This window comes from Acidovorax sp. NCPPB 3576 (assembly GCF_028473605.1).
In the GTDB taxonomy this organism is placed as follows: Bacteria; Pseudomonadota; Gammaproteobacteria; order Burkholderiales; family Burkholderiaceae_C; genus Paracidovorax.
In genome coordinates, this window is sequence record NZ_CP097267.1 from 281,400 (window position 1) to 332,500 (window position 51,101).

The 51,101-nt window shown below is 69.3% G+C and carries 49 protein-coding genes and 1 riboswitch (2 of these 50 cut by a window edge); of the genes, 36 read left to right on the plus strand and 13 right to left on the minus strand.

Annotated elements, in window-relative coordinates; translation table 11 throughout:
• The 8 genes from M5C98_RS01380 to M5C98_RS01415 form a co-directional block, all read left to right on the plus strand.
• Positions 1–480, plus strand: the final stretch of a protein-coding gene (locus M5C98_RS01380) for a histidine kinase dimerization/phospho-acceptor domain-containing protein (RefSeq protein ID WP_272553409.1). Its footprint begins 849 nt before the window's first position; only the last 480 of its 1,329 coding nucleotides appear in the window; its start codon lies off the left edge, out of view; it ends in the stop codon at positions 478–480.
• Positions 481–581: 101 nt separating this feature from the next.
• On the plus strand, positions 582–1,646 hold the full coding sequence (gene fba, locus M5C98_RS01385; protein WP_092742855.1) for a class II fructose-bisphosphate aldolase: 1,065 nt from the start codon (positions 582–584) through the stop codon (positions 1,644–1,646).
• A gap of 171 nt (positions 1,647–1,817) precedes the next feature.
• Positions 1,818–2,933: a Re/Si-specific NAD(P)(+) transhydrogenase subunit alpha gene (locus M5C98_RS01390; RefSeq protein ID WP_272550543.1), complete on the plus strand. Its 1,116-nt coding sequence runs from the start codon at positions 1,818–1,820 to the stop codon at positions 2,931–2,933.
• A gap of 40 nt (positions 2,934–2,973) precedes the next feature.
• The gene (locus M5C98_RS01395; protein WP_272550544.1) at positions 2,974–3,699 is read left to right on the plus strand and encodes a hypothetical protein; all 726 of its coding nucleotides are present in this window, start codon (positions 2,974–2,976) and stop codon (positions 3,697–3,699) included.
• A 68-nt stretch (positions 3,700–3,767) separates the two neighbouring features.
• Positions 3,768–4,106: an NAD(P) transhydrogenase subunit alpha gene (locus tag M5C98_RS01400; protein ID WP_272550545.1), complete on the plus strand. Its 339-nt coding sequence runs from the start codon at positions 3,768–3,770 to the stop codon at positions 4,104–4,106.
• Positions 4,103–5,593 (plus strand): NAD(P)(+) transhydrogenase (Re/Si-specific) subunit beta, encoded by a 1,491-nt coding sequence (locus M5C98_RS01405; protein ID WP_272550546.1) that lies wholly within the window; start codon positions 4,103–4,105, stop codon positions 5,591–5,593. The genes M5C98_RS01400 and M5C98_RS01405 overlap by 4 nt, the downstream gene beginning before the upstream one ends.
• Before the next feature lie 137 nt (positions 5,594–5,730).
• On the plus strand, positions 5,731–7,410 hold the full coding sequence (locus tag M5C98_RS01410) for a long-chain-fatty-acid--CoA ligase (protein WP_272550547.1): 1,680 nt from the start codon (positions 5,731–5,733) through the stop codon (positions 7,408–7,410).
• A 55-nt stretch (positions 7,411–7,465) separates the two neighbouring features.
• A complete protein-coding gene (locus M5C98_RS01415; protein WP_272550548.1) occupies positions 7,466–8,227 on the plus strand; it encodes a 5'-methylthioadenosine/adenosylhomocysteine nucleosidase in 762 nt (253 codons plus the stop codon).
• 305 nt (positions 8,228–8,532) lie between these two features.
• On the opposite strand, the gene corA is transcribed toward M5C98_RS01415, so the two are convergent.
• The 5 genes from corA to M5C98_RS01440 form a co-directional block, all read right to left on the minus strand.
• Positions 8,533–9,519: a magnesium/cobalt transporter CorA gene (gene corA, locus M5C98_RS01420; RefSeq protein WP_092742874.1), complete on the minus strand. Its 987-nt coding sequence runs from the start codon at positions 9,517–9,519 to the stop codon at positions 8,533–8,535.
• A 223-nt stretch (positions 9,520–9,742) separates the two neighbouring features.
• Positions 9,743–10,576, minus strand: a complete 834-nt coding sequence (locus tag M5C98_RS01425) for a uracil-DNA glycosylase family protein (RefSeq protein ID WP_272550549.1) — start codon at positions 10,574–10,576, stop codon at positions 9,743–9,745.
• On the minus strand, positions 10,573–11,043 hold the full coding sequence (gene rimI / locus M5C98_RS01430) for a ribosomal protein S18-alanine N-acetyltransferase (protein WP_272550550.1): 471 nt from the start codon (positions 11,041–11,043) through the stop codon (positions 10,573–10,575). The genes M5C98_RS01425 and rimI overlap by 4 nt, the downstream gene beginning before the upstream one ends.
• Positions 11,040–11,771: a tRNA (adenosine(37)-N6)-threonylcarbamoyltransferase complex dimerization subunit type 1 TsaB gene (gene tsaB / locus M5C98_RS01435; RefSeq protein WP_272550552.1), complete on the minus strand. Its 732-nt coding sequence runs from the start codon at positions 11,769–11,771 to the stop codon at positions 11,040–11,042. The genes rimI and tsaB overlap by 4 nt, the downstream gene beginning before the upstream one ends.
• Before the next feature lie 150 nt (positions 11,772–11,921).
• Positions 11,922–12,230: a hypothetical protein gene (locus M5C98_RS01440; protein ID WP_272550553.1), complete on the minus strand. Its 309-nt coding sequence runs from the start codon at positions 12,228–12,230 to the stop codon at positions 11,922–11,924.
• 174 nt (positions 12,231–12,404) lie between these two features.
• On the opposite strand from M5C98_RS01440, the gene dacB reads away from it, so the two are divergent.
• The 3 genes from dacB to M5C98_RS01455 all read left to right on the plus strand — a co-directional run bounded on the left by dacB (position 12,405) and on the right by M5C98_RS01455 (position 15,863).
• Complete coding sequence (dacB, locus tag M5C98_RS01445) at positions 12,405–13,868, plus strand: D-alanyl-D-alanine carboxypeptidase/D-alanyl-D-alanine endopeptidase (RefSeq protein WP_272550554.1); 1,464 nt, start codon at positions 12,405–12,407, stop codon at positions 13,866–13,868.
• Between the two features lie 147 nt (positions 13,869–14,015).
• Positions 14,016–15,158 carry an SGNH/GDSL hydrolase family protein gene (locus M5C98_RS01450; protein WP_442867307.1) on the plus strand — a complete coding sequence of 381 codons (1,143 nt, stop codon included), beginning with the start codon at positions 14,016–14,018 and terminating at the stop codon, positions 15,156–15,158.
• 33 nt (positions 15,159–15,191) lie between these two features.
• Entirely contained in the window at positions 15,192–15,863 is a 672-nt protein-coding gene (locus M5C98_RS01455) for an OmpW/AlkL family protein (protein WP_272550556.1), read from the plus strand.
• Between the two features lie 91 nt (positions 15,864–15,954).
• On the opposite strand, the gene M5C98_RS01460 is transcribed toward M5C98_RS01455, so the two are convergent.
• The 4 genes from M5C98_RS01460 to purE all read right to left on the minus strand — a co-directional run bounded on the left by M5C98_RS01460 (position 15,955) and on the right by purE (position 19,697).
• A complete protein-coding gene (locus M5C98_RS01460; protein WP_272550558.1) occupies positions 15,955–16,908 on the minus strand; it encodes an SGNH/GDSL hydrolase family protein in 954 nt (317 codons plus the stop codon).
• Positions 16,909–16,996: 88 nt separating this feature from the next.
• On the minus strand, positions 16,997–18,007 hold the full coding sequence (locus tag M5C98_RS01465) for an L-threonylcarbamoyladenylate synthase (protein WP_272550559.1): 1,011 nt from the start codon (positions 18,005–18,007) through the stop codon (positions 16,997–16,999).
• A 20-nt stretch (positions 18,008–18,027) separates the two neighbouring features.
• Positions 18,028–19,203 (minus strand): 5-(carboxyamino)imidazole ribonucleotide synthase, encoded by a 1,176-nt coding sequence (locus M5C98_RS01470; protein WP_272550560.1) that lies wholly within the window; start codon positions 19,201–19,203, stop codon positions 18,028–18,030.
• Entirely contained in the window at positions 19,200–19,697 is a 498-nt protein-coding gene (purE, locus tag M5C98_RS01475; RefSeq protein ID WP_272550561.1) for a 5-(carboxyamino)imidazole ribonucleotide mutase, read from the minus strand. The genes M5C98_RS01470 and purE overlap by 4 nt, the downstream gene beginning before the upstream one ends.
• 92 nt (positions 19,698–19,789) lie before the next feature.
• Here purE and trxA point away from each other — a divergent pair, with 92 nt between their 5' ends.
• Entirely contained in the window at positions 19,790–20,698 is a 909-nt protein-coding gene (gene trxA, locus M5C98_RS01480) for a thioredoxin (RefSeq protein WP_272550562.1), read from the plus strand.
• A 32-nt stretch (positions 20,699–20,730) separates the two neighbouring features.
• Positions 20,731–21,540 carry an META domain-containing protein gene (locus M5C98_RS01485; RefSeq protein ID WP_272550563.1) on the plus strand — a complete coding sequence of 270 codons (810 nt, stop codon included), beginning with the start codon at positions 20,731–20,733 and terminating at the stop codon, positions 21,538–21,540.
• A gap of 67 nt (positions 21,541–21,607) precedes the next feature.
• On the opposite strand, the gene M5C98_RS01490 is transcribed toward M5C98_RS01485, so the two are convergent.
• The gene (locus tag M5C98_RS01490) at positions 21,608–22,528 is read right to left on the minus strand and encodes a phosphoribosylaminoimidazolesuccinocarboxamide synthase (protein ID WP_272550564.1); all 921 of its coding nucleotides are present in this window, start codon (positions 22,526–22,528) and stop codon (positions 21,608–21,610) included.
• 422 nt (positions 22,529–22,950) lie between these two features.
• On the opposite strand from M5C98_RS01490, the gene hpf reads away from it, so the two are divergent.
• From hpf to hprK, 3 genes are all read left to right on the plus strand, one after another.
• A complete protein-coding gene (hpf, locus tag M5C98_RS01495) occupies positions 22,951–23,286 on the plus strand; it encodes a ribosome hibernation-promoting factor, HPF/YfiA family (protein ID WP_272550566.1) in 336 nt (111 codons plus the stop codon).
• Between the two features lie 126 nt (positions 23,287–23,412).
• Entirely contained in the window at positions 23,413–23,883 is a 471-nt protein-coding gene (locus M5C98_RS01500) for a PTS sugar transporter subunit IIA (protein ID WP_272550568.1), read from the plus strand.
• Between the two features lie 31 nt (positions 23,884–23,914).
• Positions 23,915–24,868: an HPr(Ser) kinase/phosphatase gene (gene hprK / locus M5C98_RS01505; protein ID WP_272550569.1), complete on the plus strand. Its 954-nt coding sequence runs from the start codon at positions 23,915–23,917 to the stop codon at positions 24,866–24,868.
• Between the two features lie 45 nt (positions 24,869–24,913).
• On the opposite strand, the gene fur is transcribed toward hprK, so the two are convergent.
• Positions 24,914–25,345 (minus strand): ferric iron uptake transcriptional regulator, encoded by a 432-nt coding sequence (gene fur / locus M5C98_RS01510; RefSeq protein WP_272550570.1) that lies wholly within the window; start codon positions 25,343–25,345, stop codon positions 24,914–24,916.
• 92 nt (positions 25,346–25,437) lie between these two features.
• On the opposite strand from fur, the gene M5C98_RS01515 reads away from it, so the two are divergent.
• The 8 genes from M5C98_RS01515 (at position 25,438) to M5C98_RS01550 (ending at position 33,939) form a co-directional block, all read left to right on the plus strand.
• A complete protein-coding gene (locus M5C98_RS01515) occupies positions 25,438–25,986 on the plus strand; it encodes an outer membrane protein assembly factor BamE (RefSeq protein WP_272550571.1) in 549 nt (182 codons plus the stop codon).
• A 58-nt stretch (positions 25,987–26,044) separates the two neighbouring features.
• Positions 26,045–26,893 (plus strand): 4-hydroxy-tetrahydrodipicolinate reductase, encoded by an 849-nt coding sequence (dapB, locus tag M5C98_RS01520; RefSeq protein WP_272550572.1) that lies wholly within the window; start codon positions 26,045–26,047, stop codon positions 26,891–26,893.
• Between the two features lie 17 nt (positions 26,894–26,910).
• The gene (locus tag M5C98_RS01525; RefSeq protein WP_272550573.1) at positions 26,911–27,597 is read left to right on the plus strand and encodes a MotA/TolQ/ExbB proton channel family protein; all 687 of its coding nucleotides are present in this window, start codon (positions 26,911–26,913) and stop codon (positions 27,595–27,597) included.
• Positions 27,598–27,632: 35 nt separating this feature from the next.
• A complete protein-coding gene (locus M5C98_RS01530) occupies positions 27,633–28,067 on the plus strand; it encodes an ExbD/TolR family protein (protein ID WP_272550574.1) in 435 nt (144 codons plus the stop codon).
• A 177-nt stretch (positions 28,068–28,244) separates the two neighbouring features.
• Positions 28,245–30,926 (plus strand): leucine--tRNA ligase, encoded by a 2,682-nt coding sequence (gene leuS, locus M5C98_RS01535; RefSeq protein WP_272550575.1) that lies wholly within the window; start codon positions 28,245–28,247, stop codon positions 30,924–30,926.
• A 2-nt stretch (positions 30,927–30,928) separates the two neighbouring features.
• Complete coding sequence (locus tag M5C98_RS01540) at positions 30,929–31,429, plus strand: LPS-assembly lipoprotein LptE (protein ID WP_272550576.1); 501 nt, start codon at positions 30,929–30,931, stop codon at positions 31,427–31,429.
• A gap of 100 nt (positions 31,430–31,529) precedes the next feature.
• Positions 31,530–32,582: a DNA polymerase III subunit delta gene (gene holA, locus M5C98_RS01545; protein WP_272550577.1), complete on the plus strand. Its 1,053-nt coding sequence runs from the start codon at positions 31,530–31,532 to the stop codon at positions 32,580–32,582.
• A 49-nt stretch (positions 32,583–32,631) separates the two neighbouring features.
• Positions 32,632–33,939 carry an NAD(P)/FAD-dependent oxidoreductase gene (locus tag M5C98_RS01550; protein WP_272550578.1) on the plus strand — a complete coding sequence of 436 codons (1,308 nt, stop codon included), beginning with the start codon at positions 32,632–32,634 and terminating at the stop codon, positions 33,937–33,939.
• 30 nt (positions 33,940–33,969) lie between these two features.
• On the opposite strand, the gene M5C98_RS01555 is transcribed toward M5C98_RS01550, so the two are convergent.
• Both M5C98_RS01555 and mntP read right to left on the minus strand, forming a co-directional pair.
• Positions 33,970–34,272: a hypothetical protein gene (locus M5C98_RS01555; protein ID WP_272553410.1), complete on the minus strand. Its 303-nt coding sequence runs from the start codon at positions 34,270–34,272 to the stop codon at positions 33,970–33,972.
• Positions 34,273–34,310: 38 nt separating this feature from the next.
• Positions 34,311–34,877, minus strand: coding sequence for a manganese efflux pump MntP (mntP, locus tag M5C98_RS01560; protein ID WP_272550579.1), 567 nt, complete (start codon positions 34,875–34,877; stop codon positions 34,311–34,313).
• A 15-nt stretch (positions 34,878–34,892) separates the two neighbouring features.
• A riboswitch (yybP-ykoY riboswitch) is annotated at positions 34,893–35,080 on the minus strand.
• Positions 35,081–35,190: 110 nt separating this feature from the next.
• On the opposite strand from mntP, the gene M5C98_RS01565 reads away from it, so the two are divergent.
• The 12 genes from M5C98_RS01565 to gshB all read left to right on the plus strand — a co-directional run.
• Entirely contained in the window at positions 35,191–36,834 is a 1,644-nt protein-coding gene (locus M5C98_RS01565) for a sulfatase-like hydrolase/transferase (RefSeq protein ID WP_442867218.1), read from the plus strand.
• A 355-nt stretch (positions 36,835–37,189) separates the two neighbouring features.
• A complete protein-coding gene (locus tag M5C98_RS01570) occupies positions 37,190–38,434 on the plus strand; it encodes an ABC transporter substrate-binding protein (protein ID WP_272550580.1) in 1,245 nt (414 codons plus the stop codon).
• A gap of 58 nt (positions 38,435–38,492) precedes the next feature.
• On the plus strand, positions 38,493–40,433 hold the full coding sequence (locus tag M5C98_RS01575; RefSeq protein ID WP_272550581.1) for an ABC transporter permease: 1,941 nt from the start codon (positions 38,493–38,495) through the stop codon (positions 40,431–40,433).
• Complete coding sequence (locus M5C98_RS01580; RefSeq protein WP_272550583.1) at positions 40,430–41,224, plus strand: ABC transporter ATP-binding protein; 795 nt, start codon at positions 40,430–40,432, stop codon at positions 41,222–41,224. Before M5C98_RS01575 ends, M5C98_RS01580 begins: the two co-directional genes overlap by 4 nt.
• On the plus strand, positions 41,221–41,967 hold the full coding sequence (locus M5C98_RS01585) for an ABC transporter ATP-binding protein (RefSeq protein WP_272550584.1): 747 nt from the start codon (positions 41,221–41,223) through the stop codon (positions 41,965–41,967). Before M5C98_RS01580 ends, M5C98_RS01585 begins: the two co-directional genes overlap by 4 nt.
• Positions 41,968–41,975: 8 nt before the next feature.
• Entirely contained in the window at positions 41,976–42,578 is a 603-nt protein-coding gene (locus M5C98_RS01590) for an NTP transferase domain-containing protein (protein ID WP_272550585.1), read from the plus strand.
• Positions 42,579–42,786: 208 nt separating this feature from the next.
• Positions 42,787–44,067: a glutamate-5-semialdehyde dehydrogenase gene (locus tag M5C98_RS01595; protein ID WP_272550586.1), complete on the plus strand. Its 1,281-nt coding sequence runs from the start codon at positions 42,787–42,789 to the stop codon at positions 44,065–44,067.
• Positions 44,068–44,110: 43 nt separating this feature from the next.
• The gene (gene trkA / locus M5C98_RS01600) at positions 44,111–45,595 is read left to right on the plus strand and encodes a Trk system potassium transporter TrkA (RefSeq protein WP_272550588.1); all 1,485 of its coding nucleotides are present in this window, start codon (positions 44,111–44,113) and stop codon (positions 45,593–45,595) included.
• A 39-nt stretch (positions 45,596–45,634) separates the two neighbouring features.
• Positions 45,635–47,101 carry a TrkH family potassium uptake protein gene (locus M5C98_RS01605; RefSeq protein ID WP_272550589.1) on the plus strand — a complete coding sequence of 489 codons (1,467 nt, stop codon included), beginning with the start codon at positions 45,635–45,637 and terminating at the stop codon, positions 47,099–47,101.
• 107 nt (positions 47,102–47,208) lie between these two features.
• On the plus strand, positions 47,209–48,504 hold the full coding sequence (gshA, locus tag M5C98_RS01610) for a glutamate--cysteine ligase (RefSeq protein WP_272550590.1): 1,296 nt from the start codon (positions 47,209–47,211) through the stop codon (positions 48,502–48,504).
• A 148-nt stretch (positions 48,505–48,652) separates the two neighbouring features.
• Positions 48,653–50,521 carry a potassium transporter Kup gene (locus M5C98_RS01615; protein WP_272550592.1) on the plus strand — a complete coding sequence of 623 codons (1,869 nt, stop codon included), beginning with the start codon at positions 48,653–48,655 and terminating at the stop codon, positions 50,519–50,521.
• 203 nt (positions 50,522–50,724) lie between these two features.
• On the plus strand, positions 50,725–51,101 hold the 5' end (the start) of the coding sequence (gene gshB / locus M5C98_RS01620; protein WP_272550593.1) for a glutathione synthase. It continues 577 nt past the right edge of the window; the window shows 377 of its 954 coding nt (coding positions 1–377); its start codon is at positions 50,725–50,727; the stop codon falls past the right edge of the window.

Below are 51,101 nucleotides of genomic sequence, written 5' to 3' on the forward strand. Positions count from 1 at the left end.
GCCCTGGCGCGCGCCAGCCGCACCCAGTTGCACGAGGCGGCCTCGCCCGTCGATCTGGCCGAACTGGCGCGCCGCGTGAGCGCCGACTACGCCCAGGCCGCTTGGGCGCGTGAGGGCAGCATTGCCGTCGCCGCGCCCGGCGCCCTGGTCTGGCACGGCAATGCGGTGCTGCTGGAGATCGCCCTGCGCAACCTGCTGGAAAACGCCCTCAAGCACACGCCGCACGGCACCCGCATCGAGGTGCAGCTGGGGCAGGCCGAGCAGGGCGGGCCCTGGCTGCAGGTGGTGGACGACGGCGCCCGGGACCACGCCCAGGGGGCCGCACGCGCGCCGGTGGACAGCCTGCACCTGGGGCACGAGATCGTCGCGCGCGTGGCCGAGGCGCACGGCGCGCGCTTTGCCGCCGCCGCTGCGTCGCCGCCCTTCACCACCTGCTACCGTCTGGAATTCGGGGATTCCCAAGCGGGGCCGACCGGATAAAATCGCCGGTTACGAAGCGGTTACCGCCGCGACCGCCGGCCTTTTTTCCAGAGGCCTTCGGCTTTGCCCACTTCCCCACCATTGAAGAACGGACCCATCCCATGCCTCTCGTCTCGATGCGCGAACTGCTCGACCATGCCGCCGAAAACCGCTACGGCATTCCCGCTTTCAACGTGAACAACCTGGAACAGGTCCAGGCTGTCATGGCCGCCGCCGACGAGACGGGCGCCCCGGTCATCCTGCAGGCCAGCGCCGGTGCCCGCAAGTATGCGGGCGAGGCTTTCATCAAGCACCTGATCCAGGCGGCCGTCGAGGCCTACCCCCACATCCCGCTGGTCATGCACCAGGACCACGGCCAGAACCCCGCCGTGTGCCAGGGCGCGATCGACCTGGGCTTTTCGTCCGTCATGATGGACGGCTCGCTCGAGGCCGACGGCAAGACCATCGCCAGCTACGAATACAACGTGGATGTGACGCGCAAGGTCGTGGACATGGCGCACAAGGTCGGCGTCACGGTCGAGGGCGAACTGGGCTGCCTGGGCTCGCTGGAGACCATGAAGGGCGACAAGGAAGACGGCCACGGCACCGACGCCACCATGACGCGCGAGCAGCTGCTGACCGATCCCGAGCAGGCCGCCGACTTCGTCAAGCGCACCCAGCTCGATGCGCTGGCCATCGCCATCGGCACCAGCCATGGCGCCTACAAGTTCACGCGCAAGCCCACAGGCGACATCCTGGCCATCGACCGCATCCAGGAAATCCACCGCCGCATCCCCAACACCCACCTGGTGATGCACGGCAGCTCCAGCGTGCCGCAGGAACTGCTGGAGATCATTCGCCAGTACGGCGGCAACATGAAGGAAACCTACGGCGTGCCCGTCGAGGAAATCCAGAAGGCCATCCAGATCGGCGTGCGCAAGATCAACATCGACACCGACATCCGCCTGGCCATGACCGGCGCGGTGCGCAAGTTTCTGGCCGAGAACCCCGAAAAGTTCGACGCCCGCGAATGGCTCAAGCCTGCGCGCGAGGCCGCCAAGGCCATCTGCAAGCAGCGCTACATCGAGTTCGGCTGCGAAGGCCAGGCGCCCAAGATCAAGGGCCACAGCCTGCAGGTCGTGGCCGGCCAGTACGCCGCGGGCGCGCTGGCCCAGGTGGTGAACTGACCCCTGCGGTTGCGTGGGGCGCTCGCGCCTCCCGCACGCCATAGGCCCGGCGGCATTGCGGTGCGCCGGGCCTTCGCCATTGGGGCATGCCGGTGCAGCCAGGCGCATCGGGTAAGCTCAGGCCCAGTGAGCGGAGATCGCCGTGCACACGCCAGCCGGGAGACAGACAACATGCAGATAGGTGTACCAGCCGAGTCCATGGTTGGAGAAACCCGGGTCGCCGCGACGCCGGAGACGGTCAGGAAACTCAAGGCCCAGGGCCATGCGGTGCGCGTGCAGGCGGGTGCCGGCGTGGCCTCCAGCGTGCCCGATGCGGCCTATGCCGCGGCCGGTGCCGAGATCGTGGACGCCGCCGGCGCCTGGAGCGCCGACCTGGTGCTCAAGGTCCGCTGTCCCACCGAATCCGAAACGCCCCTGCTGCGCCCCGGCACCACGCTGGTCGGCATGCTGAACCCCTTCGACGCGGCGGGCCTGCAGCGGCTCGCGCAGGCGGGCGCCACCGCCTATGCCCTGGAGGCCGCACCCCGCACCACGCGCGCCCAGAGCATGGACGTGCTGTCTTCCCAGGCCAACATCGCCGGCTACAAGGCCGTGATGATCGCGGCCGACAAATACCAGCGCTTCTTTCCCATGCTCATGACCGCCGCCGGCACGGTGAAGGCCGCGCGCGTGGTGGTGCTGGGCGTGGGCGTTGCCGGCCTGCAGGCCATCGCCACGGCCAAGCGGCTGGGCGCGGTGATCGAGGCCTCCGACGTGCGGCCCTCGGTCAAGGACCAGGTCGAGTCGCTGGGCGCGAAGTTCATCGACGTGCCCTTCGAAACCGACGAAGAGAAGGACGCAGCCCAGGGCGCCGGCGGCTACGCGCGCGCCATGCCGGCCAGCTGGCTGGAACGCCAGAAGGTCGAGGTGGCCAAGCGCGTGGCCCAGGCCGATGTGGTCATCACCACCGCCCTCATTCCCGGCCGGCCCGCGCCGGTGCTGGTGACCGAGGCGATGGTGCAGTCCATGAAGCCGGGCTCGGTGATCGTCGATCTCGCCGCCCCCCAGGGCGGCAACTGCCCGCTGACCGAAGCCGGCCAGACCGTGGTGCGCCATGGCGTCACGCTGGTCGGCGAAACCAACCTGCCCGCGCTCGTGGCCGCCGACGCCTCGGCGCTCTATGCGCGCAACGTGCTCGATTTCCTCAAGCTCATCATCCACCCCGAAGGGGCCCTGCACGTGGACCGGCAAGACGACATCGTCGCCGCCTGTCTCGTGGCCCATGAAGGCGCGGTCACCCGCGCATGACCCGACAAGTAGTACCCCAGTGAAGACCCGGTTCCTATCCATGCCCCCGTTGTCCCCTCGCCTTGGCGGCCCGCTGCTCGCCATCGCCTCGCTGTTCACCCTGGCCGCCTGCGCGCCTGTGCAACCCGGGCTGCCCCACGTGGGCCGTGCGCAGCTCGACCTGCCGCCCGGCGACTGGGAGGTGCTCGGCCGCCGCGACGAGGTGATCGACGTGCTGCCCGACGACACCGCCGCCGACCTGCCCACGCAGATGACCGCCATGGGCCTGCGCGGCCCTGGCAAGGACCGGCCGCTGCTGGCCGTGCTGCTGGTGCAGACCAACAGCACCAACTACCCGCGCGACACCACGCTGTGGACGGCCCCGTGCCCCCAGCAGCAGGGCGTGTTCGTCGAGGACAAGGCCCAGGGCAGCCCCGCGCGCATCGACTGCCTGCGCTACAAGCGCCGCGCCGACACCGAGGACTACCTGGCCAAGAACCGTCCCGCCGTGGCGCAATGGATGGCCATGAACCAGGCGACGCCCACCAAGCCGTATTCGCACGTGTTCTTCCGCTACGCCACCAACGGCGGCGCCATCGTCACCATCGATGCCTTGGTCGATCAGCGCCTGGTGCGCCCGCCCACGCGCGACAACGAGGCGTTTTTGCGCGCCGGCCGCCCTGTGCTGGAGTGGGGCGACAAGATGGCGCAGGCCGCACGGCTGAGCACCGCGATGATGGACGGCCGGCTGGTCGTGCCGCCGTTCCCGGTCGCCCCGCCGCAATAGCCGTTCATTCGTTCTTTCTTTCGCCCGCTGGTTCATTCGCCCCGTTCGCCCCTTCAAGGAGTGCTGCCATGGATGCCGTTTCCCCCACGCTGATCAACCTGATCATCTTCGTGCTGGCCATCTATGTCGGCTACCACGTGGTGTGGACCGTGACGCCGGCGCTGCACACGCCCCTGATGGCGGTGACGAACGCGATCTCGGCCATCGTGATCGTCGGCGCCATGCTGGCCGCGGCCCTCACCGAAACCACGCTCGGCAAGACCATGGGCGTACTCGCGGTGGCGCTGGCCGCGGTGAACGTGTTCGGGGGCTTTCTCGTCACCCGTCGCATGCTGGAGATGTTCCGCAAGAAGGAGCGCAAGGCGGCTCCCGCTGCTGCTGCCGCTGACGAGAAGGGTGCGCCATGAGCATGAACCTCGTCACGCTGCTGTACCTGGTGGCCAGCGTCTGCTTCATCCAGGCGCTCAAGGGGCTCTCGCATCCCACCACGTCGATCCGGGGCAACCTGTTCGGCATGGCGGGCATGGCGATCGCGGTGGTCACCACCGCCGCGCTGATCTGGAGCGTCACGCGTGGCGCGCCGCTGGGGCTGGCCTGGGTGCTGCTCGGGCTGCTCGTCGGGGGCGCCGCCGGCACCGTGATGGCCCAGCGGGTGGAGATGACCAAGATGCCCGAGCTGGTCGCCTTCATGCACAGCATGATCGGCCTGGCGGCCGTGTTCATCGCCGTGGCCGCGGTGGCCGAGCCCTGGGCCTTCGGCATCGTGCCGCCGCCCGTGCCGGCCCTGGCCAGCGCCGCCTCGCCCGCGGGCACGGTGCTGGTGGAGGGCTTTGCGCGGCTGCCGATCCCGTTCGGCAACCGGCTCGAGCTGTTCCTGGGCGCGGCCATCGGCGCCATCACCTTCAGCGGCTCGGTGATCGCCTTCGGCAAGCTGTCGGGCAAATACAAGTTCCGCTGGTTTCAGGGCGCGCCGGTGCAGTTCAAGGGCCAGCATGCGCTCAACCTCGTGCTGGGCCTGGCGACCGTGGGGCTGGGGCTGGTCTATGTGGCGACGGAGAGCTGGACCGCCTTCTTCGCCATGCTGGCGCTGGCCTTCGTGATGGGCGTGCTCATCATCATTCCCATCGGCGGGGCCGACATGCCGGTGGTGGTTTCCATGCTCAACAGCTACTCGGGCTGGGCGGCGGCGGGCATCGGCTTCAGCCTGAACAACAGCATGCTCATCATCGCGGGCTCGCTGGTGGGCAGCTCGGGCGCCATCCTGTCGTACATCATGTGCAAGGCGATGAACCGCTCGTTCTTCAACGTGATCCTGGGCGGGTTCGGCGGCGATGCGGCGGCGGCTGCCACCGGTGGCGCGCAGGCGCAGCGCAGCGTCAAGAGCGGCAGCGCCGACGACGCCGCCTTCGTGCTGGGCAACGCCGAAACGGTGGTCATCGTGCCGGGCTACGGCCTGGCCGTGGCGCGCGCCCAGCATGCGGTCAAGGAGCTGGCCGCCAAGCTGGCCGAAAAGGGCATCACCGTCAAATACGCCATCCATCCGGTGGCCGGGCGCATGCCGGGCCACATGAACGTGCTGCTCGCCGAAGCCGAGGTGCCCTACGACCAGGTGTTCGAGATGGAGGACATCAACGGCGAATTCGGCCAGGTGGACGTGGCCATCATCCTCGGCGCCAACGACGTGGTGAACCCCGCCGCGCACACCAAGGGCAGCCCCATCTACGGCATGCCCATCCTGGAGGCCTACAAGGCCAAGACCGTGATCGTGAACAAGCGCTCCATGGCGGCGGGCTATGCCGGCCTGGACAACGAGCTGTTCTACATGGACAAGACCATGATGGTCTTCGGCGACGCCAAGAAGGTCGTGGAAGACATCGGCAAGGCCATCGAATAAGACGGCCCGGCGCCACCTCCGGCGGCGCCCTGCCGGGACCGGGTTCCCCGCTTTAGGGAAACTACAGGCCCCCGGCGCCATCGCCCGCGACGACAATGCGGGCTCCTTTTGTAACAGCAGGTTTGGAGACACAAAGCATGAATGACCGCCCGTGGCTTGCCGCCTACCCACCCGGGGTGCCGGCCGACATCGACCCGGCGCAGTACCCCTCGCTTGTCGCCCTGATGGAAGAGGCCTTCGGCAAGTACGCCGACCGCGTGGCCTACAGCTACATGGGCAAGGACGTGACCTTCGGCGAGACCGACGTGCAAAGCCGCCAGTTCGCGGCCTATCTGCAGGGCCTGGGGCTGGCCAAGGGCGACCGCGTCGCCATCATGATGCCCAACGTGCCGCAGTACCCGGTGGTGGTCGCCGCCATCCTGCGCGCCGGCCTGGTGGTGGTGAACGTGAACCCGCTGTACACCCCGCGCGAGCTGGAGCACCAGCTCAAGGACTCGGGGTCCAAGGCCATCGTCATCATCGAGAACTTCGCCGCCACGCTGCAGGCCTGCATCGGCGCCACCCCGATCAAGAACGTCGTGCTGTGCGCCATGGGCGACCGCCTGGGGTTCCCCAAGGGCCTGATCGTCAACTACGTGGTGCGCAGCGTGAAAAAGCTCGTGCCGGCGTACTCGTTGCCCGGTGCCGTGCGCTTCAACGATGCGCTGTCGCAGGGCGCGCGGGGCGCGTTCAAAGCGCCCGATCTGCGGCCCGACGACGTGGCCCTGCTGCAGTACACGGGCGGCACCACGGGCGTGAGCAAGGGCGCCGTGCTCCTGCACCGCAACATCATCGCCAACGTGCTGCAGGCCGAGGCCTGGAACGCCCCGGTGATGCAGGCCGTGCCAGCGAACGAGCAGCCCACCACCGTGTGCGCGCTGCCGCTGTATCACATCTTCGCGTTCACGGTGAACATGATGATGAACATGCGCACGGGCGCCAAGAACATCCTGCTGCCCAACCCGCGCGACCTGGCGGCGGTGCTCAAGGAGTTGTCCAAGCACACCTTCCACAGCTTCCCGGCCGTGAACACGCTGTTCAACGGCCTGGCCCACCACCCCGACTTCAACACCGTGAACTGGAAGAACCTCAAGGTGTCGGTGGGCGGCGGCATGGCGGTGCAGGCCGCGGTGGCCAAGCTCTGGCTGGAAAAGACCGGCTGCCCCATCTGCGAAGGCTATGGCCTGTCGGAGACCAGCCCGACGGTCGCCTGCAACCCGGCCACGGAGAAAGCCTTCACCGGCACCATCGGCGTGCCGATCTCGAGCACGTACATGAAGCTCATCGACGACGATGGCCGCGACGTGACCGAGCCCGGCCAGCGGGGCGAGATCGTGATCAAGGGCCCGCAGGTCATGGCCGGCTACTGGCAGCGGCCCGACGAGACCGCCAAGGTCATGACGGACGACGGCTACTTCAAGTCCGGCGACATCGGCGTGGTCGATGAACGCGGCTACTTCAAGATCGTGGACCGCAAGAAGGACATGGTGCTGGTGAGCGGCTTCAACGTCTATCCCAACGAGGTCGAGGACGTGGTGGCCATGCTGCCCGGCGTGCTCGAATGCGCGGTGGTGGGCGTGCCGGACGAGAAGACGGGCGAAGCCGTCAAGCTGGTCATCGTCAAGCGCGGCACCGAACTCACCGAGGCGCAGGTGCGCGAGTTCTGCAAGGCCAACCTGACCGGCTACAAGCAGCCCCGCGTGATCGAGTTCCGCGACTCGCTGCCCAAGACCCCGGTGGGCAAGATCCTGCGCCGCGAGCTGCGCGACAAGCGCTAGTGCGGCCCATCCTGCCCTGGCACCGCGCCCTCCCGGCGCGGGCCGAACCGCAGCCGTGACCACTGCCATCCTCAGCGCCCTGGCCGAAGAGCAGCAGGGCCTCATCGACGCGCTCTCGCGGGGGCGCCGCACCTTGCACGCCGGCCGCACGTTCTGGAGCGGCGGCCTGCACGGGCGCGAGGTGGTGCTGGCGCTCTCGGGCATCGGCAAGGTGGCGGCAGCCACCACCGCCACGGCGCTGATCGAGCGCTTCGGCGCGGCGCGCGTGGTGTTCACCGGCGTGGCCGGTGGCCTGGGCGCGGACGTGCAGGTGGGCGACGTGGTCGTGGCGCATGACTTTCTGCAGCACGACATGGACGCCTCGCCCCTGTTCCCCCGCTGGGAGCTGCCCGGCTACGGGCGCACCCGGCTGCCGTGCGATGAAGCGCTGGCCGGCCGGCTGGCCGATGCGGCGCACGGTTGTCTCGCATCCGGCGCGGCAGCCCTGCTGGAAGGCGCCGGTCTGCCGCCGCCCCTGCGCGCGCCGCGCGTGCACCAGGGCCTGATCGCCAGCGGCGACCGCTTCGTGTCGACCGTGCAGGAATCGCAGGCGCTGCGCGGCGCCTTCGCCGCCGCCGGCCACGCGGTGCTGGCAGTGGAAATGGAGGGCGCCGCCGTGGCCCAGGTCTGCAGCGACTACGGCGTGCCCTTCGCCGCCGTGCGCACCGTGTCCGACCGCGCGGACGACGCCGCGCACGCGGACTTCCCCCGCTTCGTGCAGGCCGTGGCCAGCCGGTATGCCGATGGCATCATCGGGCGGTTTCTCAGTACGCTATAAAAACAATAGCTGCATGCCCTAGTGATGATTGCGCTGGAGGCCCATTCGGCTCTCAATGGGCAATTTTCGACGGGGCGCGTGCTTGGAGGCCGGCAGACGCCGCACCCCTTGCTCCGGGTCTGTCAGTTGCTTCAAAATCAATAGCGCAATGCCCTAGTACTGATTGCGCTGGAGGCCGATTTGACTCCAGGCCGCCGATTCTCAGCAGCGCGCGTGCCTTCACGCCAGCAGACGCCGCGGAACCGGCTCCGCCGGGCCGCAGGCGTCGTCCCCCTGGGGGGAAGCCGCGCAGCGGCTCAGGGGGGTCATTTCAACCAGCCGCGCTTTCGGAAGTACCACATGGGGCCCAGGGCGCTCGCCACCATCAGCGCCAGCGCATAGGGGTAGCCCAGCGACCAGTCCAGCTCGGGCATGAACTTGAAGTTCATGCCATAGACGCTGGCGATCAGCGTCGGCGGCAGCAGGGCGACGCTGGCCACCGAGAAGATCTTGATGATCTTGTTCTGGTTGATGTTGATGAAACCGACCGTGGCGTCCATCAGGAAGTTGATCTTGTCGAACAGGAACGCCGTGTGGTTGTCGAGCGATTCGATGTCGCGCAGGATCTGGCGCGCTTCCTCGAACTGCTCGGCGTTGAGCATCTTGCTGCGCATCATGAAGCTCACGGCGCGGCGCGTGTCCATCACGTTGCGGCGGATGCGGCCGTTCAGGTCCTCCTGGCGCGCGATGGCGGCCAGCACCTCGCCGGCGCGGGCGTCGGTCACGTCGCCGGCCAGCACCTGCACGCTGACCTTCTTCAGGTCGTCGTAGATGCCTTCGAGCGTATCGGCGGAGTATTCGGCGTCGGCGTCGAAGAGCTTGAGCAGCACCTCTTTCGCATCCTCGATCAGGCCCGGGGCCCGGCGCGCGCGCATGCGCAGCAGGCGGAACACGGGCACGTCTTCGTCGTGGATGGAAAAGAGCACGCCCTTGCTCTTGAGCGTGTCGTTGACGAGGTTCAGGATGAAGGCCACGCGCACCGAGCGCGGGTCGTCTTCGTCGTCGATGAGAAAGTCGCTGCGGATGTGCAGCTCGCCGTTGTCTTCTTCATAGAAGCGGGCGGATTCCTCGATGTCCTCGTCCATGGCGTCTTCGGGGATGAAGAGGCCGTAGTGCTGCTTGACCCAGCGTTTTTCTTCGAGGGTGGGCGACTCCAGATCGACCCAGATCGGCTGGAACTGCGCCAGCTCTTCCAGGGACTCGATTTCTTCCTGGACGAGCCGGCCGTTGGCGAGCGTGAAAATGTTGAGCATGTAGGCTCACTCCCGGTGTGTGATGGGCTTTGTCTGCGAGGGATGGGGCGGCTTTCAGCCCTCGGCAGGCCGGGAGCTGAAAGCTACCAACTGGGGTAGGTTTCCACGGAGGAATCTCCAAAAATGCAAGCCGCGGATTATGGCATTGCGTTGCGTCAATCCCATGACACGCGCCGGGTGCCGGCGGGGCTTTGCAGCCCATGCGCACAGCGCCTGAAAGGCGTTAGCCCGGGTCGGTAGCAGGGGGGCCTGAACCCTGCGCTGGAGCGCCCGCCGCCCGCACCACGGCGAGCGCGCGGCACAGGTCCGCCCAGGCGGCCGCCTTGGCTTCCGGCGCGCGCAGCAGATAGGCGGGGTCGTAGGTGACGACCGCCGGTGTGTTCCCCGGCAGGGCGTGCATGCCGGCCCGCAGCCGGCCCAGCGGCTCGCGGCTTTCCAGCACCGCGCGGGCCGCACCCAGGCCCAGCACCAGCACCATCGAAGGGCGCAGGGCAGCCAGGGCCTCTTGCATCGCGTGCGCGATGCCGGCATCGCCCGCGGCCCCGGCCCCGGCGCCGGTGCGCTGCACGGCCGCGAAGAACACGCGCGGATGGCGGTGCAGCCGCATGGCGCGCAGCATGTTGTCCAGCAGCTTGCCGGCGTCGCCGGTCAGCGGGGCGTCGGGCGTGGCGCTTTCGGCCAGCACCAGCCAGCCCGAGCCGAGGTCCGCCGGCGTGGCCGCCGGATCGGCGTGCGGGTACAGCGGCTGGGGCGCCAGCAGGGTGGCGGTGAGGGCGGAGGCTTCGTCCCGGCCGGCGGGCGCAGAGGCCGGGGTAGCGGTGGGTGCCGCCACGGGCGGCGGGGCGGTGCGGGCCATGGCCGGGGCTGCGGCCTGCGGTGCAGGGGGCGCTGCCGGTGCTGCCATCCGCGGAGCGGCCGGTGGTGCGAACGCTGGGGGCGCGGCCTGGGCGACTGCGGCCGGCTCCGGCGTGGCCACGGGGGCCGCAGCCGGCGCCCACACGGTGATGCCCATCTCCCCCAGCATGGCGCGCTGGCGTGCGTCGAGGTCGAGGCTCATAGCGGCAGGCTCATCACGACGGCATCCTCGCGCTCGCCGCCATGCGCGGGGTAGTAGCGCTTGCGTTCGCCCACGAAGCGAAAGCCCCGCGCCTCGTAGATCGACCGCGCGCGCGCATTGCTCACGCGCACTTCCAGCCACAGCCATTGCGCGCTGCAGCCGCGTGCCCACAGGGCCAGCGCATCCAGCAGCAGCCGGGCCCAGCCCTGGCGCTGGTGGGCGGGGGCCACAGTCAGGTTGAGCAGGTGCACTTCGTCCACGCCTTTCATGGCCACGAAGTAGCCGATCAGTTCATCGCCGGCCATCAGCAGCTGGGTTTCGTAGCCGGCGGCCATGGCGTCGATGAAGTTGCCGCGCGTCCAGGGGTGCGTGTAGGCGACCTGTTCGATCGCCAGCAGCGCATCCAGCCGCGCGAGCGTGAGCGGCTCGAACCGGGCTTCGTCGGGGGTGTGGGGAACGGCGCTCATGGGGCAGAAGCCAGGGTGGGAGGCAGGGCGGCCGCGGCCGCCTGCTTGGCCGCCAGGCGCTCCGCCGTGGTTTGCGCCACTTTATCGCGCACGTACAGCGGCAGCGCTTCGCTGGCAGGTCGCGCGCCGCCCGCAGCCATGCATGCGGGAGCCAGGCGCAGCAGGGCCATGGCGGTGGGCAGGGCAAACACGTGCGGGGCGCCGGGCGCGAGCCGTTCGCCATAGGCCGCGCGGGCATTGCCAGCCACGGTGTAGCCGGGCGGCACCTGCAGGGCCTGCGGCGCGCTCAGGCCGAAGTCGTTGCCGCCGTGCCATGTGCCGTCGGCCTGGAATTCAAAGGGGGCGGTATAGACCTCGTCCATGCGTGCATCGAGCACCGCCACCACGCGGGTGCAACCGTGGGCGTGGCGGGCCGCCTCCGCCACGGCCAGCAGGGTGTCGATCGGCAGCACCGGCACGCCAGCGCCGCCCCGTGCGCCGAAGGCCAGCCCCTGCGCCACCGAACACGCCGTGCGCAGCCCGGTGAACGAGCCTGGGCCACGCCCGAAGACCACCGCATCCAGCGTGTCGAACGACAGGCCGGCCTCGGCCAGCAGGGCCCGGATGGCCGGCAGCAGCGTGGCGGACGCCTGCGCGCCGCCGGGCCCGCTGTGCTCCCAGGTCGCGTCGTCGCGCTGTACGGCGATGGACAGGGTGTCGGTACTGGTGTCGAAGGCGAGCAGGTTCATGGGGTGAGGGTGGGGGGCCCACCCGAAGCGCCATGTCTGCGAAACCGCAGCCGTGCGCCGCACCCGGTGCTGGGGAGCCGGTGCGCATTATCGGCGCCCCGGCCGGCGGCCGCCCGCCCGCCGCGCGCAACCCCTGCGCGCGGTGGCCGGTCAGGCGGCTGCGGCTTCCAGCGCTGCTGGCTGGGCCAGGGCGTCGCCCTCGCCGGCCAGCAGGCCCAGGGGCGCATCCGGCGCCGGCTTGTCGCAGGGCTGGGCGGCCACGCGGGTGGCGATGTCGCGCGCTGCGGGAGAAAAGTACAGCCAGAGGTTGTCGCTGGCGAGGTCGTAGCTGGAGAAAAGGGCGCGCCCCGAACCGGGGGGCGTCATCAGGAATTTCGCCATGAAGATCTGCTGGATCTGGCGCGCGGGCTCGAACGCGTCCTGGTCATTGCCGAGAGCCAGTTTGTACCAAGTGCTCACAGTTGCCTTTCTCCCCGGAGGCCGGGACTTCAAGATGGAGGCCATCCTAGGGTGAACCCCGAGCCCGCCGGCCCTCCCCGCAAGCGCATCGATCTGTAGGACGAGTGCCGATCCTCGGGGGGCTGCGGTCTGCCAAGGCGGCGCTGCCGGCGCGCATCGCTAGACTCGTCCGCCATGTTGCAAGTCTTTTCAAAGCGCCGGCGGCTGGCCGTGCGCGCGACCACGCTCGTGGCGTTCGCGGGGGCGGCGCTGCCGGCCCTGGCCCAGTCCCCCGCCACGCCGGAGTCCGCCGGGGCCCTGCCGCCCGCGGTCGAAGCCGCCCTGCAGCGCGCCAAGCTGCCGCGCGAGGCCCTGTCGGTGCTGGTGGTGGATGCGGAAGGCCGGCAGGCGCCCCGCCTCGCCTACCGCGCGCAGGTGCCGGTCAATCCCGCCTCGGTGATGAAGCTGGTCACCACCTATGCCGCGCTGGACCAGCTGGGGCCGGCCTTCACCTGGGACACGCCGGTGTATCTGGACGCACGACCGCGCGCCGGTAGCCTGCAGGGCAACGTGTACATCAAGGGCCAGGGCGACCCGAAGCTCGTGGTGGAGCGCCTGTGGCTGCTGATGCGGCGCCTGCAGGCGCAGGGCATCCAGGTGATCGTGGGCGACATCGTGCTGGACCGCAGCGCCTTCGACGTGCCCGAGCACGATGCCGCGCGTTTCGACGGCGAGCCGCTGCGCCCCTACAACGCCGCGCCGGACGCGCTGCTCATCAACTACAAATCGATCGCCATGACCTTCGTGCCCGACGGCCCGGCCGGCGTGGCGCGCGTGCAGTACGAGCCCCCGCTGGCCGGCGTGCAGTGGCCCGCCACCGTGCCGCTCGCCGCCCAGGGCGCCGAGTGCGGCGACTGGCGCACGGCCCTCAAGGCCGAATTGGCCGACCCCGCCCGCATCGCCTTCCAGGGCGTGTACCCGGCAGCCTGTGGCGAACGCACCTGGGCCGTGGCCCCGGCCGACCCGGCCGGCTATGCGGCGCGGGCCATCGAAGGCATGTGGCGCGAACTGGGCGGCAAGCTCACCGGCAGCGTGCGCGAGGGGCGGGTGCCTGCGGGCCTGGCGCCGGCTTTCAGCACATCGTCGCCCGCGCTGGCGGAGGTGGTGCGCGACATCAACAAGTACAGCAACAACGTGATGACGCAGCAGGTGTTCCTCACGCTGGCGCTGCAAAAAAACGGCTGCGGCACCTTCGACGGCGCACGCACCGTGGTCGGGCAGTGGTGGCGCCAGCGCTTTCCCGGATCGGAGGCGCCGGTGCTGGACAACGGCGCGGGCCTGAGCCGCGAAGCGCGCATCAGCGCCCAGGCGCTCGCGCGCATGCTGCAGGCGGCGTGGCTCTCGCCCGTCATGCCCGAGCTGGTGTCGTCGCTGCCGATCACCGGCGTGGACGGCACCTTGCGCCGGGTCCAGGGCCGGGCGGTCGGCGCGGCCCACCTCAAGACGGGCAGCCTGCGCGACGTGTCGGCCATGGCCGGCTACGTGCACGCCGCCAGCGGCCGCCGCTACGTGATGGTGGCCATCGCCAACCACCCCAATGCAGCCGCGGCGCGCCCGGCCATCGAGGCGCTGGTGGACTGGGTGGCCAACGACCGCTGAGGGCCTTTCGCCGGCGGCGGCACTCGGCGCGGCTATCGGTAGTTCCCCTGTGCCGCCCCCGGACAGTGCGGGTTTACGATGGGCCTCGATAAAACGCACGATCGTGCTATTTTCAACCTGACGGAGAACACCTTGATCTCGAAAACCATTAAAAACAGAGCGTCCTGGGCAGTGACGGCATTGGCAGCGGCCTCGTTGCTGGCGGCCTGCGGGGGCGGCGGGTCGGACACGACGCCCGCCGTGAGCGTGAAATCCGTGAAGGTCATGGGCGACAGCCTGGCCGACAGCGGCACGTTCGGCTTCAAGTTCACCGTGCAGGGCACGGCGGCCACGGGCGCCGGCTCCAGCTCCGTCTGGCCCGAACGGGTCGCGACGAGCTACGGCCAGACGCTGTGCTCGCACTATCTGTCGAGCGGAACTGCGTTCACCACCCGGGCCGAATGCACCAACTACGCCGTGGGCGGCGGGCGCATCAACAACTTCACGGCGCCCACGTCGCCGGTCTCCATCACCAAGCAGATCCAGGATGCCGGCGCGGCCGGGTTCACCGACACCGACCTGGTGCTGATCGACGGCGGCGCCAATGACGCGGCCGACCTGATCGGCGCCTACCTGCGCGCATCCAGCGACGGCGGCGCCACCTACCGCGCCGTGCTGGGCACGCTGCTGGACGCCAATACCGTGAACACCGCCCTGGCTGGCGGCGCGACGGGCATGGCGCAGGTGGGCGGGCTTTATATGCAGACGCTGGCCACGCGTTTCGCGGCCACCATCAAGACCAACACGCTGGACAAGGGCGCCAAGCGCGTCGCGGTGCTCAACGCCCCGGGCATCACCCTCACCCCGCGGTTCCGCCTGGTCGTGGCCTCCATCGCGGCCGCCAACGGCGCGGCCGCCGCCGCCCAGGCCGAAGCCCTGTTCGACGGCTGGATCCAGGCCTACAACGCCCGCCTGGCCACCAGCCTGGGAACCGACAGCCGCCTGGCCCTGGTGGACTTCTACAGCTCGTTCAAGGACCAGGCCACCAACCCGGCCCAGTACCAGCTGACCAACGTCTCGACCGCTGCCTGCCCGGCCACCGGCGTGGGCAGCGATGGCCTGCCGACCTACTCCTTCCCCACCTGCACATCGGCCGCCCTGTCGGCCCGCACGCCCCCCGCAGGCGCCACGGGCGGCGCCGACTGGTGGAAGTCCTACGGCTTTGCCGACAGCTTCCACCCCACGCCCTACGGCCATCAACTCGTGGCCCAGCTGGTGTCGCGTTCCCTGTCCACCGCCGGCTGGCTCTGATCGCCCAGGCCCCATCCCCTTCGAGGAGTTTTCATGAAGCCATTTTCCTGGGCCTGCGTGGCGATCGCCGCGGCCGCCGTCTGCGGCACGGCCAGCGCACAAGTCGCCGGCACGCTGAGCGTGCGCGCCGGCGTGACCCAAATCTCGCCCCAAGTCAAAAGCGGCAACCTGAGCGCGCCGAGCTTTCCCGGCACCCGCGTGGACGTGCATTCCGCGACGGCGCTGACCGGCGGCCTGAACTACATGCTGACCGACCACTGGGCGGTGGACGTGCCCATCGGCCTGCCGTTCAAGCACTCGTTCTACGGTGACGGCGCCATCGGCGGCGTGGGCAAGGTGGGCGAGACCAAGGTGGTGCCCGCCACGGTGTTCGCGCAATACCGTTTCCAGGAGGCCAACGCGGCCTTCCGGCCGTATGTCGGGCTGGGCGTGACCTACGCCAAGTTCTTCAAGGAACGCACCACCGCCACGCTGAACGGACTGACGGGCGGCACGCCGACCAATCCCACCACCGCGTCGATCGACGACAAGTGGGGCGTCACCGCGCAGGTCGGCTTCGTATGGCAGTTCAACGAGCGCTGGTTCCTGGATGCGGCCTACTACAAAGGCTTCCTCAAGACCACCACGCGCCTGTCGAGCGGGCAGAACATCGACATCAAGCTCAACCCCAACGTGTTCGCGGTCGGGATCGGCTACCGGTTCTGAGGCCCTGCCGGGCCCCGTGCCGCACGGAGCCCGCGGCACCATCGAAAAAGCCGACCCTCGGGTCGGCTTTTTCGCGTGGGACAGAAGGCGCTTACCAGCGGGCGCGCAGGCGGTCGTACGCGTAGGTGCCGAACTGGCGCTGCGCCGAAGGCGTGAAGTACACGCGGTCGGCGAACACGTACTTGTCCTGGGCGGCGCCCGTCAGCAGCGTGGAGGCGTTGCACAGCAGCGAGTTGACCTGGCCTGCGCCGATGCCGATGCCGTTGTTCGGGTCCACCGAGGTGCAGACGGCGTTGTCCTTGTCGGTGAAGCCGTAGCCCGAAGGCGAGCCCACGAACACGTTGCCGTAGTAGGCCAGATCGACGTACAGCACCGTGGTGCCCAGGTCTTCGATGTTCACCAGCAGGGCCTGGTTGAACTGCGTGCTGGCGTTGCTCAGCAGCGTGGTCTGGTTGATGCCCACGGCCCAGGGGCTCTTGCCCAGGTCGTAGGTGCCGGTCACCACCACGTGCTTGGCACCGGCGTTGGACAGGCGGCGCACCTGTGCGGCCAGTTCCTTGCCGGCCGTGGCCGCGTTGGTGAGGAACTGCGCGCTGGTCTGCGTGCCCGCGTTCACGGCGGCCATGCCGGCGATCACGTCGCTGATGCCGCCGTTGATCATCACCAGGTCGTTCTCGGCGAAGCCGCCCTTGGACAGGAAGGTGTCGATCTGCTGGGTGACGGACGGGGTGGTGGTGCGGCCGGCGGCGTCGGTGGTGGCGGTGACGCGCGCATTGCCCTGGGCGTAGCCCGTGCCGCCGGCGGCTGCGGCGGTGAAGCTCTTGCCGTAGTTGTTGGCGATCTGCTGGGCCCAGTTGTTGATGCTGCCGTCGTTGACCGTGTAGCGGGCGCCGTTCTGGCCGATGTCGGTGAAGCCGTCACCGAAGGTGATGAACCGGTCGGGCGTGATGGCCGACTCGGTTGTGCTCGAACCGCAAGCCGCGAGCAACGTGGCCGTTGCACAAGCGGCGACCACGAGGGTGCGGCGCATCCAATTTGCTGCCATGGGTTTTTCTCCAGAAAATGTGGCGAGAGTTTAACGACTGGCGCGGCACGGCCTGCAACAGGGCGTGCCGGGCACCATTCAATAGGGTTTATGCGGCCGCGGCACGCTGCAGGCGGTCGCGCACGCCTTCCCAGTCGGGGGTGGCGGGCGGGGCCTCGATCCAGATCAGCTTCACGCCGTCGTCGTCGAAGGCGCGCAGCACGGCGAAAAGCTGCTGCGCGGTGGCCGCGGCATCGTCGGGCATGCGCCGCACCAGCACCTTGGCCGACCGCGAGCGCAGCGGGGTGCGCGCATACACGGCCAGATGCGCGGCATCGGCGCCCAGCAGGTCCAGCCCGGTCTGCAGCGCCTTGGCCTCCATCAGCCGCACCTTGGCCGCCGGGGCGTAGTGGGCCTCCAGCGTGCCTGACGCACGCGGGGTATGCGCGGGCAGCTCTTCTTTCGATAGCGGTGCAAGGCCGCAGGCCTCGGCGATCTGCGCGCGGCTGATGGCGCCGGGCCGCAGCAGCACCGGCACGCCGCGCGTGCAATCGACGATGGTCGATTCGATGCCCACGCCGCAGGGCCCGCCGTCCAGCACCAGCAGCGCCTGGCCCAGCTCGTCCTGCACGTGCAGGGCGGTGGTGGGGCTCACGCGGCCGAAGCGGTTGGCGCTGGGCGCGGCCACGCCCCACACAGGCTGGCCCTCCAGCGCCGGGTCGTCCGATGCGCAGGCGCGCAGCACGGCCTGGGCGACGGGGTGGGCGGGGCAGCGCAGGCCCACGCTGTCCTGCCCGCCCGTGGCCGCCGTGGCCACGCCAGGGCGGCGCGGCAGGATGAGGGTGAGCGGGCCGGGCCAGAACGCATCGACCAGCGCCTGCGCGAATGCCGGCACTTCGCTGGCGAAGTGGGCAATGCCCGCCGCGTCGGCCACGTGCACGATCAGCGGGTGGTCGCTCGGCCGGCCCTTGGCGGCGAAGATCTGCGCCACTGCCGCATCGCTGGCGGCATCGGCGGCCAGGCCGTACACCGTCTCGGTGGGCAGGCCCAGCAGAGCGCCCGTTCGCAGGGCGCGCGCCGCGGCGGCGATGGATTCGGGGCGTTGGCCGTCGAGGATCATGGCGCGTGCGGGCTTGCGGTTCAGAAGGCGTCGATGCCCAGCAGCGCCGCCGCCTGCAGCGCCGTGGCGCTCGCGGCCTCGGCGGTGGGGGCCGTCACGTTCAGGTGGCCCATCTTGCGGCCGGGCTTGGCGTCGGCCTTGCCGTACAGGTGCAGGTGCGTGCCCGGCAGCGCCAGCACCGCATCCCAGGCGGGCGTGCGGGCGTGCGGGCCTTGCGTGAACCACAGGTCGCCCAGCAGGTTGAGCATGACGGCGGGGCTGTGCTGGCGCGGCTGCGTGAGCGGCAGGCCGGCCATGGCGCGCACCTGCAGTTCGAACTGCGAGACGTCGCACGCGTTCTGGCTGTAGTGGCCGCTGTTGTGCGGGCGCGGGGCGATCTCGTTGACCACCAGCTCGCCGCCGTCGAGCACGAAGAACTCCACGCACAGCACGCCCACGTAGTCCAGGCCGTTTGCTATCGATTTGGAAGCATTCACCGCATGTTCCACTAGGGCGTGAGGCACATTTCCCTCATAAGCCTCGGTGACCGCCAGAATGCCGTCCCGGTGCAGGTTACGCTGCACCGGCAGGTGCACGCAGGTGCCGTCGGCGCCGCGCGCCACGATCACCGAGCATTCGAGCGCCAGGGGCAGCCTCTTTTCCAGCACGCAGGGCACGCCGCCCATGGCCTGCCAGGCGGCGGCGAGTTCGGCCGGCGTCTTCACGCGGGACTGGCCCTTGCCGTCGTAGCCCATGCGCGCCGTCTTCAAAATGCCGGGCAGAAGATCGGGCGCCACGGCCCCCAGATCGGCAGCGGTCTCGATCACGGCATAGGGGGCGCAGGGCACGCCGCAGCGCACGAAGTGGGCCTTTTCCTGGGCGCGGTCCTGCGCGATGGCCACGGCGCTCGCGGCCGGCGCCACCGGGCGCTCGGCGCCCAGCGTGCGCAGCGCCTGGGCGGGCACGTTCTCGAATTCGGTCGTGATGGCGTCGCACAGGCCCGCCAGCTGGGCGAGCCCGTCCGGATCTTCGTAGGCGGTGCGGATGTGGTGGTGGCTTACCAGGCCGGCGGGGCTGTCCGCGTCGGCATCCAGCACGGCCGTGAAGTAGCCCATGGCCTGCGCCGCGTGCACGAACATGCGGCCGAGCTGGCCGCCGCCGACCACGCCCAGCGTGCTGCCGGGCAGCAGCGGGGGCCTTGGCTGCTGCGCGCTCATGCGGACACCGGTGGCAGCGCCATGGCGCGCGCCGCGGCGGTCTGCTCGGCGCGGAAGGCCTCCAGCCGCTCGCGCAGGGCGGGGTCCTCGGTGGCCAGCAGGGCCACGGCGAACAGCGCCGCATTGGCCGCGCCCGCCGTGCCGATGGCAAAGGTCGCCACCGGAATGCCCTTGGGCATCTGCACGATGCTGTGCAGCGAATCGACGCCCTGCAGGTGGCGGCTGGCCACCGGCACGCCGAGCACCGGCACGGTGGTCTTGGCGGCGATCATGCCGGGCAGGTGGGCGGCACCGCCCGCGCCCGCGATGATGGCCTTGAGCCCCGCGCCGGCCGCCGCTTCGGCATACGCGAACATGTCGTCCGGCATGCGGTGGGCCGAGACCACGCGGGCTTCGTGGGGGATGCCGAATTGCTGGAGAATCTGCACTGCGTGCTGCATGGTCTCCCAGTCGCTGCTGGAGCCCATGACCACACCGATCTGGATGGGTTTCATGTGAATGGGGCGCTGGCTAACCGGCCGCCCTCCGAAGTGGAACCCGCGATTTTACTTTTTGTGTGCCGAGCGCACCCACCAGGCCTGAACTCATGATCGATGTCACCGTAGAAAATTTTGAAACCGAAGTCATCGCCGCCTCGATGGAAGTGCCCGTGCTGGTGGACTTCTGGGCCCCGTGGTGTGGCCCTTGCAAGTCGCTTGGCCCCATCCTGGAAAAGCTGGAGACCGAGTACGAAGGCCGTTTCAAGCTCGTGAAGATCGACTCCGACCAGGAGCAGCAGATCGCCGGCATGTTCGGCATCCGCAGCATTCCCACCTGCGTGCTGCTCATGAACGGCCAGCCCGTCGATGGCTTCATGGGCGCCCAGCCCGAGGGGCAGGTGCGGGCCTTCCTCGACAAGCACGTGCCCACCGCCGATGCGGCCCTGGCCGAGCAGGAAGAGGAGTTGGCGCAGGACGCCCTGGCCGATGGCGACACCGACACCGCGCTGGAAAAGCTGCAGCATGCCGTCGCCACCGACCCCGCCAACGACGACGCCCGCTTCGACTACGTGAAGCTGCTGCTGCAGTTGGGCCGCGAAGACGACGCCAAGGTCGCGTTTGCCCCCGTGATCGCCAAGGCCCCCGCATCGCGCAAGCTGGGCGCGCTCAAGGCCTGGATGGATGCTATGGATTTCGTAGCTAAAGAGGCAGGCAATCCCGCGGCATTGGCCGATTTCGATGCCAAGATCGCCGCCAACCGCCGTGATTTCGACGCCCGCTTCGGCCGCGCCCGCTGGTTCATCGCGCACCAGCGCTGGACCGAGGCCATGGACGAACTGCTCGAAATCCTCATGCGCGACAAGGCCTGGAACGAAGAGGCCGCGCGCAAGACCTATGTGGCCGTGCTCGAGATCATCGAGCCGCCCCGGGTGAAGGTGGCCGAGGGGCAGATCCCCCCGGAAGACCCGACGGTCGCCACCTACCGCCGCCGCCTGTCCAGCGTGGTGCTGAGCTGACCTGCGCCCCGGCCACCGAAGCCGCCCGGTCCATGGGCGCTGAAAAACGGGCCCGTGCGGCGGCCCTGGCCGTGGCCTCGGTGCTGGTTCTCGCCCTGGCGGGCTGCGCCACATCGCCCCCGCCCGATGCCATGGTCATCGGCACGGTGTTTTCGCGTGAACGCCTTTACGTGCCGCCCGACGAGCCGGCCGTGTTCGAGGCGGCGCTGCTCGACGTCTCGCGGCCCGACGCGCCGCCCACGGTGCTCGGGCGCCAGCGCATCGAACTGCCGGGGCCGCCGCCGTACCAGTTGCAGATCCCTTTCCGGTCCGCGCTCACGCAGCCGCTGCTGCCGGGCCGCTACCGGGTTCGCGCCTCGCTGTCCCTGCAGGGCTACGTGCGCTTCGCCTCCGATGGCACCCATCCGTTGCCGCCGGACCCGGCCTATCGTCGCGTGGATGTCGAGCTGCACCGCCTGCCTTTGGACAAGGCGACCGTGCAGGCCGAGGTGCCGCTGCGACAGACCTACTGGCGATTGGTGGAAATCGATGACACCGCCGTGCCGCCGGCCCCCGCGGGAGCGTCCGAGCCGCATCTGGTGCTGGACAGCGAAGGGGGGCGAGCGCGCGGGGCCGGGGGCTGCAACCGTTTTCTGGCGAGCTACGCGGTGGACGGCGTGCGTCTGCGGATGACGCAGATCAACACGACCCTGCAGCTGTGCTTGCAGACGGCCACCCTGGAGGGCCGTTTTCTGCAAGCGCTGGACGAAGTCCGGACCTACCGCCAGGAAGGGCGGCAACTGCTGCTGTTCGGCGAAGAAGCGCGCGTGCTGCTGCGGCTGGAGGCGACCGAGCTGGAGTGAGGGGGCCGCAAGGGCCGCCGGGTGATGCCGCGATGCCGTGGCGTGCGCGGCAGGGCTGCTCGACCGATCAGCCCATCAGGCGTTCGAGCGCCTCGCGGTACTTGGCGGCGGTCTTCTCGACCACCTCGCGGGGCAGGCGTGGGGCCGGCGCGGTCTTGTTCCAGGGCTTGCCGTTGATCTGCGTCTGCTCCAGCCAGTCGCGCACGAACTGCTTGTCATAGCTGGGCGGGTTCTCGCCGGCGGCCAGCGCGCTTTCGTAGCCTTCCACGGGCCAGTAGCGCGAGCTGTCGGGCGTGAGCACCTCGTCCATCAGCACCAGCGTGCCGTCGGGCGCCAGGCCGAACTCGAACTTGGTGTCGGCAATGATCATGCCCTTGTCCAGCGCGATGGCGGCGGCCTCCTGGTAGATGGCGATGCTGAGGTCGCGGATCTTCGTGGCCAGATCGATGCCGATCATCTCCGCCGTCCGCTCGAAGGTGATGTTCTCGTCGTGCTCGCCCATCGCGGCCTTGGCGGCCGGGGTGTAGATGGGCTGCAGCAGCTTGGCCGCGTTGGTCAGGCCCTCGGGCAACTGCACGCCGCACACCGCGCGCGACTCCTGGTATTCCTTCCAGCCGCTGCCGGCCAGGTAGCCCCGCACCACCGCTTCGACGGGGATCGGCTGCAGGCGCTGCACCAGCATCGAGCGGCCCCGCACCTGGGGCGCTTCGTCCGACGTCACCACGCTCTCGGGGTCTTCGCCCGTCAGGTGGTTGGGGCACAGGTGGCCCAGCTTGTCGAACCAGAACAGCGCCATCCGCGTGAGCAGTTCGCCCTTGCCGGGAATCGGCTCGCCCATGATCACGTCGAACGCCGAGAGGCGGTCGCTGGCCACCATCAGGATGCGGTCGTCGCCCACGGCGTAGTTGTCGCGCACCTTGCCGCGCGCAAGCAGCGGCAGGGACGTGAGGGCGGAGGTGTGCAGTGCGGAGGAAAGGGGCAGGGTCATGGTGGGTGAAGCGATTGCGAACGGGAAAGCCGCGGCTTTCGGCGGCAGGGCCGGCCAGCCCGCGATTTTAGGGCGCGTGCCGGGCGGGCCAAAAGAGGGGTTGCGTGAAGGTGGAAGCGGGTGGGCGGGGCCCAAGGCAGCCCCACTGCCGGAGAGTGCCCCTGGCTCCGGCGGAGCCGGCCACTGGCAGCGTCCGCATCGAAGGGGCCGCGCAGCAAAGCCGGCCTATTTTGCGCCGTTTTTCGCCCCTTGGCACCTCGGGCGCCAAGACCCGACAGCCGAGTTCGGTATGCGATTGCAATTGCCGGGAGCCGGGCGCATAGTGAACCCAACACATGCATGCGTTGCCCTTTCGCCGGGCCGTTCCTTCACCAGATTCCAAGGACGGCGCTTCTTCAACATAAGCCTAGGAGGCTAGTTTTATGAACCTGACGATCAGTGGTCATCACCTCGAAGTAACCCCCGCATTGCGTGCCCATGTGACGGAAAAGCTGGACATCATCAGCAAGCATTTCGACCAGGTGGTCGACGTCAAGGTGCTACTCACCGTCGAGAAGCAAAAGGAAAAGGAAAAGCGCCAGCGCGCGGAGTGCAACGTGCATGTGAAAGGCAGTGACCTGTTCGCCGAGAGTTCCCATTCCGACCTGTATGTCGCGGTGAACGACCTCGTGGAAAAGCTCGACCGGCAGGTCGTGCGCCACAAGGACCGCATTCAAAACCACCACCACGGCGCCATCAAGCGGGAGTTGATGGTCTGATATCCGCCGCGGCCTGCGCACAAGCAGGCCTTTTCCGCCCCGGCCGCCTTCATGGGCGGTTTTTTTATGGCCCCCGCAAAGTGCTCAGGGTTTATGCTAAGGGGTGCATAATCGCAACCCTTCACCATGAACCGTCTTGCCTCCATCCTGCCTGCCGCTCAAGTGCTCGTGAGCGTCGATGCCACCAGCAAAAAGCGCGCTTTCGAAGAGGCAGGGTTGTTGTTCGAGAGCCAGCACGGCCTGTCTCGCGCCCTCATCACCGACAGCCTCTTCGCTCGCGAGCGGCTGGGTTCCACCGGATTGGGCCACGGCGTCGCCATCCCGCATGGCCGCATCAAGGGCCTCAAGGCACCGATGGCCGCCGTCTTCCAGCTGGCCCACCCGATCGGTTTCGATGCGCCGGACGAGCAACCCGTCGGCCTGCTGATCTTCCTGCTGGTGCCCGAGGCGGCCACGCAAAAGCATTTGGAGATCCTGTCCGAGATCGCCGAGCTGCTGAGCGACGGCTCGCTGCGCGAGCGCATCAAGGGCAGCACCGACGCCGCCGAACTGCATGGCCTGATCGCCGGCTGGCAGTCCGCCCAGGCCACCGCCTGACCCCGCCGCCGCTGCGAACGCTGAGCTTTCCGTGAAACCCAACGTTGTCAGCGCCGATGTCCTGTTCGAGGAATTCCGCGGCCCGCTGAAGTGGGAGTGGGTCGCCGGCCTCGGGGCTTCCGAGCGGCGCTTCGACGAGGTGGCCGTGTGCTCCGCGCGCTCCGGCGCCGACCTGGTGGGCTACCTCAACTACATCCACCCGTACCGGGTGCAGATTCTGGGCGAGCGCGAAACCGCCTACCTCACCAACGCGACGCCCGAGGACTGCAAGCGCCGCATCGCCCGCATCGTCACGCTGGAGCCGCCCGTGCTGGTGCTGGCCGACAGCCAGGTCGCGCCCGATGCGCTGCTGTCCATGTGCGAGCGTGCGCAGATTCCGATGTTCTCCACGCACGAGTCGTCGGCCTTCGTCATCGACGTGCTGCGCGCCTACCTGTCCAAGCACTTCGCCGACCGCACCACCATGCACGGCGTGTTCATGGACATCCTGGGCCTGGGCGTGCTGATCACCGGCGAGTCGGGCCTGGGCAAGAGCGAGCTGGGCCTGGAGCTGATCTCGCGCGGCAACGGCCTGGTGGCCGACGACGCGGTGGACCTGTTCCGCATCAACCAGACCACCATCGAGGGCAAGTGCCCCGATCTGCTGCAGAACCTGCTGGAGGTGCGCGGCATCGGCCTGCTGGACATCCGCGCGATCTTTGGCGAGACCGCCGTGCGCCGCAAGATGCGGCTCAAGCTCATCGTGCACCTGGTGCGCAAGGAAACGCTGGAGCGCGACTACGAGCGCCTGCCCTACGAGCCCCTCACGCAGGACGTGCTGGGCGTGCCGGTGCTGAAAGTCGTGATCCAGGTGGTGGCCGGCCGCAATATCGCCGTGCTGGTGGAAGCCGCCGTGCGCAACACCATCCTGAACCTGCGGGGAATCGACACCTACCAGGAATTCGTGGAGCGGCACCGCCGGGCCATGGAGCGCGACGGCTCCTGATTGCCACGCCCGCACACCCGCCGGGCTGCGTGAAATCTGGGTGGGTCAGCGGTGCGGCGTGGCCAGCTTGGCGCAGGTGGCGCACTGGCCGTACAGGGCCATGGAATGGTCCTGCACCACCCAGCCCTTCGATTTGGCCACCAGTTGCTGGCGCTTTTCGATCTCGGGGTCGTAGAACTCTTCGACCTTGCCGCAGACCGTGCAGATGAAGTGGTCGTGGTGCTGGCCTTCGTTCAGCTCGTACACCGCCTTGCCGCTCTCGAAGTTGCTGCGGTTCAGGATGCCGGCCTGCTCGAACTGCGTGAGCACGCGGTACACGGTGGCCAGGCCGATGTCCGAGCGCTCTTCCAGCAGCACGCGAAAAACGTCTTCCGCGGTCATATGGCGCTGCGCGCCTTTCTGGAAGATCTCGAGGATCTTCAGGCGCGGCAGGGTGGCCTTCAGGCCGGTGCTCTTGAGTTCGTCGATGTTCGTCATGACAGGGGTTTCCGTGTACCAAACCAGCGTGGCAAAGCCCGGGAGAACCTGCCGCTACAATGGGTCGGATCATATCGCCTATGCCTAACTCCATGTCCGTTTCCGCCCGCTGCAGCGCCCGTTGCGCCCTGACCCTGTTGATCGGCGCCAGCTTGACGGCCTGCGGCAGCTTCGACAGCGCCAGCAACCGCGTTGCCAACCTGGTCACTCCCTACAAGGTGGACGTGGTTCAAGGCAACTTCGTTTCGCGCGAACAGGTCGAGGCGCTCAAGCCCGGCATGGGGCGCCAGCAGGTCAAGGAAATCCTCGGCACGCCGCTCGTGACCAGCCTGTTCCACGCCGACCGCTGGGAATACGTCTTCACGCTCAAGCGTCCCGGCGTCGAGGTGCAGTCGCGCAAGCTGACCGTGTTCTTCAACGGCGACGTGTTCGACCGCGCCGAGGGCGACGAGATGCCCACCGAGGCCGAGTTCGTCGCCACCCTGGGCACCCGCACCCCCAAGAACAAGGTGCCGGTGCTGGAGGCGACCGAGGCCCAGCTGGCCAAATTCCCCAAACCGGCCACGCTGCCCGAACCTGCCGATTCGCCCGTGCCCACCCCGCCGTCCAGCTACCCGCCGCTGGAATCGTCGACCCGCTGATTCCCGCCGGCCAGGGCCTGGTACACACCGGCCCTGCGGCTTAGCCGCTGATCTTTCCATGACCGCCACCACCTCCCCGACCGCATCCCCCTCCACCCCGTGCCGCGTGGCCGTCGCCGGGGCGTCCGGCCGCATGGGGCGCATGCTGATCGAAGCCATCCGCGACACCGACGGCGAATGCGTGCTGGCCGGCGCGCTCGATGTGGCAGCGAGCCCCGCCATCGGCTCGGACGCCACGGCCTTCCTGGGCCATGCCAGCGGCGTGGCCATCACGGCCGACGTGCGCGAAGGCCTGCGCCATGCCGACGTGCTGATCGACTTCACCCGCCCCGAGGGCACCATGGCCCACCTGGCGGTGTGCGCCGAGACGGGTGTCAATATGGTGATCGGCACCACGGGCCTGTCCGACGCGCAAAAGGCCGAGATCGCCGCCGCCAGCGCACGCACGGCCATCCTGCTGTCGCCCAACATGAGCGTGGGCGTGAACGTCACGCTCAAGCTGCTGGAGCTGGCCGCCAAGGCCATGTCCACCGGCTACGACATCGAGATCATCGAGTCCCACCACCGCCACAAGGTGGACGCGCCCTCGGGCACCGCGCTCAAGATGGGCGAGGTCATCGCGCAGGCCCTGGGGCGCGACCTCAAGGACTGCGCCGTCTATGCCCGCGAGGGCATTACCGGCGAGCGCGATCCGTCGAGCATCGGCTTTTCCGCCATCCGCGGCGGCGACATCGTGGGCGACCACACCGTGCTGTTCGCCGGCACCGGCGAGCGCATCGAGATCACCCACAAATCCGCCAGCCGCACGACCTATGCCCAGGGCAGCCTGCGCGCCGTGCGATTCCTCGCCGCGCACAAGACCGGCCTGTTCGACATGTTCGACGTGCTGGGCCTGAACGCGGCCTGACGGCCGGCGCGCACGCGATGGACGGCCTGCACTGGTGGCGTCAGGGCGACGCGGTCACGCAGATCAGCGCGCTGCTGCTGCTGGCCATGTCGGTCGCCAGTTGGGTCGTCATCGTCTGGAAGGCCCTGCTGATGCGCCGCGCCCGCCGCGATGCGGTCCGCGCCATCGCCGCCTTCTGGCAGGCCCCGTCGATCGCCCTTGCGGCCGAGCGCCTTCCCGCCTTCGACCGCGATGGCCTGGTGATGCCGCTGGTGCAGGCCGCCAGCGCCGTGGCCGGTGCCAACCCGGCCCCCGCCACGCTGGCCGCGCGCGGCAGCCTGTCCCAGCAACTGACGCGCGGCCTGCGCGATGCGCTGCACGGCGTGCTGGGCCGGCTGCAGTTCGGGCAGGTGCTGCTGGCCACCGTGGGCTCCACCGCGCCGTTCGTGGGCCTGCTGGGCACGGTGTGGGGCATCTACCATGCGCTCACCGCCATGGCCGGTGCCGGGCAGATCACCATCGACCGCGTAGCGGGCCCCGTGGGCGAGGCGCTGGTCATGACCGCCGCCGGCCTGACCGTGGCCATCCCCGCCGTGCTGGCCTACAACGTGTTCGGCCGCTTCATCGGCCGCACCGAGGCCGACCTGGAAGGCTTCGCGCGCGACCTGCGCGAGCTGGTGCTGGACGAGGCCGGCATCGCACCGACCGCCACGGTGAACGACTGACCGGCTCACCCACGGATTCCCGCTCCGCACGCACCATGGCATTCGGCCGACTCGAACGCACCACCGGGCCACAGCCCATGAGCGACATCAACATGACGCCGCTGGTGGACGTGATGCTGGTGCTGGTGGTCATCTTCATCCTGACCGCGCCGTTGCTGGCCAGCTCGATCCGGCTGGACCTGCCGCGCGCCGATGGCGCCACGCCCGGCGCGCCGCCGCAGTCGGTCACCGTGGTGCTCGACAAGGAAGGCCAGGCCTATCTGGACGATGTGCCGCTGGCCCCGCAGGCGCTGGCGGCGCGCCTGGCGCAACTGGCCAGGGAGCAGCCGGACACCGAAGTGCAATTGCGCGCCGACACCGCCGTGCCGTATGGCCGGGTGGTCGAGGTGATGGGCGCGGCCAACGCGGCGGGCTTGCGGCGCATCGGTTTCGTGGCGGACCCGGCGGCATCCTCGGCCCCGCCCCGCTGACCGGCAGGGCCTGGGTGGCTCGCGCTGGGGCAGGGCGCACCCTTTCGCCCCGTCGCTGCCGGGCTCCGCGCACCCTGTAACGCTTCGCGCCGCCCAGGGCCGGCATCGCGCCTAAAATCCCGGCTGACACCCTGCTCACTTTCTTTCCTGGCCGCACCGCCGCGGCCCCGCCAACCCATGCAAGACAAATACAACCACACCGAGGTCGAGCGCGCCGCGCAGGGCCACTGGACGGCCACCGATGCCTACCGCGTGACCGAGGATGCGGACCGGAAGAAGTTCTACGCCTGCTCCATGCTGCCCTACCCCAGCGGCAAGCTGCACATGGGCCACGTGCGCAACTACACCATCAACGACATGCTCGCGCGCCAGCTGCGCATGAAGGGCATGAACGTGCTGATGCCGATGGGCTGGGACGCCTTCGGGCTGCCGGCCGAGAATGCGGCGCTCAAGAACGGCGTGCCGCCCGCGCAGTGGACGTACGACAACATCGCGTACATGAAAAAGCAGATGCAGGCGATGGGCCTGGCCATCGACTGGTCGCGCGAGGTCGCCACCTGCGATCCGAGCTACTACCGCTGGAACCAGTGGCTGTTCCTCAAGATGCTGGAAAAGGGCATCGCCTACCGAAAGACCCAGGTCGTCAACTGGGACCCGGTGGACCAGACCGTGCTGGCCAACGAGCAGGTGATCGACGGCAAGGGCTGGCGCACCGGCGCCACGGTGGAAAAGCGCGAGATCCCGGGCTACTACCTCAAGATCACCGACTACGCCGAAGAGCTGCTCGGCTCCGTCACCGGCGACCAGCTGCCCGGCTGGCCCGAGCGCGTGAAGCTCATGCAGGAGAACTGGATCGGCAAGAGCGAGGGCGTGCGCTTTGCCTTCCCGCACGACATCCGCGCGGCCGACGGCACGCTGATCGGCGACGGGCGCATGTACGTCTTCACCACGCGCGCCGACACCATCATGGGCGTCACGTTTTGCGCCGTGGCGCCCGAACACCCGCTGGCCGCGCGCGCGGCGCAGGGCGATTCGGCCATCGCCGCCTTCATCGAGGAGTGCAAGAGCGGCGGCACCACCGAGGCCGAACTGGCCACGCAGGAGAAGAAGGGCGTGCCCACCGGCCTGGTGGTCATGCACCCGATCACCGGCGAGGAAGTGCCCGTGTGGATCGGCAACTACGTGCTCATGGGCTATGGCGACGGCGCCGTGATGGGCGTGCCCGCGCACGATGAGCGCGACTTCGCCTTCGCGCTCAAGTACGGCATCGACATCAAGCAGGTGGTGCTGGTCGATGGCGAGACCTTCGACTACCACCGCTGGCAGGACTGGTACGGCGACAAGCAGCGCGGCGTCACCGTCAACTCCGACAGCTTCAGCGGCCTGTCCTACCCCGAGGCCGTGCAGGCCGTGGCGCATGCGCTCGCGCAAAAGGGCCTGGGCGAGACCAAGACCACCTGGCGCCTGCGCGACTGGGGCGTCTCGCGCCAGCGCTACTGGGGCACGCCGATCCCCATCATCCACTGCGACGAGCACGGCGCCGTGCCCGTGCCCGAGAAGGACCTGCCGGTGGTGCTGCCCACCGACTGCGTGCCGGACGGATCGGGCAACCCGCTGCACCACCACGAGGGCTTCCATGCCGGCGTGACCTGCCCGGTCTGCGGCAAGGCCGCGCGCCGCGAGACCGACACCATGGACACGTTCGTGGACAGCTCGTGGTATTTCATGCGGTATTGCGATCCGAAGAACAGCGAGGCCATGGTGGCCGAAGGCGCCGACTACTGGATGCCGATGGACCAGTACATCGGCGGCATCGAACACGCGATCCTTCACCTGCTGTATGCGCGCTTCTGGACCAAGGTGATGCGCGATCTTGGGTTGGTGAAGATCGACGAGCCCTTCACCAAGCTGCTCACCCAGGGCATGGTGCTCAACCACATCTACTCGCGCCGCACAGAGCAGGGCGGCAAGGAGTATTTCTGGCCGCACGACGTCGAGCACGTGGTGGACGAGGGCGGCAAGATCGTGGGCGCGAAGCTCAAGAACGCCGTCGGCAGCCTGCCCGCGGGCACCGCCATCGACTACGAGGGCGTGGGCACCATGTCCAAGTCCAAGAACAACGGCGTCGATCCGCAGGACCTCATCGAGCGCTACGGCGCCGACACCGCGCGCCTGTACACCATGTTCACCGCGCCGCCCGAGGCCACGCTGGAGTGGAACGACGCGGCCGTGGAAGGCAGCTACCGCTTCCTGCGCCGGGTGTGGAACTTCGGCCTCAAGCTCGCGGCCATCGACAAGGACGCGGCGCTGGCCAGCGTGGCCGGCGCCACCACGCTGAAGGACGTGCCCTTCGGCAAGGAGGCCAAGGCCCTGCGGCTGGAGGTCCACACCGTGCTCAAGCAGGTGGACTACGACTACCAGCGCATGCAGTACAACACTGTGGTCTCGGGCGCGATGAAGATGATCAACGCGCTGGAAGACTTCAAGGCCGAAGGCAGCGCCGGCGCCCCGGTGGCGCTGATCGAGGGCTTCGGCATCCTGCTGCGCGTGCTGTACCCGGCCACGCCGCACATCGCGCACAGCCTGTGGAGCGGCCTGGGCTACGCCGGCGCGCTGGGCGACCTGCTCGATGCGCCATGGCCCCAGGCCGATGCCGATGCGTTGGTGCAGGACGAGCTGGAGCTGATGCTGCAGGTCAACGGCAAGCTGCGCGGCTCCATCCGCGTGCCCGCCTCGGCCGACAAGGCCGAGATCGAGCGCACCGCCCTCGCCAGCGAGGCTTTCGTCAAGCAGGCGGACGGCGCCACGCCCAAGAAGATCGTGGTCGTGCCGGGCCGCCTGGTCAACGTGGTCATCTGACAATGCAAAAACGCACCCTCCTGTCGCTGCTGGCCGTGGCGCCCCTGGCCGCCTGCGGCTTTCACCTGCGCCGCGCGCCCGAGTTCCAGTTCCGCTCGCTCTACGTGGAGGCGGGCGGCGGCTCGCCCCTGGCGCGCGCCCTGCAGCGCACGCTGCAGGGCGCGGCCGGCAACCTCACGGTGCTGCGCGACCCGGCGCAAAAGACCACGGCCGAGGCCATCTTCGAGCTGCTGTCCGAGCAGCGCGAGCGCGTGGTGGTGGGCTACAACGCCTCGGGCCAGGTGCGCGAGCTGCAACTGCGCCTGCGCATCCACTTTCGCCTGCGCAACCAGCAGGGCGCGGAGCTGATCCCCGACACCGAGCTGCTGCAGCAGCGCGATGTGAGCTACAACGAAAGCATCGCGCTCGCCAAGGAGGCCGAAGAGGCGCTGCTGTACCGCAACATGCAGACCGACCTCGTGCAGCAATTGCTGCGCCGGCTGGCCGCGGCGCGCCCGGTTTGATGCCCGAGGCCTCGGTTGCTATTAATTTAATAGCTGTCACCGCATGTTTCACTAGGGCGTACGGCCTGTTTCATTCAAAAATCCTGCCCCGCACGCGCCCATGCAAGTCGCTCTGAACCAGCTCGCCGCGCACCTGCAAAAGGGCGTGCGGCCGCTCTACACCTTGCATGGCGACGAGCCGCTGCTGCAGCAGGAAGCCGCCGACGCCATCCGCGCGGCGGCGCGTGCGCAGGGCTACACCGAGCGCAGCAGCCACACCGTGGCCGGCGCGCACTTCGACTGGAGCGCGGTGCTGGCGGCCGGCGGCTCGCTCTCGCTCTTTGCCGACAAGCAGATCGTGGAGATCCGCATCCCCTCGGGCAAGCCCGGCAAGGACGGCGGCGCGGCGCTGCAGCAGATCGCCGAGGCCGCGCAAGGCAACGACAGCACGCTCACCCTGGTGCTGCTGCCGCGGCTGGACAAGGCCACCCGCACCGGGGCGTGGTTCAGCGCGCTGGACGGCCGGGGCATCTCGGTGCAGATCGACCCGGTGGAGCGCGCCGCGCTGCCGCAGTGGATCGCCCAGCGCCTGTCGCTGCAGGGCCAGCGCGTGGCCGGCGGCGACGAGGGCCAGCGCACGCTGCAGTTCTTCGCCGACCGCGTGGAAGGCAACCTGCTCGCCGCGCACCAGGAGATCGCCAAGCTCGCGCTGCTGCACCCGCCCGGCGAGCTGTCGTGGGCGCAGGTCGAGGCGGCGGTGCTCAACGTGGCGCGCTACGACGTGTTCAAGCTCTCCGAGGCGGTGCTCTCGGGCCAGGTGGCCCGGGTGCAGCGCATGCTCGACGGCCTGCAGGCCGAGGGCGAGGCCGAAGTGCTGGTGCACTGGGCGCTGGCCGAGGACATCCGTGCGCTCAAGCGCGTGAAGGACGCGCTCAACGCCGGCAAGCCCCTGCCCATCGCCCTGCGCGAAAACCGCATCTGGGGCCCCAAGGAGCGCCTGTTCGAGCGCATCGCGCCGCGCTTTTCCGACGCGGCCGCGGCCCGGCTGCTGCAGTCGGCCCACACGGTGGACGGCATCGTCAAGGGCCTCAAGGTGCCCGACTGGCCCACCGACGGCTGGCAGGCGCTGCAGCGGCTGGCGCTGCAGCTGTGCAAGGCCTGCGGGGCGCGCTGAGCGCCCGCAGCGCCTTTGGATCGCCTTGCCGGCACCGCATTCCGCCCCCTTGCGCCTGCCGTCGGACGACGCCACCAACGGCTGGTCGGCCATCCTGCCGGCGCGCGCGCCGCGCCCGGCGCTGCAGGGCCGCGTGCGGGCCGACTGGCTGGTGCTGGGCGCCGGCTATGCGGGCCTGGCCGCCGCGCGCCGCCTGGCCGAGCTGCGCCCGCAGGCGCACGTGGTGCTGGTCGATGCGGGCACGGTGGGCGACAACGCCTCGGGCCGCAACTCCGGCTTCGCCATCGACGTGCCGCACAACGTGGGCAGTTCGCTCGAAGAACTGCGCCAGGCCGCGCACTACCAGCGCCTGCTGGCCGCCGGCATGGCCGACCTGCAGCGGCACATCGCCGCGCATGCCATCGACTGCCAGTGGCGCCGCGCCGGCAAGTACCACTGCGCCGTGTCGCCCGCGGCCGGGCGCACGCTGGACCACCATGCCCAGGAGCTGCGCGCGCTGGGCGAGCCGCACGAACGGCTGGACCGCGATGCGCTCGCCGCGCGCCTGGGCACGCGCTACTTCGCCGCCGGGCTGTACACGCCGGGCACGGTGCTGCTGAACCCGGCCGCGCTGTGCCGGGGCCTGGCCGATGCGCTGCCGGGCCCGGTCGCGCTGTACGAGAACACGCCCGTGCACGCGCTGGACATCGCCCCGCACGCCGTGGTGGCCCACACCGCGCAGGGGCGCATCGAGGCGCCGCAGCTCATCGTGGCCAGCAACGGCTTTGCGCAGCAGCTCGGGCTGTTCCATGGCGAGACTTTTCCGCTGGCCACCTTCGGCTCGCTGAGCGCGCCGCTCACGCCCGCGCAACGCGAGCGGCTGGGCGCACCGCAGGGCTGGGGCGTGACGCCCGTGAACGCCGTGGCCGGTGCCACGCTGCGCTACACCGACGACCACCGCCTGCTGGTGCGCCAGGGCTTCGAATACGCACCGCGCTTTCGCGTGGCCGCCGCCGTGCGCGAGCGCGTGCGGCGCGCGCACCGGGCCGTGTTCGATGCGCGGTTTCCGCAACTGGCCGACGTGCCGCTCGCGCATTTCTGGGAGGGCGCCATCGCCATCACGCGCAACGGCGCGCCGCGCTGGGGGCGCTTTGCCTCCAACGTGCACGGCGTGGCGGGCTGCAACGGCGTGGGCATCGTCAAGCACACGGCGCTGGGCGCGCTCGCGGCCGATCTGGCGCTGGGCCAGGACCATCCGCTGATCGCCGACGCCCTGGCGCTGGGCGCCCCCACGCGCATGCCGCCCGAGCCCTTCATGGGCCTGGGCGTGCGCGCGTACATCGCCCGGGAAAAGTGGGCCGGCCGCGCGGAGCGGTGATGGCCGATGGGTCGCCGGCTGGCCGATCGATCAGCCGGCGCGGCGCAGCACGTCGCCCGCCTTGTCCACCCACTGCTGCAGGCTGTCCAGCAGGCCTTTCTGGCTGAACGAGCAGCTTTCCTCGGAAAACAACGCGCTCGATTCGAGGCGGTCGAGCAGGCCGTGCAGCACCTCGGCGTAGCGCGGGGGCAGGGCGGCCAGCAGCGCATCCTGCGCGCGGGCCATCTCGCTCAACGCAGTGGCACTGCCGCCCGGGGCGCGGCACCGGGCCAGGGCGGCCTCCAGTTCGGCAAGCTGCACGAGGGCGGCGGTGGTGTCGGAGAACGTGGTCATGTGCGCAGCGTAGCGGGGAGGAGGAGGGGTGTCAGGGGTCATAGCGCGGTCAGGTGCTCGTAGAGGATCACCGAGCCGATGCCGATCAGCAGCACGCCGCCCACGGCCTCGGCCCAGCGCCCCGCGATGCTGCCCAGCACCCGGCCCACCATCACGCCGATCGTGACCATGGCGAAGGTCGCCAGGCCGATGGCCGCGGCCACGGGCAGGATGCCCACGTCCAGGAACGCCAGCCCCACGCCTACCGCCATCGCATCGATGCTGGTGGCAAAGCCGGTCACGGCCAGCAGCCAGAAGCCGTGGCGGGCGGGTTTTTCGGACTCGGCATCGGGCGCCTGGAACGCCGCGTACACCATGCGCAGTCCCAGCACGGTCAGCAGCGTGAACGCGATCCAGTGGTCCCATTCCTTCACGTAGCCCGAAGCGGCGTAGCCCAGCGCCCAGCCGGCGATCGGGGTGAGGGCCTCGATGACGCCGAAGATGGCGCCGGTGCGCAGCGCTTCGGACCAGCGGGGTTTCTGCAGGGCGCTGCCCTTGCCGACGGCGGCGGCGAACGCGTCGGTGGACATGGCCAGGGCCAGCAAGGCGGTGGAGGCGAAATTCATGGTGGGGAAGTCGTTGTACGGCCGGGCGAGCGCAAAGGCACGCCCCCGCTGCCCGACCTGTCGTCGCGGTGGCATGCCGATGGTCTCGCCAACCGCAACGGTTGCCGGCGCCACGGCATGCAGCATGCCGAGTGTGTTGACGCAGGCGCCTTCGTACAACGCTCGAAATACATTGCACGAAAGCCGGCTACTCCCCAAGGGAGCGCGGATTATAGAAGCCCCTGCCGGCCTGGGGCCGTGCCGGCCCTGGCGTGTGCGGGGGCTTGGGCCCGCTGTCAGAATCCGCGCCACCCCGACGAGCGTGATCCCGAACGTGCCAGACCCTTCCTCCCTTTCCGCGGCCCCGCCGCCCGCGCCGCGGCAGGCGCTGCGCGCCCTGGGCCTGGCCACCGCCACGGTGCTGGCGCTGGTGGCCCTCGGGCACGATGGCCGCCGCGTGGCGCAATTGATGGCCCTGGCCCTGCCCGCGCTGCTGTGGCTGGCCTGGCCGGTGCGCAGCGACGCCGTGCACCGGCTGCGCACCGCCGCCGTGTGGCTGTGGGCCATGGCCTTCGCGCTCGACGGCGTGGCTCGGGCCTACCTGCTGGACGCCTACCAGGCCGCGCCCGACAGCACGCTGGTGCTGGGCGCCGCCGCCAACACCACGGGCCGCGAGAGCGCCGAATACCTGTCGATGCACTGGCGCTCGGTGGCCGTGTGGTCGGCGGCGCTGGTGTGCGCCGCGTGGCTGGTGGGGCGCAGCGCGCGCCGCGGGCTGCGCACGGCTGTGCGCTGGCCGCGGGGCCTGGCGGCGCTGCTGTGCGCCTTGGTGGCGTTCAGCGCCCTGGGCTATGCCAGCAAGCCGTGGCGCCGGCTGCACCCGGTCGCGTACTGGATGCACTGGAACGCCTCGGTCCACGGACTGCGCAGCGGCTGGGCCGACCAGGAGCGCCAGCGCGGCGACCTGCTGGCGCGCGCGCGGCAGGCGGCGCCCGTGATCACGCGTGCTGGCCCGTCCACCGTGGTGCTGGTGGTGACCGACAGCATCAACCGCGACAACATGGGCCTGTACGGCTACGCGCGCCCTACCACGCCCCGGCTGGAGGCGCAGCAGCGGCAACTGGGCGGCGAGATGGCGGTGCTGCGCAACGCGTGGTCGGTCGATGCCAGCACGCTGCCGGCGATGGCCAACCTCTTCGGCTTCGGGCAGCCGGGCCGGGCCGACGGGCAGCACGTGGTCGCGCTGGCCCGCGCCGCGGGCTACAAGGTCTGGTGGATGAGCAACCACGACGACGTGGCGATCGAGCAGCAGCATGCGCGCCTGGCCGACGTGGTGGACATGGTGAACCGCACGCCGGGCCGCGCGGGCGCCTCGCTGGACGGCGAGCTGCTGGACTGCGTGCAGGAGGCGCTGGACGACCCCGCCGAGCGCAAGCTGATCGTGGTGCACCTGATGGGCGCGCACCCGCACTACCGGCTGCGCTTTCCGAGCGGGGACAACCCGTTCGATGACCACGTGGACGCGGTCGAGGCGCAGCTGGCCGGCCAGGGCCGTTCGGCCTGGGTGCGGCGCTATCGCCAGCAGTACGACGCGGCGCTGCTGTACCAAGACTTCGTGGTGTCCGAGACGCTGCAGCTCACGCGCGCCGGAGTGCGGCCGGGCGAATACCGGGCGTGGATGTACCTGTCCGACCACGGCCAGGAGGTCGGCCACGGCAGCGACCGCGCGGGCCACAGCCCGGCCACCGCCTCGGGCTACCGCATTCCCGCGGTGATCTGGCGCAACGAGGCGGCGCAGCCGGTGTCCGCCGCCATGGCGCAGCGGCCGTTTCGCGCCGACTGGGCGGGGTGGACCCTGGCCGATCTGTTGAACATCCAATGGGCGGGGGCTTCGCCGGAACGCAATGTGCTGGATGAGGCCGGCTACCGCTGGGTGGCGCCGACGCTGCCGGTGGCGGTGCCGTCGTTCTCGGACTGAGCGGGATCGGGGCGGCCGATGGGCCGGGCGTGCGAAGTGCCGTTCTACCGTTGAAGCATGTTTTAGGCCGCCACCGCAATATCCACTAGGGCATGTCGCTATCAAATGAATAGCATCTTGCGGCGGCCTGCATCCCCCTCCATGTCCCGCCTCGTTCGCTGCATCGGCGCCGGGGCCTGGGATAGGATGCGCAGTGGCCGCACAGCGGCGGCCGCTGCGGATTCCGGGAGGGCCCAGGGCTGGAACGGATTTTGTAAGTCATTTTGGAACGCGCACCATGGCCCTGGCCGTGCGGGCGCGCAGGGCCTGGGGCATGCGGTGGCATGGGGCGTCGTTTATTTCGCTAGGAGATGTCATGGGCTTTCCTCACCTTCCCTGCGCCGCACCACGGCCGGGCACCCGCTGGCTGGCCGCTACCTGCATCGCCGCGCTGGGCGCATTGTCCGTGGCGCCCGCGTGGGCGCAGGGCACGATCAAGATCGGCGAGATCAACAGCTACAAGGCCCAGCCGGTGTTCCTGGAGGCCTACAAAAAGGGCATGTACCTGGCGGTCGATGAGGTGAATGCCGCCGGCGGCATCGGCGGCAGGAAGCTCGAACTGGTCACGCGCGACGACAACGCCAACCCCGGCGAGGCCGTGCGGCTGGCCGACGAACTGGTCTCGCGCGAGCGGGTGGACATCCTGGCGGGCACCTTCCTGTCCCACATCGGCCTGGCGCTGTCCGACTACGCCAAGCAAAAGAAGCGCTTCTTCCTGGCCAGCGAAGCGCTCACCGACAAGATCACCTGGCAAAACGGCAACGCCTATGCGTACCGCCTGCGCTCGTCCACCTACATGCTGTCGTCGGCCCTGGTGCCCGAGGCGCTCAAGCTCAAGAAAAAGCGCTGGGCCATCGTCTATCCCAACTACGAATACGGCCAGTCGGCGGTGGACACGTTCAAAAAGCGCATGAAAGCGCAGCAGCCCGACATCGAGTTCGTCACCGAGCAGGCCGCGCCGCTGGGCAAGCTGGACGCGGGCAGCGTGGCCCAGGCCATCGCCGATGCCAGGCCCGACGCCATCTTCAACGCACTGTTCGGCCCCGATCTGGCCAAGTTCGTGCGCGAAGGCACCACGCGCGGCCTGTTCAAGAGCACCCCGGTGGTGAGCCTGCTGACCGGCGAGCCCGAATACCTGGAGCCGCTGCGCGACGAGGCGCCCGTGGGCTGGATCGTCACCGGCTACCCCTGGTACAGCATCGACACGCCGGCCCACAAGGCGTTCGTCGCGGCCTACCAGGCCAAGTACGGCAAGGAAGACCTGCGCCTGGGCGCGCTGATCGGCTACGACACCATCCAGTCGCTGGCCGCGGGCGTGAAGCGCGCGGGCGGCAAGACCGATGCCGAGTCGCTGGTGAAAGCCTTCAGCGGCCTCCAGGTGTCCACGCCCGACGGCCCCATCGAATACCGTGCGATCGACCACCAGTCCACGCTGGGCGTGTACGTGGGCAAGATCGCGCTCAAGGACGGCAAGGGCGTGATGGTCGATTACCGCTACGTGCCCGGCGACACCCTGCTGCCGCCCGAGGCCGAGGTGCGCGCGCTGCGCCCCGCGCCCTGACGCGCCGGGCCCGCCTGGTTCTCCGCGTTCTGCGCCTGCCCCCGCTTTCACCCCCGCGATGGATTTTTCCGGCTTCCTGACCCAACTGCTCAACGGGCTGGCCGAGGCGTCGTCGCTCTTCCTGGTGGCGGCCGGCCTGTCGCTGATCTTCGGGGTGACGCGCATCGTCAACTTCGCGCACGGCTCGTTCTACATGCTGGGGCTGTACCTGGCGTATTCGCTGGTCGAGCACATGGTGGGGCTTGCGGGCCTGGCGGGCGGGCCGATGGGCTACTGGCTCGGCCTGCTGCTGGCGGCGCTGGCGGTGGGCGCCTTCGGCGCGCTGGTGGAGGTGGTGCTGCTGCGGCGCATCTACCGCGCGCCGGAGCTGTTCCAGCTGCTGGCCACGTTCGCGCTGGTGCTGGTGGTGAGCGACGCGGTGCTGTGGCTCTGGGGCCCCGAGGAATTGCTGGGCCGGCGCGCGCCGGGCCTGGCGGGCTCGGTCGAGTGGATGGGCCGGCAGTACCCGACCTACAACCTGTTCTTGATCGCCCTGGGCCCGCTGGTGCTGGGCCTGCTGTGGCTGCTGCTCACCCGCACCCGGTGGGGCACGCTGGTGCGCGCGGCCACGCAGGACCGCGAAATGCTCGGCGCGCTGGGCGTCAACCAGGCGTGGCTCTTCACGGGCGTGTTCGCGCTGGGCGCGATGCTGGCGGGGCTGGGCGGCGCGGTGCAGCTGCCGCGCGAGCCGGCCAGCCTGGCGCTGGACTTGCGCGCCATCGGCGAGGCGTTCGTGATCGTGGTGGTGGGCGGCATGGGGTCGATCCCGGGCGCCTACGTGGCCGCGCTGCTGATCGCCGAGATCAAGGCGCTGTGCGTGGGGCTGGGCACGGTGCAGTGGTTCGGCATCGAGGTGTCGTTCTCCAAGCTCACGCTGGTGGTGGAGTTCCTGGTGATGGCCCTGGTGCTGGTGTTCCGGCCCTGGGGACTGATGGGCCGGCCCCAGGCCGCGAGCCGCAACTCGGCGCCGGCGGAGGCGCCGCTGCGCCCGGGCACGCCGCTGTTCCAGGCCGCGGCGGTGGCCGTGCTGGCCGCCCTGGCCGCGCTGCCGCTGCTGTCGGCCTGGCTGCCGTATGCCACGGTGCTGGCGCAGGACGTGCTGGTGGCCGTGCTTTTCGCGGTGAGCCTGCACTTCATCATGGGCCCGGGCGGCCTGCATTCGTTCGGCCACGCGGCCTACTACGGCCTCGGCGCATACGGCGCGGCGGTGCTGCTCAAGGCCTTCAGCATGCCCATGCCGCTGGCCATGGCGCTCGCGCCGCTGGTGGCCGGGGCCGGTGCGCTGGTCTTCGGCTGGTTCTGCGTGCGCCTGTCGGGCGTGTACCTGGCCATGCTGACGCTCGCGTTCTCGCAGATCGTGTGGTCGGTGGTGTTCCAGTGGGATGCCGTCACGGGCGGCTCCAACGGCCTGATCGGCGTGTGGCCCGCGCCGTGGCTGGGCGGCACGGCGTACTACTACCTCACGCTGGCGCTGGTGGGGCTGTCGGTGTTCGCGCTGCGGCGCGTGCTGTTCGCGCCGTTCGGCTATGCGCTGCGCGCGGGGCGCGACTCGGCGCTGCGGGCCGAGGCGGTGGGCATCGACGTGCAGCGCGTGCAGTGGATGGCCTTCGTGATCGCGGGCGGGTTCGCGGGCCTGGCGGGCAGCCTGTTCGTGTTCTCCAAGGGCAGCATTTCGCCGGAGGCGATGGCCGTGGGCCAGTCGGTGAACGGGCTGGTCATGGTGCTGCTGGGCGGCCTGCAGACGCTGCTGGGCCCCATCGTCGGCGCGGCGGCGTTCAGCGTGCTGCAGGACACCATCCTGCGGGCCACGGAGTATTGGCGCGCGCTGTTCGGGGGCGTGATCCTGCTGCTGGTGCTGGCCTTTCCGCAGGGCATCGCCGGCTTTGCGCAGCAGCTCGCGCAGCGCTGGGCGGCACGGCGGGCGGTGGCGCCGGCCATCCCCCGGGGGCCACCGCCATGACGCTGCTGCAGGTGCGCGGCCTGCGCAAATCGTATGGCGGCGTGCAGGCCGTGGATGGCATCGACTTCGACCTGGCGCCCGGGGAGCTGCTCGCGCTCATCGGCCCCAACGGCGCGGGCAAGTCCACCACCTTCGACATGGTGGGCGGGCAGACGCCGGCCACGGCCGGCTCGGTGCGGCTGCAGGGGCGCGAGCTGGCGGGCATGAAGCCCCGTGCCATCGCGCGCCTGGGCGTGGGCCGCACCTTCCAGATCGCGGCCACGTTCGCCTCGCTCACCGTGGTGGAGAACGTGCAGATGGCGCTGCTGGCGCACCACCGGCGCGTGTTCGCGCTGTGGCGGCCCGCCGCCTCGCAACACCGCGCCGAGGCCATGGCGCTGCTGGCCCAGGTTGGCATGGACGCGCAGGCCGACCGCCCGTGCAGCGAACTGGCCTACGGCGACGTCAAGCGCGTGGAACTGGCCCTGGCGCTCGCCAACGATCCACAACTGCTGCTGATGGACGAGCCCACGGCCGGCATGGCGCCGCAGGAGCGCAGCGACCTCATGGCGCTCACCCGGCGGCTCGTGGCCGAGCGCCGCATGGCGGTGCTGTTCACCGAGCACAGCATGGACGTGGTGTTCGCCTATGCCGACCGCATCATCGTGCTGGCGCAGGGCCGGCTCATCGCCGAGGGCGATGCCCACGCGATCCGCAACCACCCCGGGGTGCAGGCGGTGTACCTGGGCGCCGGCACGACCTTCGGGCAACGCGGCGCGCGCCATGAAACGGTGCCGGAGGGCGCGGCATGACGGTCCCCGCGCCGATGCCGCCGCTGCTGCTGGAAGTCTCCGGCCTGAACGCCTGGTACGGCGCGGCGCACATCCTGTTCGACGTGTCGCTGCAGGTGCGCCGCGGCGAGGTCGTGGCGCTGATGGGCCGCAACGGCGCGGGCAAGTCCACCACGTTCAAGGCCATCATGGGGCTGCTCGCGCGGCGGCAGGGGCGGGTGGATTTTCTCGGCCGCCCGATCGCGGGGCTGCAGCCCTACGAGATCGCGCGGATGGGCCTGGGCTTCGTGCCCGAGGACCGGCGCGTGTTCGCCGACCTCACCGTCACCGAGAACCTCGCGGTCGGCCGCCAGCCGCCCCGGCGCTGGCCCGACGGCAGCGAGGCGCCGTCCTGGACGCCGGCCGCGCTGTACCAGCTCTTTCCCAATCTGGGTGCCATGCAGGACCGGCCCGGCGGGCAGATGAGCGGCGGCGAGCAGCAGATGCTCACCGTGGCGCGCACGCTCATGGGCAACCCGTACCTGGTGCTGCTGGACGAGCCCTCCGAAGGGGTGGCGCCCGTGATCGTCGAGCAGATGGCGCAGACGATCCTGCAGCTCAAGGCCCGGGGCGCGAGCATCCTGCTGTCCGAGCAGAACGTGCGCTTTGCCGAGATGGTGTCCGACCGGGCCTATGTGCTGGAAAAGGGCCAGATCCGCTACGAAGGCTCGATCGAGGCGCTGTCGCGCAACGAGGACGTGCGCCGCGCGTACCTCGCGGTGTAGGCCGCGCCATGGACACCGCCTGCGACGAAGCCCTGCCCACGGCGCCGGCCCACGGCGTGGTCGGCGTGCTGCTGGCGGCGGGCCACGCGCGGCGCTTCGGCAGCGACAAGCGCCGCGTGCCCTGGCCCGGCCACGGCTCGCTGATGGAGGCCGCGCTCGCGCCGCTGCAGGCCGTGTGCCCGCGCGTCGTCGCTGTGCTGCCGCCCGGCGATGCCTGGGGGCTGATGCTGTGCTGGCGCCTGCAGGTCGAGGTGGCCTGGTCGTTCCGGCGCAGCGCGGGGCTGGCGGCCTCGCTGTCGGCCGCCCTGCCGCTGGTGCGCCGCGCGCCGGCCATCGTGGTCGCGCTGGCCGATATGGGGGACGTTCGGGCGGCCACCGTGCGCACGCTCATCGCGGCCTGGCAGCGCCAGCCGGGGCAGCCCGTGCTGCCGGTGTTCGGCGGCCAGCCGGGCAATCCGCGGCTGATTCCGGCACCGCTGTATCCCCGGCTGGAGGGGCTGTCGGGCGACGACGGCGTGCGCCGGGCGCTGGACTGGCCGGCCGCGCAGCGGTGCGCGGTGGACGACCCGGGCGTGCTGCGCGATCTGGACACGCCCGTCGGACTGGGCTGATGGCGGGGGCGATGATCCGCCGTGGCCTCGTGAAAAGGCTTTTGATCAAATCGGGCTCCAGCGCAATATCCACTAGGGCATGTTGCTATCAAATCAGGAGTAAATCCGTTTTGAAGGGGTGCGCAGCCCCGGCACCGGCGCCCTTTGGCCCCACGCCCGGCAACCCTGCGCTCGCGCTCCGGTATCCAACTGCGTCAAAATCACGCCCATGAACGCGCTCCACATCGCCGAATACACCCATGGCCTCGGCATCCAGGCAAAAGCAGCTTCCGCGCTGATGGCAAGGGCACCGGCTGCTATCAAAAGCAAAGCACTTCTTTCCCTGGCCCGCCTGCTGCGCGAGCAGACCGCCCCGCTGCAGGAGAGCAACGCCCGCGACCTGGAGCGCGCCCGCGCCGCCGGCCTGGCCGAGCCCCTGGTCGATCGCCTGAAACTCACCTCCAAGGTGCTGGAAACCTGCGCGCTCGGCTGCGAGCAGCTCGCCGCCATGGGCGACGTGATCGGCGAGATCACCGGCATGCGCCAGCAGCCCAGCGGCATCCGTGTCGGCCAGATGCGCGTGCCCATCGGCGTGTTCGGCATGATCTACGAGAGCCGCCCCAACGTCACCATCGAGGCCGCCAGCCTCAGCATCAAGAGCGGCAACGCCTGCATCCTGCGCGGCGGCTCCGAGGCGATCGACTCCAACAAGGCCCTGGCGGCCCTGGTGCAGCAGGCCCTGGCCGAAGCCGGCCTGCCCGAGGACGCGGTGCAGCTGGTGCAGACCACCGACCGCGAGGCCGTCGGCCACCTGATCGCCATGCCCGAATACGTGGACGTCATCATCCCGCGCGGCGGCAAGGGCCTGATCGAGCGCATCAGCCGCGACGCCAAGGTGCCGGTCATCAAGCACCTGGATGGCAACTGCCACACCTATGTGGACGACCCCTGCGACATCGCCATGGCGGTGAAGGTGGCCGACAACGCCAAGACCAACAAGTACAGCCCGTGCAACGCCAGCGAGAGCCTGCTGGTGGCGCGCGGCGCGGCGGCCGCCTTTTTGCCGCAGATCGGCGCGGTCTATGCCGCCAAGGGCGTGGAGATGCGCGGCTGCCCCGAATCGCTGGCCCTGCTGGCCGGCGTGCCGAACGCCAAACTGGTGCCCGCCACCGAGCAGGACTGGAGCGAGGAATACCTCGCCCCGATCATCAGCGTGAAGGTGGTGGACGGCCTGGACGAGGCCATCGCCCACATCAACCGCTACTCCAGCCACCACACCGACGCCATCCTCACCACCCACCACGGCCACGCCCAGCGCTTCCTGCGCGAGGTGGACTCGGCCAGCGTGATGGTCAACGCCAGCACCCGGTTCGCCGACGGCTTCGAGTACGGGCTGGGCGCCGAAATCGGCATCAGCACCGACAAGTTCCACGCCCGCGGCCCGGTGGGCATCGAGGGCCTGACCTCGCTCAAGTACGTGGTGCTGGGCGAGGGCGAAGTGCGCGGCTGACGACCCCCATCGAGCCCGCGGTCCGGCCCAGCCCCACACTGACATGAAAATCATCATCCTCGGCGCGGGCCGCGTCGGCTGCAGCGTGGCCGACAGCCTCGTGTCCGAGCAGAACGACATCACCGTCATCGACACGGACGCCCAGCGCCTGCGCGATCTGGAATCGCGCTTCGACCTGCGCGGCGTGGTGGGCAACGGCATCGACCCCGAGGTGCTGGCCGAGGCCGGCGCGCGCGACACCGACCTGCTCATCGCCTGCGCCGCGCAGGACGAGACCAACCTCGTGTGCTGCAAGGTCGCGCAACTGCTCTTCAACGTGCCCACACGCATCGCGCGGGTGCGCTCCTCCGGCTTCGAACACGACCGCGAGCAGGCCGCGCTGCTGCTGGGCAAGGACGGTTTCGCGGTGGACCGCATCATCTGCCCCGAGGAGTCGCTGACGCGCTACATCGGCAAGCTGGTGGAGTACCCCGAGGCGCTGCAGGTGCGCGAATTCGCGGGCGGCCGGGCCTGCCTGGTGTCGGTGCGCGTGCGGGCCGGCGCGCCGGTGGCGGGCGTGCGCATCGCCGACATGCGGGCCGGCGCCCCGGACCTGGCCATGCGCATGGTGGCCATCTACCGCCGCTTTCCCGAAGAGCCCGACCGCTTCATCGCCTGCGACGGCGACACGCGCATCGCGGCGGGCGACGAGGTCTTCGTGCTGTCCGCGCGCGAGCACATTCCCCAGGTGCTGGCCGCGATGCACCAGCGCGAGGGCCAGCCCGCGCGGGCGGTGCGCCGCATCATGATCGCCGGCGGCGGCCGCGTGGGCCTGCGCCTGGCGCGGCAGCTGGCGCAGCAGGGGCGCTTTCACATCAAGGTGATCGAGGGCGATCCGGACCGCTGCGTCGAGCTGGCCTCCACGCTGCCCTCCGAGGTGCTGGTGCTGCAGGGCGATGCCACCGACGAAGACCTGCTGGGCGACGAGAACGTCGAGGAGGTGGACCTGTTCCTCGCGCTCACCGACGACGACGAGGACAACATCATGGCCTGCCTGCTGGCCAAGCGCATGGGCGCGAGCCGCGTGCTGGCGCTGATCAACCGGCGCTCCTACGCCGACCTGATGCACGGCACGCAGATCGACATCGCGCTGTCGCCTGCGCAGGCCATGCTGGGCGAGCTGCTGGCCTACGTGCGGCGCGGCGACGTGCAGGCCGTGCACAGCCTGCGCCGGGGCGTGGCCGAGGCGCTGGAGATCGTGGCGCGCGGCGACCGCAAAAGCTCGCGCGTGGTGGGCCGCAAGGTGAGCGACCTGCACCTGCCGCCCGAGGTGCACATGGGGCTGATCGTGCGCGGGCTGTCGGGTGCGGAGCCGCAAGCGGATGCGGCCCAGGCCGGCGGCCCCGAGCCTTTGGCCGAGCCCCAGGTCATCATCCCGCGCAGCCACACGGTGATCGAAAGCGGAGACCACGTGGTGTTCTTCCTGCCGAACAAGCGCCTGGTGCGCGATGTGGAAAAGGCCTTCCGCCTGGGCGCGACGTTTTTCTGAACCCGCGCCCCCGACCTTCTTCGTTTCCACATCGACACCATGGCGGATCTTCTTCCCGTTCTGCGCGTGCTGGGCGCCCTGCTCGCCATGTTCTCGCTGGCCTTCGGCGTGCCGCTGGCCGCCTCCTGGTGGACGGGCGATGGCCTGTGGCCGCAATACGCCGGCGCCCTGGGCGCCACGCTGCTGTGCGGCAGCGGACTGTGGGCGGGGCTGCGCCACCAGGCGCGCGAGCTGCAGCCGCGCCACGGCATCATCCTCGTCGCGCTCGTGTGGGTGGTGCTGCCGCTCTTTGCCGCGCTGCCGCTGCTGCTGGCCATGCACCAGATCGGCCGGACGATATCGTTCACGCATGCGTACTTCGAGGCCGTCTCGGGCTTGACAACCACGGGCGGCACGGTGCTGACGGGGCTGGATGTGCTGCCGCTGTCGATCAACGTGTGGCGCACCTTCATGCAGTGGCTGGGCGGCATGGGCATCCTGATCCTGGCGGTGGCCGTGCTGCCGCTGCTGGGCGTGGGCGCGAGCCAGCTCTTCAAGGCCGAGGCCGCCGGCCCGGTCAAGGACACCAAGCTCACCCCGCGCATGACCGAAACCGCCAAGGGGCTGTGGGGCGTGTACGTGCTCTTTTCGCTGGCGTGTGCGCTCGCTTACTGGCTGGGCGGCATGCCGCCGGCCGATGCCGTCATGCACATGTTCACCACGGTGAGCCTGGGCGGGCTGTCGTCGCACGACAGCAGCTTCGGCTACTTCCAGTCGCCGCTGCTCGAATCGATCGCGGTGGTGTTCATGGTGGTGGCCAGCTGCAATTTCGCGCTGTATTTCGTCGCGCTGCGCAAGGGCCACTGGCGCAGCCTGTGGTGCGACCCCGAGATGCGCGCCACCGTGCTCACGCTGCTGGGCGGCGGCCTGTTCGTCGCGCTGCTGCTGTGGGCCAAGGACGTCTATGCGCCGCTGGCGGCGCTGCGGCACGGGTTCTTCCATGTGGTGTCGGTCGCCACGACGACGGGTTTCGCCACCACCGACTACCTGGCCTGGCCGGTGTTCGCGCCGATCTTCATGCTCATGCTGTCGGGCGTGGCCACCAGCGCGGGCTCGACGGGCGGCGGCATCAAGATGGTCCGCATGCTGATCTTGCTGAAGCAAGCCCGCCGAGAAATGACGCGCCTGGCCCACCCCCGCGCCGTGCAGCCCGTGCGCCTGGGCCGCGCGGTGGTGGACCACCGCATGATCTTCTCGGTGCTGGCGTTCATGCTGGTCTATGGCGCCACGGTCATGGTGCTGAGCATGGTGCTGCTGCTGACCGATCTGGACCTGGTGAGCGCCTTCTCCGCGGTGCTGGCCAGCGTCAACTGCACGGGGCCGGGGCTGGGGCTGCTCGGGCCGTCGGCCACCTACGCGGTGCTGACGGAATTCCAGCTCTGGGTCTGCACCCTGGCCATGCTGCTCGGGCGGCTGGAGATCCTGAGCTTCATGGTGTTGCTCACCCCGGCGTTCTGGCGGCGGTAGCGTCCTTGGACGCCTGAAGGGCGAAAGCCGGGGGGCGGGGTTGCGAAGCCGGGGCGCGTCCCCATATCCCTACAATTCACCACGTCTTTCGTCTTCCGAGGGCTTCCATGGTTCCGCATCTCATCACAGCCCTCACGGGGCCGATCAACGAGCTTGAACAGCGCATTCTCGATTCCATGCCCGCGATCGAGCGTTGGTTCCGCCTGGAGTGGATGGAGCACACGCCGCCGTTCTATACCTCGGTGGACATCCGCAACGCCGGCTTCAAGCTCGCCCCCGTGGACACCAACCTGTTTCCCGGCGGCTGGAACAACCTGACCACCGACATGCTGCCCCTGGCCGTGCAGGCGGCCATGGCGGCCATCGAGAAGATCTGCCCCGAAGCCCGCAACCTGCTGATCGTGCCGGAGAACCACAGCCGCAACACGTTCTACCTGGCGAACGTGATCCAGCTGCAGCGCATCTTCAACATGGCGGGGCTCAACGTGCGCGTGGGCTCCATCAGCCCCGAGATCAAGAAACCCACCACGGTCACGCTGCCCAACGGCGATTCCGTCACGCTCGAGCCCGTGGTGCGCACCAAGGGGCGCCTGGGGCTCAAGAACTTCGACCCCTGCACCATCTTGCTCAACAACGACCTCTCGGCCGGCCCTCCGGGCATCCTGGAGGACATCCACGAGCAATACCTGCTGCCGCCGCTGCACGCCGGCTGGAGCGTGCGCCGCAAGAGCCGCCATTTCCAGAGCTACGAAGAGGTGTCCAAGCGCTTCGGCAAGCTGCTGGGCATCGACCCGTGGCTGATCAACCCGCTGTTCAGCCGCTGCGAAGGCGTCGATTTCAACGAGGGCACGGGCATGGAGGGGCTGCGCGCCGCCGTCGATGCGCAATTGGGCAAGGTGCGCCGCAAGTACAAGGAATACGGCATCAACGAAAAGCCTTTTGTCATCGTGAAGGCCGACAACGGCACCTACGGCATGGGCATCATGACCGTGCGCGACGTCAAGGACCTGGATGCGCTCAACCGCAAAACCAAGAACAAGATGGCCGTCATCAAGGACGGGCAGACGGTGAGCGACGTGATCATCCAGGAAGGCGTGCTCACGCAGGAGCGGGTGCACGAGGCCGTGGCCGAGCCGGTCGTCTACATGATGGACCGCTACGTGGTCGGGGGCTTTTACCGCATGCATGCCGAGCGCGGCGTGGACGAGAACCTCAATGCCCCCGGTGCGAGCTTCGTGCCCCTGGCCTTCGAGCACAGCACGCACCTGCCCCAGCCCGGCGCCCGCCCCGGAGCCAGCGCGCCCAACCGCTTCTATATGTATGGCGTGGTGGCGCGCCTGGCGATGCTCGCCGCCAGCTACGAGCTGGAGGCCACCAACCCCGAGGCCGAGATCTACGACTGACGATCCGAAAGGGAGGCACCGGGCGCATCCCTCAGTTGCTGCATTGCAACAACCGGGTGGGGGCTGATTCACCGGGTGCGACCCGCGCCACAATAGCGGTCCCCAAATATCGGAATCCCGGTGGGCCTCGGTGCCAGCGGGCCAGTCTGTGCAAAGTTCCAAGTCCTCGCTCGCGGCGCTCACCCTGGGCGCCATCGGCGTCGTTTATGGCGATATCGGCACCAGCGTGCTGTATGCGGTCAAGGAGGTGTTCGGCTCGGGACACGTGGCCTTCACGCCCCAGAACGTCTACGGCATCCTGTCCATCTTCTTCTGGACGCTGACCACCATCGTCTCGCTCAAATACGTGGTGCTGGTCCTGCGGGCCGACAACAACGGAGAAGGGGGGCTCATCGCCATGCTGGCGCTGGCGTCCCAGGCGGTGAAAGACAAGCCCCGGCTGCGCAGCGTCCTGCTGTGCATCGGCATCTTCGGCACCTCGCTCTTCTATGGCGACGGGGTCATCACCCCGGCGATTTCGGTGCTGTCGGCGGTCGAGGGGCTCGAGGTGGTCTCGCCGCATTTCGGCAAGGCCGTCATTCCTCTCACCCTCGTCGTGCTGTTTTGCCTGTTCGCGGTGCAAAAACGCGGCACCGGCGGGATCGGGCGCTATTTCGGGCCCATCACCCTGGTGTGGTTCCTGACCCTGACCGCCCTGGGCATCCCGCACATCATCGGCCACCCGGAAATCCTGGGCGCCCTGAGTCCCCACCATGCGCTGGGCTTCATCTGGAACAACCCGGGCACCAGCTTCATCGTGCTGGGCGCTGTGGTGCTGTGCGTGACCGGCGCCGAGGCGCTCTATGCCGACCTGGGCCACTTCGGCAAAAAGCCCATCCGTCTGGCGTGGTTCAGCGTGGCGATGCCGGCGCTCACCGTCAACTATTTCGGCCAGGGCGCGCTGCTGCTGGCCGAGCCCGAAGCGGTGAAGAATCCGTTCTACATGATGGCCCCCGACTGGGCGCTGATTCCGCTGGTCATCATGGCCACCATGGCCACCGTCATTGCCTCCCAGGCGCTCATCACCGGCGCCTTCAGCGTGACCAAGCAGGTCATCCAGCTCGGCTACCTGCCGCGCCTGAACATCCTGCACACCAGCGTGCGGGACACGGGCCAGATCTACATCCCGTTCGTGAACTGGATGCTGTTCGTCGCCATCGTGCTGGCCGTGGTCATGTTCCGCTCCAGCAGCAACCTGGCGGCCGCCTATGGCATCGCTGTCACGCTGGACATGCTCATCACCACCGTGCTCACCTTCTTCGTGATCCGCTACGGCTGGAAATACCCGCTCGCCCTGTGCGTGGCGGCCACGGGCTCGTTCTTCGTGGTGGATCTGGCGTTTTTCAGCTCCAACCTGCTCAAGCTGTTCCAGGGGGGGTGGTTCCCGCTGCTGATCGGCGGCATCGTCTTCACTTTGATGATGACCTGGAAGCGTGGACGCGAATTACTCAACGAAAAGCTGCGCGACGACTCGCTGGACCTGCGCGACTTCCTCACTGCGGTCTTCGTCAGTCCTCCCACCCGCGTGGAGGGCACCGCCGTCTTCCTCACGGCCGAGACGGGCTCGGTGCCCAATGCGCTGCTGCACAACCTCAAGCACAACAAGGTGCTGCACGAGCAGAACCTGTTCGTCACCGTGCGCAGCCATGAAGTCCCCTGGATCGGCCTGGAGCGGCGGCTTCAGGTCGAGCCCCTGGGCGGCGATTGTTGGCAGGTCGTGGTGCACTACGGCTTCAAGAACGATCCCGACCTGCCCGGCGCCCTGGCGCTGATGCGGGGGCGAGGCTGCGAACTGGAGGCCATGACCACCAGCTATTTCCTGTCGAGGGACGTCGTCATTCCCACGATCGGCAGCGGCATGGCCCCTTGGCGCGAGAAACTCTTCGCGCAGATGCACCACAACGCAAGCGGTGCCGCCGGCTTCCTGAATCTGCCGGGCAATGCGGTGGTGGAGCTGGGCTCCAAGATCGAGATTTAAAAGCCAATGGCTTTAGGGACGATGCGCATCGCAAGGCGGCGCGCTCATCCCTTTCATCCTTTTCGTCGCCACCTTGAGCGGCGTGACATCGTGGGTGTTGGTTTGGCGGTCTGGCGTGGTGGCCGGCAGCCTCGCGCTATTTGTGCAACAGTACGGCCGCAAGCGCGCACCGAGCGTGTAGCCGATCCTTTCCTTCGCAGACCATGAACATCCTTTTCATTGCCGATCCGCTCGAACACTTCAAGATCTACAAGGACACCACGTTCGCCATGATGCGCGAGGCCCAGCGGCGCGGCCATGCGATTTCGGTGTGCCAGCCTTCGCAAATCGCTTGGCAGCGCGGCGGGCAAGTGATGGCGCGGGTGCAGGACATCTTGCTCACCGGGCAGTCCGACGCGTGGTTCACCGTTCAGCGAAACCGTGAAGTGCCGCTGGCGGGGTTCGGATGCGTGCTTATGCGCAAGGACCCGCCCTTTGATAGCGAATACTTTTATGCGACCCACCTTTTGGAGCAAGCCGAACGGGAAGGGGCACGGGTGTTCAATAAACCGAGAGCGTTGCGAGATCATCCGGAGAAGCT

What these genes read in the sequence shown, in the direction of transcription:
- M5C98_RS01460 (WP_272550558.1), bottom strand. Translation starts at nt 16,908, where the DNA reads ATGGCAGCAAATTGGATGCGCCGCACCCTCGTGGTCGCCGCTTGTGCA.
- dapB (WP_272550572.1), top strand. Translation starts at nt 26,045, where the DNA reads ATGACCGCCACCACCTCCCCGACCGCATCCCCCTCCACCCCGTGCCGC.
- M5C98_RS01580 (WP_272550583.1), top strand. Translation starts at nt 40,430, where the DNA reads ATGACGCTGCTGCAGGTGCGCGGCCTGCGCAAATCGTATGGCGGCGTG.
- M5C98_RS01490 (WP_272550564.1), bottom strand. Translation starts at nt 22,528, where the DNA reads ATGACCCTGCCCCTTTCCTCCGCACTGCACACCTCCGCCCTCACGTCC.
- M5C98_RS01425 (WP_272550549.1), bottom strand. Translation starts at nt 10,576, where the DNA reads ATGAGCCTCGACCTCGACGCACGCCAGCGCGCCATGCTGGGGGAGATG.
- M5C98_RS01575 (WP_272550581.1), top strand. Translation starts at nt 38,493, where the DNA reads ATGGATTTTTCCGGCTTCCTGACCCAACTGCTCAACGGGCTGGCCGAG.
- M5C98_RS01540 (WP_272550576.1), top strand. Translation starts at nt 30,929, where the DNA reads ATGCAAAAACGCACCCTCCTGTCGCTGCTGGCCGTGGCGCCCCTGGCC.
- dacB (WP_272550554.1), top strand. Translation starts at nt 12,405, where the DNA reads ATGTTGCAAGTCTTTTCAAAGCGCCGGCGGCTGGCCGTGCGCGCGACC.
- M5C98_RS01525 (WP_272550573.1), top strand. Translation starts at nt 26,911, where the DNA reads ATGGACGGCCTGCACTGGTGGCGTCAGGGCGACGCGGTCACGCAGATC.
- M5C98_RS01405 (WP_272550546.1), top strand. Translation starts at nt 4,103, where the DNA reads ATGAGCATGAACCTCGTCACGCTGCTGTACCTGGTGGCCAGCGTCTGC.
- M5C98_RS01455 (WP_272550556.1), top strand. Translation starts at nt 15,192, where the DNA reads ATGAAGCCATTTTCCTGGGCCTGCGTGGCGATCGCCGCGGCCGCCGTC.
- M5C98_RS01400 (WP_272550545.1), top strand. Translation starts at nt 3,768, where the DNA reads ATGGATGCCGTTTCCCCCACGCTGATCAACCTGATCATCTTCGTGCTG.
- M5C98_RS01605 (WP_272550589.1), top strand. Translation starts at nt 45,635, where the DNA reads ATGGCGGATCTTCTTCCCGTTCTGCGCGTGCTGGGCGCCCTGCTCGCC.
- mntP (WP_272550579.1), bottom strand. Translation starts at nt 34,877, where the DNA reads ATGAATTTCGCCTCCACCGCCTTGCTGGCCCTGGCCATGTCCACCGAC.
- gshA (WP_272550590.1), top strand. Translation starts at nt 47,209, where the DNA reads ATGGTTCCGCATCTCATCACAGCCCTCACGGGGCCGATCAACGAGCTT.
- tsaB (WP_272550552.1), bottom strand. Translation starts at nt 11,771, where the DNA reads ATGAACCTGCTCGCCTTCGACACCAGTACCGACACCCTGTCCATCGCC.
- M5C98_RS01390 (WP_272550543.1), top strand. Translation starts at nt 1,818, where the DNA reads ATGCAGATAGGTGTACCAGCCGAGTCCATGGTTGGAGAAACCCGGGTC.
- purE (WP_272550561.1), bottom strand. Translation starts at nt 19,697, where the DNA reads ATGAAACCCATCCAGATCGGTGTGGTCATGGGCTCCAGCAGCGACTGG.
- M5C98_RS01570 (WP_272550580.1), top strand. Translation starts at nt 37,190, where the DNA reads ATGGGCTTTCCTCACCTTCCCTGCGCCGCACCACGGCCGGGCACCCGC.
- fba (WP_092742855.1), top strand. Translation starts at nt 582, where the DNA reads ATGCCTCTCGTCTCGATGCGCGAACTGCTCGACCATGCCGCCGAAAAC.
- trxA (WP_272550562.1), top strand. Translation starts at nt 19,790, where the DNA reads ATGATCGATGTCACCGTAGAAAATTTTGAAACCGAAGTCATCGCCGCC.
- trkA (WP_272550588.1), top strand. Translation starts at nt 44,111, where the DNA reads ATGAAAATCATCATCCTCGGCGCGGGCCGCGTCGGCTGCAGCGTGGCC.
- M5C98_RS01465 (WP_272550559.1), bottom strand. Translation starts at nt 18,007, where the DNA reads ATGATCCTCGACGGCCAACGCCCCGAATCCATCGCCGCCGCGGCGCGC.
- M5C98_RS01585 (WP_272550584.1), top strand. Translation starts at nt 41,221, where the DNA reads ATGACGGTCCCCGCGCCGATGCCGCCGCTGCTGCTGGAAGTCTCCGGC.
- M5C98_RS01470 (WP_272550560.1), bottom strand. Translation starts at nt 19,203, where the DNA reads ATGAGCGCGCAGCAGCCAAGGCCCCCGCTGCTGCCCGGCAGCACGCTG.
- M5C98_RS01590 (WP_272550585.1), top strand. Translation starts at nt 41,976, where the DNA reads ATGGACACCGCCTGCGACGAAGCCCTGCCCACGGCGCCGGCCCACGGC.
- M5C98_RS01485 (WP_272550563.1), top strand. Translation starts at nt 20,731, where the DNA reads ATGGGCGCTGAAAAACGGGCCCGTGCGGCGGCCCTGGCCGTGGCCTCG.
- M5C98_RS01500 (WP_272550568.1), top strand. Translation starts at nt 23,413, where the DNA reads ATGAACCGTCTTGCCTCCATCCTGCCTGCCGCTCAAGTGCTCGTGAGC.
- M5C98_RS01410 (WP_272550547.1), top strand. Translation starts at nt 5,731, where the DNA reads ATGAATGACCGCCCGTGGCTTGCCGCCTACCCACCCGGGGTGCCGGCC.
- M5C98_RS01530 (WP_272550574.1), top strand. Translation starts at nt 27,633, where the DNA reads ATGGCATTCGGCCGACTCGAACGCACCACCGGGCCACAGCCCATGAGC.
- leuS (WP_272550575.1), top strand. Translation starts at nt 28,245, where the DNA reads ATGCAAGACAAATACAACCACACCGAGGTCGAGCGCGCCGCGCAGGGC.
- rimI (WP_272550550.1), bottom strand. Translation starts at nt 11,043, where the DNA reads ATGAGCGCCGTTCCCCACACCCCCGACGAAGCCCGGTTCGAGCCGCTC.
- corA (WP_092742874.1), bottom strand. Translation starts at nt 9,519, where the DNA reads ATGCTCAACATTTTCACGCTCGCCAACGGCCGGCTCGTCCAGGAAGAA.
- fur (WP_272550570.1), bottom strand. Translation starts at nt 25,345, where the DNA reads ATGACGAACATCGACGAACTCAAGAGCACCGGCCTGAAGGCCACCCTG.
- M5C98_RS01395 (WP_272550544.1), top strand. Translation starts at nt 2,974, where the DNA reads ATGCCCCCGTTGTCCCCTCGCCTTGGCGGCCCGCTGCTCGCCATCGCC.
- hpf (WP_272550566.1), top strand. Translation starts at nt 22,951, where the DNA reads ATGAACCTGACGATCAGTGGTCATCACCTCGAAGTAACCCCCGCATTG.
- holA (WP_272550577.1), top strand. Translation starts at nt 31,530, where the DNA reads ATGCAAGTCGCTCTGAACCAGCTCGCCGCGCACCTGCAAAAGGGCGTG.
- M5C98_RS01555 (WP_272553410.1), bottom strand. Translation starts at nt 34,272, where the DNA reads ATGACCACGTTCTCCGACACCACCGCCGCCCTCGTGCAGCTTGCCGAA.
- M5C98_RS01595 (WP_272550586.1), top strand. Translation starts at nt 42,787, where the DNA reads ATGAACGCGCTCCACATCGCCGAATACACCCATGGCCTCGGCATCCAG.
- M5C98_RS01515 (WP_272550571.1), top strand. Translation starts at nt 25,438, where the DNA reads ATGTCCGTTTCCGCCCGCTGCAGCGCCCGTTGCGCCCTGACCCTGTTG.